45 protein-coding genes and 1 tRNA gene (2 of these 46 cut by a window edge) are annotated in these 57,671 nt (G+C 41.7%); 21 read left to right on the plus strand and 25 right to left on the minus strand.

The annotated features are described in order from the left end of the window. The 3 genes from T344_RS0108085 to T344_RS0108095 all read right to left on the minus strand — a co-directional run. Positions 1-291 carry the beginning of a carbohydrate ABC transporter permease gene (locus T344_RS0108085; RefSeq protein WP_027628283.1) on the minus strand. It extends 588 nt beyond the left edge of the window, so the window shows 291 of its 879 coding nt (coding positions 1-291); its start codon is at positions 289-291; the stop codon falls past the left edge of the window. Between the two features lie 57 nt (positions 292-348). Further along, positions 349-1,278, minus strand: coding sequence for an ABC transporter permease (locus T344_RS0108090; RefSeq protein ID WP_027628284.1), 930 nt, complete (start codon positions 1,276-1,278; stop codon positions 349-351). A gap of 230 nt (positions 1,279-1,508) precedes the next feature. Then, positions 1,509-3,116, minus strand: coding sequence for a DUF3502 domain-containing protein (locus T344_RS0108095; RefSeq protein WP_027628285.1), 1,608 nt, complete (start codon positions 3,114-3,116; stop codon positions 1,509-1,511). A gap of 193 nt (positions 3,117-3,309) precedes the next feature. Here T344_RS0108095 and T344_RS0108100 point away from each other — a divergent pair, with 193 nt between their 5' ends. Further along, complete coding sequence (locus tag T344_RS0108100; RefSeq protein WP_027628286.1) at positions 3,310-4,896, plus strand: response regulator transcription factor; 1,587 nt, start codon at positions 3,310-3,312, stop codon at positions 4,894-4,896. Then, positions 4,893-6,689: a sensor histidine kinase gene (locus T344_RS0108105; protein ID WP_051571672.1), complete on the plus strand. Its 1,797-nt coding sequence runs from the start codon at positions 4,893-4,895 to the stop codon at positions 6,687-6,689. The genes T344_RS0108100 and T344_RS0108105 overlap by 4 nt, the downstream gene beginning before the upstream one ends. Before the next feature lie 115 nt (positions 6,690-6,804). Here T344_RS0108105 and T344_RS0108110 read toward each other — a convergent pair whose 3' ends face one another. From T344_RS0108110 to arfA, 3 genes are all read right to left on the minus strand, one after another. After that, on the minus strand, positions 6,805-9,129 hold the full coding sequence (locus T344_RS0108110) for a hypothetical protein (RefSeq protein ID WP_027628288.1): 2,325 nt from the start codon (positions 9,127-9,129) through the stop codon (positions 6,805-6,807). A gap of 50 nt (positions 9,130-9,179) precedes the next feature. Then, entirely contained in the window at positions 9,180-11,510 is a 2,331-nt protein-coding gene (locus T344_RS0108115) for a beta-galactosidase (RefSeq protein WP_027628289.1), read from the minus strand. A 247-nt stretch (positions 11,511-11,757) separates the two neighbouring features. After that, the gene (arfA, locus tag T344_RS0108120) at positions 11,758-13,266 is read right to left on the minus strand and encodes an arabinosylfuranosidase ArfA (RefSeq protein ID WP_027628290.1); all 1,509 of its coding nucleotides are present in this window, start codon (positions 13,264-13,266) and stop codon (positions 11,758-11,760) included. A 259-nt stretch (positions 13,267-13,525) separates the two neighbouring features. On the opposite strand from arfA, the gene T344_RS0108125 reads away from it, so the two are divergent. The 5 genes from T344_RS0108125 (at position 13,526) to T344_RS31710 (ending at position 15,385) form a co-directional block, all read left to right on the plus strand. Beyond that, positions 13,526-14,428, plus strand: coding sequence for an ArsR/SmtB family transcription factor (locus T344_RS0108125; protein WP_027628291.1), 903 nt, complete (start codon positions 13,526-13,528; stop codon positions 14,426-14,428). A gap of 152 nt (positions 14,429-14,580) precedes the next feature. Then, positions 14,581-14,657 (plus strand) — tRNA-Arg (locus T344_RS0108130). 155 nt (positions 14,658-14,812) lie between these two features. After that, a complete protein-coding gene (locus T344_RS0108140) occupies positions 14,813-15,079 on the plus strand; it encodes a type II toxin-antitoxin system Phd/YefM family antitoxin (RefSeq protein ID WP_027628292.1) in 267 nt (88 codons plus the stop codon). Continuing rightward, complete coding sequence (locus T344_RS27850) at positions 15,072-15,284, plus strand: type II toxin-antitoxin system RelE/ParE family toxin (RefSeq protein WP_278246145.1); 213 nt, start codon at positions 15,072-15,074, stop codon at positions 15,282-15,284. The genes T344_RS0108140 and T344_RS27850 overlap by 8 nt, the downstream gene beginning before the upstream one ends. A gap of 14 nt (positions 15,285-15,298) precedes the next feature. Next, positions 15,299-15,385 (plus strand): hypothetical protein, encoded by an 87-nt coding sequence (locus T344_RS31710; RefSeq protein WP_278246146.1) that lies wholly within the window; start codon positions 15,299-15,301, stop codon positions 15,383-15,385. 36 nt (positions 15,386-15,421) lie between these two features. On the opposite strand, the gene T344_RS0108150 is transcribed toward T344_RS31710, so the two are convergent. Next, positions 15,422-16,084 carry a CBO0543 family protein gene (locus tag T344_RS0108150; RefSeq protein WP_084331156.1) on the minus strand — a complete coding sequence of 221 codons (663 nt, stop codon included), beginning with the start codon at positions 16,082-16,084 and terminating at the stop codon, positions 15,422-15,424. A gap of 127 nt (positions 16,085-16,211) precedes the next feature. Here T344_RS0108150 and T344_RS29660 point away from each other — a divergent pair, with 127 nt between their 5' ends. Next, on the plus strand, positions 16,212-16,784 hold the full coding sequence (locus tag T344_RS29660) for a GNAT family N-acetyltransferase (protein ID WP_051571673.1): 573 nt from the start codon (positions 16,212-16,214) through the stop codon (positions 16,782-16,784). Here the strand turns inward: T344_RS29660 and T344_RS0108160 are convergent. Further along, positions 16,741-17,610 carry an AraC family transcriptional regulator gene (locus tag T344_RS0108160; protein WP_027628294.1) on the minus strand — a complete coding sequence of 290 codons (870 nt, stop codon included), beginning with the start codon at positions 17,608-17,610 and terminating at the stop codon, positions 16,741-16,743. The two genes, T344_RS29660 and T344_RS0108160, sit on opposite strands and share 44 nt — an antisense overlap. Positions 17,611-17,832: 222 nt before the next feature. On the opposite strand from T344_RS0108160, the gene uxaC reads away from it, so the two are divergent. After that, on the plus strand, positions 17,833-19,239 hold the full coding sequence (uxaC, locus tag T344_RS0108165) for a glucuronate isomerase (RefSeq protein WP_027628295.1): 1,407 nt from the start codon (positions 17,833-17,835) through the stop codon (positions 19,237-19,239). Between the two features lie 256 nt (positions 19,240-19,495). On the opposite strand, the gene T344_RS0108170 is transcribed toward uxaC, so the two are convergent. The 3 genes from T344_RS0108170 to T344_RS0108180 form a co-directional block, all read right to left on the minus strand. Then, on the minus strand, positions 19,496-20,989 hold the full coding sequence (locus T344_RS0108170) for a UxaA family hydrolase (RefSeq protein ID WP_027628296.1): 1,494 nt from the start codon (positions 20,987-20,989) through the stop codon (positions 19,496-19,498). A gap of 41 nt (positions 20,990-21,030) precedes the next feature. Beyond that, positions 21,031-22,548 (minus strand): tagaturonate reductase, encoded by a 1,518-nt coding sequence (locus tag T344_RS0108175; RefSeq protein WP_027628297.1) that lies wholly within the window; start codon positions 22,546-22,548, stop codon positions 21,031-21,033. A 184-nt stretch (positions 22,549-22,732) separates the two neighbouring features. Next, positions 22,733-23,578, minus strand: a complete 846-nt coding sequence (locus T344_RS0108180; RefSeq protein WP_027628298.1) for a helix-turn-helix domain-containing protein — start codon at positions 23,576-23,578, stop codon at positions 22,733-22,735. Positions 23,579-23,887: 309 nt separating this feature from the next. On the opposite strand from T344_RS0108180, the gene T344_RS0108185 reads away from it, so the two are divergent. Next, positions 23,888-25,009, plus strand: a complete 1,122-nt coding sequence (locus tag T344_RS0108185) for a glycoside hydrolase family 88/105 protein (RefSeq protein ID WP_051571675.1) — start codon at positions 23,888-23,890, stop codon at positions 25,007-25,009. Then, positions 25,006-26,382: a glycoside hydrolase family 28 protein gene (locus T344_RS0108190; RefSeq protein WP_027628300.1), complete on the plus strand. Its 1,377-nt coding sequence runs from the start codon at positions 25,006-25,008 to the stop codon at positions 26,380-26,382. The genes T344_RS0108185 and T344_RS0108190 overlap by 4 nt, the downstream gene beginning before the upstream one ends. Here the strand turns inward: T344_RS0108190 and T344_RS0108195 are convergent. The 6 genes from T344_RS0108195 to T344_RS0108220 form a co-directional block, all read right to left on the minus strand. After that, positions 26,324-27,169, minus strand: coding sequence for a sugar phosphate isomerase/epimerase family protein (locus T344_RS0108195; RefSeq protein WP_027628301.1), 846 nt, complete (start codon positions 27,167-27,169; stop codon positions 26,324-26,326). The genes T344_RS0108190 and T344_RS0108195 overlap by 59 nt on opposite strands. A 31-nt stretch (positions 27,170-27,200) precedes the next feature. Beyond that, positions 27,201-28,838 carry a response regulator gene (locus T344_RS0108200; protein ID WP_027628302.1) on the minus strand — a complete coding sequence of 546 codons (1,638 nt, stop codon included), beginning with the start codon at positions 28,836-28,838 and terminating at the stop codon, positions 27,201-27,203. Between the two features lie 18 nt (positions 28,839-28,856). Further along, positions 28,857-30,668 carry a sensor histidine kinase gene (locus tag T344_RS0108205; RefSeq protein ID WP_027628303.1) on the minus strand — a complete coding sequence of 604 codons (1,812 nt, stop codon included), beginning with the start codon at positions 30,666-30,668 and terminating at the stop codon, positions 28,857-28,859. A 103-nt stretch (positions 30,669-30,771) separates the two neighbouring features. Continuing rightward, on the minus strand, positions 30,772-32,304 hold the full coding sequence (locus T344_RS27860) for an extracellular solute-binding protein (RefSeq protein ID WP_051571677.1): 1,533 nt from the start codon (positions 32,302-32,304) through the stop codon (positions 30,772-30,774). Between the two features lie 123 nt (positions 32,305-32,427). Beyond that, complete coding sequence (locus tag T344_RS0108215; RefSeq protein WP_027628304.1) at positions 32,428-33,276, minus strand: carbohydrate ABC transporter permease; 849 nt, start codon at positions 33,274-33,276, stop codon at positions 32,428-32,430. Positions 33,277-33,303: 27 nt separating this feature from the next. Next, positions 33,304-34,251: an ABC transporter permease gene (locus T344_RS0108220; RefSeq protein ID WP_027628305.1), complete on the minus strand. Its 948-nt coding sequence runs from the start codon at positions 34,249-34,251 to the stop codon at positions 33,304-33,306. A gap of 682 nt (positions 34,252-34,933) precedes the next feature. Between T344_RS0108220 and T344_RS0108225 the strand changes: the two genes are divergently transcribed. From T344_RS0108225 to T344_RS0108245, 5 genes are all read left to right on the plus strand, one after another. Further along, the gene (locus T344_RS0108225; protein ID WP_027628306.1) at positions 34,934-35,857 is read left to right on the plus strand and encodes an ABC transporter permease; all 924 of its coding nucleotides are present in this window, start codon (positions 34,934-34,936) and stop codon (positions 35,855-35,857) included. A gap of 51 nt (positions 35,858-35,908) precedes the next feature. Continuing rightward, a complete protein-coding gene (locus tag T344_RS0108230) occupies positions 35,909-36,895 on the plus strand; it encodes an ABC transporter permease (RefSeq protein ID WP_242842043.1) in 987 nt (328 codons plus the stop codon). Between the two features lie 11 nt (positions 36,896-36,906). After that, positions 36,907-37,914, plus strand: coding sequence for an ABC transporter ATP-binding protein (locus T344_RS0108235; protein WP_027628308.1), 1,008 nt, complete (start codon positions 36,907-36,909; stop codon positions 37,912-37,914). Continuing rightward, positions 37,907-38,914: an ABC transporter ATP-binding protein gene (locus T344_RS0108240; protein ID WP_027628309.1), complete on the plus strand. Its 1,008-nt coding sequence runs from the start codon at positions 37,907-37,909 to the stop codon at positions 38,912-38,914. The genes T344_RS0108235 and T344_RS0108240 overlap by 8 nt, the downstream gene beginning before the upstream one ends. A gap of 193 nt (positions 38,915-39,107) precedes the next feature. Next, positions 39,108-40,724 (plus strand): peptide ABC transporter substrate-binding protein, encoded by a 1,617-nt coding sequence (locus T344_RS0108245; RefSeq protein WP_027628310.1) that lies wholly within the window; start codon positions 39,108-39,110, stop codon positions 40,722-40,724. A gap of 105 nt (positions 40,725-40,829) precedes the next feature. On the opposite strand, the gene T344_RS0108250 is transcribed toward T344_RS0108245, so the two are convergent. The 3 genes from T344_RS0108250 to T344_RS0108260 form a co-directional block, all read right to left on the minus strand. After that, on the minus strand, positions 40,830-42,038 hold the full coding sequence (locus T344_RS0108250) for a YibE/F family protein (protein WP_027628311.1): 1,209 nt from the start codon (positions 42,036-42,038) through the stop codon (positions 40,830-40,832). Between the two features lie 87 nt (positions 42,039-42,125). Next, positions 42,126-48,407 (minus strand): CehA/McbA family metallohydrolase, encoded by a 6,282-nt coding sequence (locus T344_RS0108255; RefSeq protein WP_027628312.1) that lies wholly within the window; start codon positions 48,405-48,407, stop codon positions 42,126-42,128. Positions 48,408-48,863: 456 nt separating this feature from the next. Continuing rightward, the gene (locus T344_RS0108260) at positions 48,864-49,379 is read right to left on the minus strand and encodes a ferritin (protein ID WP_027628313.1); all 516 of its coding nucleotides are present in this window, start codon (positions 49,377-49,379) and stop codon (positions 48,864-48,866) included. A 276-nt stretch (positions 49,380-49,655) separates the two neighbouring features. Here T344_RS0108260 and T344_RS0108265 point away from each other — a divergent pair, with 276 nt between their 5' ends. Then, positions 49,656-50,654 carry a DnaD domain protein gene (locus tag T344_RS0108265; protein WP_027628314.1) on the plus strand — a complete coding sequence of 333 codons (999 nt, stop codon included), beginning with the start codon at positions 49,656-49,658 and terminating at the stop codon, positions 50,652-50,654. A 26-nt stretch (positions 50,655-50,680) separates the two neighbouring features. Continuing rightward, positions 50,681-51,697 (plus strand): ATP-binding protein, encoded by a 1,017-nt coding sequence (locus tag T344_RS0108270; RefSeq protein WP_027628315.1) that lies wholly within the window; start codon positions 50,681-50,683, stop codon positions 51,695-51,697. Between the two features lie 69 nt (positions 51,698-51,766). On the opposite strand, the gene T344_RS0108275 is transcribed toward T344_RS0108270, so the two are convergent. From T344_RS0108275 to T344_RS0108285, 3 genes are all read right to left on the minus strand, one after another. Continuing rightward, positions 51,767-52,843, minus strand: coding sequence for a type II CAAX endopeptidase family protein (locus T344_RS0108275; RefSeq protein WP_027628316.1), 1,077 nt, complete (start codon positions 52,841-52,843; stop codon positions 51,767-51,769). A gap of 156 nt (positions 52,844-52,999) precedes the next feature. Further along, complete coding sequence (locus T344_RS27865; RefSeq protein ID WP_051571682.1) at positions 53,000-53,827, minus strand: hypothetical protein; 828 nt, start codon at positions 53,825-53,827, stop codon at positions 53,000-53,002. A gap of 92 nt (positions 53,828-53,919) precedes the next feature. Further along, a complete protein-coding gene (locus tag T344_RS0108285) occupies positions 53,920-54,123 on the minus strand; it encodes a helix-turn-helix domain-containing protein (RefSeq protein ID WP_027628317.1) in 204 nt (67 codons plus the stop codon). A 303-nt stretch (positions 54,124-54,426) separates the two neighbouring features. Here T344_RS0108285 and T344_RS29665 point away from each other — a divergent pair, with 303 nt between their 5' ends. After that, positions 54,427-54,990, plus strand: coding sequence for a helix-turn-helix domain-containing protein (locus T344_RS29665; protein WP_051571684.1), 564 nt, complete (start codon positions 54,427-54,429; stop codon positions 54,988-54,990). A 99-nt stretch (positions 54,991-55,089) separates the two neighbouring features. On the opposite strand, the gene T344_RS0108295 is transcribed toward T344_RS29665, so the two are convergent. Beyond that, the gene (locus T344_RS0108295) at positions 55,090-56,118 is read right to left on the minus strand and encodes an S-layer homology domain-containing protein (RefSeq protein ID WP_027628318.1); all 1,029 of its coding nucleotides are present in this window, start codon (positions 56,116-56,118) and stop codon (positions 55,090-55,092) included. Between the two features lie 113 nt (positions 56,119-56,231). Continuing rightward, the gene (locus tag T344_RS0108300) at positions 56,232-56,435 is read right to left on the minus strand and encodes a hypothetical protein (protein ID WP_027628319.1); all 204 of its coding nucleotides are present in this window, start codon (positions 56,433-56,435) and stop codon (positions 56,232-56,234) included. Positions 56,436-56,658: 223 nt separating this feature from the next. Between T344_RS0108300 and T344_RS0108305 the strand changes: the two genes are divergently transcribed. Together T344_RS0108305 and T344_RS29670 are read left to right on the plus strand one after the other, a co-directional pair. Continuing rightward, positions 56,659-56,892, plus strand: coding sequence for a DUF3892 domain-containing protein (locus T344_RS0108305; protein ID WP_027628320.1), 234 nt, complete (start codon positions 56,659-56,661; stop codon positions 56,890-56,892). Between the two features lie 184 nt (positions 56,893-57,076). Further along, positions 57,077-57,671, plus strand: partial view of a TetR/AcrR family transcriptional regulator gene (locus T344_RS29670; RefSeq protein WP_051571686.1) — the 5' portion only. 98 nt of this gene lie beyond the right edge of the window; 595 of the gene's 693 nt are visible here — the first part of the coding sequence; its start codon is at positions 57,077-57,079; its stop codon lies off the right edge, out of view.

A 57,671-nucleotide genomic window follows, 5' to 3' on the forward strand; every position in this document is an offset into this window, starting at 1 on the left:
ATAGGCTGCCATTGATGACAGGAAAAGCGATATAACCGTTCCTACCAAGGTTATAAATATTGTTACGCCATACGCCCTCAACATTTTTTCGGGATATGCAAATATCATTGAATAGGCATCAACTGATAATTCTTTGGGAAGAAGTGAAAATCCATGGTTTAGAATATAATGCTCAGAGGTAAATGAGTTCATTATCAATATTAAAAATGGAGCTACCGTAAATATTGCAAATAAACTGACTACGATATATGAAATTATATTTAATGCAATGTAGTCTGCTGTTTTTTTCAAAATTACCAACCCGCTTTCCTAATTGTTTTTGTTTTAAATTAATGTTTTAACTGAAATTTAGAATAAGGCGTTTTCGTTATCAACCTTTCTTACAACCCCATTAACGATTAAGATAATTACAAAACACAGAACCGACTGGTAGAAACCAGCTGCAGATGCCATACCGAAGTCCTGGGTGCCCATCAGCGATCTGAATACAAGGGTATCAATAATGTCTGTGGCATCCATCAGAATACCGTTGTTCCCTATAATGTTATAGAACATGTCAAACTCGCCTCTTAATATTCTTCCGACACCCATCAGAACAAGTACTATAATGGTCGGCCTTAGCAAAGGAAGTGTTATCTTGGTTATTTTCTGGAACATGTTTGCTCCATCGATTGTGGCCGCTTCATAGCATTCCTGGTCTATGCCCATAATTGCGGCAAGATACAATACACTTCCAAACCCCACCCATTTCCATACATATAGTACAGGAAGCAGTATTACCCAGTTTGCCGGCTCGGCATAAATATCAATTGGTTGTCCGCCCACATTTTTTATTAATGTGTTCACCAGACCGTAATCGTAGTTAAAAAAGTTATAGATGAAAGCAGCTACTACAACCCAGGATATGAAATACGGCAGAAACATAAACGATTGTGCTATTTTCTTAAACCACTTGTTTGATATCTCAGATATCATAATTGCAGTTAATATTGAGAAAAATGTGTAGCATGCCAAAAACACCACGTTATATTCCAACGTATTTTTTGTGACCTGCCAGGCTTTACCTGACGCAAAGAAAAATCTGAAATTTTCTATTCCGTTCCATGGACTGAATAATATACCGTCTCTGATGTTGAATTCCTTAAATGCAAGTATAATACCACCCATTGGTACATATGCAAATATTATAAAATATAGTGCTACCGGTAAAAACATGAGATACAGAACTTTATTTTTATAAATCTCACTGAAGAAACCTCCGTTTATTCTTGATTTCATTAATTTGACCACTCCTTCATGTCGCTGTTTATTAGTGCATTAAAGTATTTAGTGAATAGCTTTGATTATGGGTTTCTTTACAGCTTTTATTTTAGTATCAGTACTGTTTTATTTAAACACCATAGAATTACTATTATCTTTGTAATATTATGAAGTTTGTGTATTCAGACGCAAAAAGGCCTGTTCGGCTGTTGTCCACAGGGACAGCCGAACAGGCCTTTTGAAACGGATTATTTCATTAGTTCTTTTTTGTATTCATCAGTTTGGTGCTTCATTTCTTCCATTACTTTATCAAATCCAGCAGAAGTGAGCCTTTCATCAAATACATCAAATGCCTCGTCCACATCTTTAATCATTCCTAAATTAATGGGATTGAAGTACTGCACAACTACCTGATTAAGATTTGAGACTTCAGTTTTTATATTTGATATATCTGGTACAAAAGCTGAATAGGCATAAGGCGCTATTTGTTTTTTTGCCGCTTCCCTAAGCTGTATATATTCATCATTCCAATTTTCAGGACACTTAAGCAGGCTTTTATTTACAAACCAGAAACCTGCAAGGTCAGGAGGAAATGTGTTAGTTTCAGAGGTTACACCATCCGGGAGTGCAATCTTCCCATTTTTTATCACATAATTCTTGCCCTCAATCCCGTAATATACAAGCTGATTATATTCAGGCTCCTCCATTATCAAATCCATAGCCATCATGGTTCTTTCAGGATTCTTTGATTTGGAAACAATGGCAAAACCGTTATTAATATGAGAGTCCTGAGGATAAGTTCCCTTTTTGCTCAGCCCAGGTATGATTTTCACTTTCCACCCCTGTTCATTCACCTTGTTAAAAATATTCTGCATATCAACTGTATTCCCATAGGCTATCGAAGATTTTCCGGATAAAAATGAATCCATACTCCTGACTTTGTTGGAGAATGCATTTTTATTTATATAACCTTTGTCATACCAGTCCTTTATTTTATAAGCCGCATTTTTATAATCATTTATAACCTCGGGATCAGTTATCTTGAACAATTTACCTTTCGGGTCGTCGGTGTCGGACACTATGCCGCTTCCGCCGCTGGTTGCAAAAAACAAGTCAAAGTAGCTTTTTGAAGTTGCAGCCAATTGATAAAAAAATGGCCTTGTAATATCTATGGCACTGTCCACACTTATAGGGATCATATCAGGTTCATTCTTTTTAATGGCTTCCAGGTAGGGCTCTATATCCAGCCACTTGTTAACTTCAGGCACATTATATTTTTGTCTCAAATCTTCTCTGATAGCCACCTCATTCACCTTGATATCGGGAGTTGAGGTCGGTATCATAAAAAGCTTTCCTCCTATAAGCCCTTCCTTCCAGGCCTGAGGATTAGTTGCCTTATAATGGCGCGGCATATACTTCCTGACCATATCCTGTTTTATTTCCAGAAAAGCCCCTTTTGCGGCTTCCTGCCCGTAATATGCCCAGTTTCCGGTAAAAATCCAATCCAGATCTTCTCCTGATGCAAGAACAAGTGCATATTTGGATTGTAAATCACCCCAACGGATGTAATTGATCTCCATTGTAGTATTTATATCGTTTAAAAGCTTTTCATTAAGCTTTTCCAGTACATCGTTCATTCCCGGCAGCCTTTCACCTATAAGATAGCCGGTGATTTTAACTTTTGCAGACATATCTATTCCAGCTTTTGTGTTATATTGAAATGTTCCCGATGCTTCCGAATCCTTATAAAAGGCTGTAATGTCGGTATTAGGCACTTCTTCCCTACAACCGGAAAGTATAAGCAAAGATAAAATTATGGGTATTGCATAAGCACACAGGGATTTTTTCTTTCTCATAAAATTCCTCCAATGCCGGATAAAATCCTTCAAGTTAAGTACATTATAACATGTTTACATAAAAATAAAACAAACAAAGCAACTGTAATATTTACTCAAATCCTTCCATGTTTACTTATACATCTCATATATGTTACTATATTTATGTTATATATTGTCTTGTAAACCTATCTTGCTTAGGAGCGATGTCCATATGCTTAAACTCATTATTGTTGATGATGAAAAGACAACAAGAGACAGTCTCGAGGCTTACATACCCTGGAAAGAGCTTGGTATTGATGTTGTCGCTACTGCTAAAAACGGTCTGGCAGCTCTTGAACTTGCCGAACAAACACCTCCGGATATAGTACTTTCTGATGTAAGAATGCCGAAAATGGATGGTATTGAACTGGCAATAAACATAAGATCCCGTTTTCCTCAATGCAAAATAATATTTTTAAGCGGCTATTCAGATAAAGAGTATTTAAAATCCGCAATTAATCTCAAAGCTGTAAGTTATATAGAAAAGCCAATACAAATAGAAGAAATCAAGACTGTAATAAGAAAAACCGTCGCCCTTTGTAAAGAAGAAGAGAAGCAAAAGGCTCAAACCGATAAATTAAATAATCTGTTAACTGAAAATGAACCCTTTATAAGACAGGAAGTAACTCTTGAGCTTATAAAGGAAAATCCTGATGTTAGTGGTTTGTCGGTAAAATATGAAAATTTATTTCATATGCTTGATTCTGCTCACAGCTTTATTGTTTATTCTATAGCTATAAATTGGGACTCCTCTGTTGACAATGATACCAGGATTGATTGCAGAAGAAATCTGCTGAAAATATTCTGTGACCTGATTGAACTTAATAATCTGGCAGGGTTTACCGAAGATAATCAAATGACCATAATATCAGCCAAAACACAGGATTGCAAACTTTCGGCTTTTCAAACAGCACTGAAACTTGCCGGTGAGCTCAGCAGCAATGCCAGTGGATTATTTACCTTTTCAATAGGTATCGGAACTCCTTCCCCGGACTATAAAAATCTTCAGGATTCCTATTATACTGCCTGTTCGGCTGTTCATAATCAATTTTATGATTCAACAAAAAATATTTTTGAATACAGGGAATGGTCAGGCTCCTATTTCGAAGTGGGGAAAAGTGTATATACAGACTTCAAGGCAGTTCTCAAAAAACGTGATTTTACCGGTGCTGCCGGTATTATAAAAAATATTACGGATAGAGCGGCAATTGAAATGGATAATGATATCAACAGCGTTAAAAATGTATTCTTTAATTTGTTGCTTATTATATTTGAGGTGGCCAGAGAGAATCATTTCATCAACAAGGCTCAGGACAGTGAAAAAAAATATATCTGGCAGGAAATTGATGCCACCAAAACTCTTGCATCCTTATCCAAATATGTGCATACCCACGTTGAAACCATACTTGTACAGGCAAATGACAAGGATTCGGTAAATCACAAAATACATGTGATAATGAAATATGTCCATGAACACTATGCCGAAAATAGCCTTACAATTCAAACTATCGCTGAAAATGTATATTTGAGTCAAACTTATCTGTGTGCATTTTTCAAAAAATCCACTGGTAAGACATTGAATGAATTTATAACCGAAGTAAGGATAGAGAAGTCCAAAGAATTACTTAAGGACAGCAATATCAAATTATATGAGATTGCGACAAGCATTGGTTTTACTGACGCAAATTACTTTTCCACACTCTTTAAAAAATATACAGGATACACTCCCTCTGAATTTCGGGAAAGGGTTTACTCATGATTAGAAAAATTTTTAAATTTTTTAATGATCTGGGTATCAGAATCAAACTGTTTATATGCCTTTTTTTAATGATATCCATTCCATTTTGCATATTTATAGGAATTAACTCCTATGTTTCTTCAAAAGATAGTGCAAAGCAGGCTCTGGACTCATCCCGGAAAATGCTTCTGCAGGCTAAATCCTCTTTGGAATATAAAACCATCTATATAAAAAATGCATTAGATATGCTTTCTCTTAATGATACTATCCAGGAGTTGCTTTTTACCAACTCATTAAGTTATGATGATGACATCGGAAGCTGGATGAATGACAGAGACAAATTTGCTAAACTTTTGTACAGTTTGCAGAGCAATCCCGATCTTTCAGCCGGCCAGATTCAATTGTATATGAGTGACGGTCTGGCGAAAGTCTCTGAAACAGAGGAATTCCTCAGTATGGACAGGGCTACCGGGTCCAAATGGTTCAATGAAATGAAATCCACCGGCGAAGTTTATAGAAGTTTTCCATCACAGTACTTCTCCGAAACCGCAAAAGAAAAATATATTTCCTTTCTAAGGATAATCCCGCGACCCCTGGATGTAAATAATGCTGCCGGAATTATAAAAGCAGACGTACCTGAAAAAAACATCAAAGGCGTGTTGAGTCAGGCCTTGTTTTCAAAAAATACAGAAGTGGTTTTGATCAACCGTAACAACGAAATAATAAGTTCTGCCGGAAATACGGATATGCCCAACTCATCGAAATATGCCAAAGCCTTGACTAATATTGATTATGGCAAGCTCCACAACCGTCTTTGGCAGACAGTCAATCTGGATAATGAGAAAATTCTGCTGGGTGTTGAATCAATCGAAAAAACAGACTGGAAACTGGTTTTAGTGGTACCATACAAGGATATACTTGAATTGAACACCAAATCAAGAAATCAGATGATACTCATTCTTGTTATCCTGCTCCCATTGACCATACCCTTGTCTTTTTGGGTGGCCGCTTCCAGCACAAAGCGTATAAGAGATCTGATCTCCCATATGAGGATGGTAGTTCACGGAAACTTTAATATCAGCATCCTGCCCAGTAACAATGATGAGATAGGAGAACTCACCCACAACTTCAACTATATGCTGACACGCATGGCAATTCTTGTGGAACAACAGTACCAACTGGGTCAGGAGGTCAAGAGTATGGAGTTGAAAGCTTTGCAGGCTCAGATAAATCCACACTTTTTATACAACACTCTGGACCTTATAAACTGGATGTCCATAAAATATAATGCTCCTAAAATAGGTGAAGTAATTACCTCACTTTCAAAGTTTTACAGATTAAGCCTGAGCAAGGGTGAGGACGTAGTTCCCATAAAGAATGAAATTGATCAGGTGAATGCATATGTTCAAATACAAAATATGAGATTTGATAATGAAATAAGCTTCGTTATAGATATTCCTGATGAGCTTTTCGAATATAAGATTTTAAAGATTACACTCCAGCCGCTGATCGAGAACTCCATCCTTCACGGTATTTTTGAAAAGGAAAGTGAATCAGGAACAATAAAAATCAGTGGTTTGCTTAAGGATGATAAAATATCAATTTATGTTGAAGATGATGGAGTGGGTATTCCGGAAGAAAAACTTGAAAACCTGCTGAAATGTGTTGACACGAAAGATATTCACGGCTACGGTGTAAGAAATATTCATGAACGGCTGCAGCTCAAATATGGCAGCGAATATGGCCTGTTTTACACAAGTACTGTGGGAGCCGGTACTGTTGTTGAAGTCAGAATCCCTGCTGAAAAGCAGTAATATAACTTTGCGCTTTACATTAATTACCTTTTTACTGACACTGGTCTTTTCAGATTGGAACGGCGTATTCTTCAATAACTCAAGAATACGCCGATTATTAAATAACAGAATCCGGTTACTTTAAAATTTCAAAATACATGGTACCTTCTCCTTTAAATATAAATGTATTTTCTCCGCAAAGTGCTTTTTCCCGGGTACCGTCTTGATTAAGCGGATAAATTTTTATACCGTTCCGGGTTTCCAATTTACCTTCCAGGGAATCTATTGACACTGGTCCATGACCATGCTCCAACATGATACGGCCTTCTTCCGACCTGTCATACTTTACTCCAAGATTTCCGCACCACCCAAGCGCAATGAGGAGTAAATGCTCTGATTTGTCAGTATCCCTGCCGTCAATCGCAAGGAGAGTCAGGGTCATTTTGTCATTTGCTATATCAAAGCAGTATTCTCCCAGTTCAGTCCTTCCCTTTATATTTCCCGAAACTGTTTTTACCCGGGGTGCGTTTATCCGGAAGATACCATTTTCAAAATCAAACGTTAACTCTCCTGTATCCGAAACAAGCTTTCCAGCATTGACCAACCCCTGTCCCTCATACAGCAACCCCCACTTTTTCATGGCTTTATCCAATATGTAGGAATAATTTTTATAATCTTCATCAATCCAATCACCCTGATCAAGTACTTCAAAGTTCTCTCCGGCCTTGCGATGCAAGTCCAGGAATCTGTCCAAAGCCCTGTATTTCTGCGCTCCGTCGGCATAAGGATTCCTGGAGTAAATCAGTCCGTGCCTTGCAGCAGTATAGTCACCGGTAGGTGTATTGCCGCTTGAAAGTACTGCGTCAGCATCTCCGGAATACTTCAGGCCTATAAAACCTGCGGCCACTTGAGATACATAGCTTGCATACCCATAAGGCGCAATCCAGTTTCGCGGTACCGCGAACAAATCCCGCTCGGAATAGCATACTTCCAGCCGGTTACGTCCCGGTTCTACCAGCCTTCGCTGGAACATGTACGAGCAAAGTCCCACCTGTCCCCATGTGGCAGGATCGTTGTACAGATTGAACGGCCCATCCAGCTTGTAATCGTCATACTTTTCCATACTGTCAGCATGATGGTATGCATAAAGTACCATTCCGTCCCAATCCTGCAGACATGCATAGGCGGCAACCATCGGCAGTGCATCGCTTCTGAAATCCGTTCCATAAAGAATATTCCACTCACAGGCCATAAATGGCTTACCTGCAACCCTATCATGGTTAAGCCTTGTAACCAGATTAAGCTTAAAAGGACTGTCAACAACGGTTTTCCTGGGGTCATTTTCAACCATATTGATATCGTGATATACCGGCTCCCCGCTACTTGTGGTATCCGGATGATTCCAGTATCCATTGTTCATATTGACATCGGTGTAGCGGTCAAGACTGTATATATCTGCAGCACCCTGAGCATGATTTGAGATATTTATCGGACACTTTGTACCCAGGCTTATTAAATGGTCCCTCATCTCTTTGGAGAAATCAAGTTGAATTCCTGTAAGAAACTCAGTATAGTCGGCATACCTTGCCGGTGATTCCATTCCTCTGTAGTTTGCTTTCCAATCACAATACATCTGGGTTCCCTCAAGATGGGGCAGCCTTCTGACAGTTCCCAGCTCCGGATCTTCATCCTCAAGCAGGCACCGTGTCCCGTCCTCCTTTGTCCACACAGCGTCTAAAGCTTTTCTGGAACCGTATTTAGCCAGGAGATAGTGATTAAACCTCCAATCAAGCTCCTTTCTGTACGAAGGAAGTCCTGTTTCATCCCTCCCTTCGTACCAGAATATACCATCCTTATTCATCACCTGTATAATTGCTACGGCGGCATCATCAATATAACGCAGTCCCGTATACGGATTGAAATGTGTGAGATAATTCGTTGCATATTCCTTCTGAAGGTCAATCAAGCGACGGTTAAATACATTGACCTGTTTAAAATATTTCATCATATTGTCAGGATAATCAAGTCCGTCCTCCGGCATAAAGCTTCTGTAACAGAATAGATCCAGCTGCAGATAAATTCCCCGCTGCTTAAGACAATAAAATAGATAGTCTAGCCTGTCCCAGTGTTCAGGGTCCAAATTTCTTGAATTTCCTTTTGAATAATCTATCAGAAGGTGTCCTTCCGCCCATTCCCGGGAATCCTCTGCATGGAGCCTTACAAAATTGACACCTGCCTTTGCAAGTCTCTCGGCTATTATTTCGGCGTCCTGCCTGGAAGAGCACAGGCTGCCGAAGGGTATATTAAAACCATAGAAGCGTATACGTTTGTCACCCACATAAAAGTGCCCGTCCTTAATTCTGACAAACCCGTACTTTCCGGCAGGTGATTCCAGTAAAAAGCTGAAATCGAGAGCTCCACCAAACATCTTATCCTTTTTGAATAAAAACGGCTGTTTCATTGTTTGTTCCCCTTTCGTACTATAAATTATCCCACTCTGCTTCCGGTTGTTTAAAATGTCATCTCAAATACCGGTTGTGCCTTAATACTCAAGATTTCTGCAACAGCCTCATCATAAACTTCGGATCTGGCTGCCATTGGTGAATCACTGCTTATACGGCATCCGGTTTTTAAGGGAGAAATGTATATATCAATTTCATACTCCATAAGCTCTTTTTGAAATTCCTTCAAACCAATATTCCAGGAGTTGTTATTACAAAAATTATCATGTATGAGCTTCCCGTTAATGAATGCATACCCGATATCCCCGGAATAATCAATATTCAGCATTATATTCTTTAAACCTTCAAAACTGTCTTTTGCCAAACTGACGGAGGCCCTGTTCCTGCTTATATTTTTAACACTGATGGAAATTTCTTTATGTTTATTCTCCATCTCGTATGATGTAAAGATACCCTTTTGCCTGGTCGCTTTCAACTCCAGTCCGGTTACCGGGATATCCTTATCAAAAGCCGGAAATACATCAATGTTAATCTTCCTGTTACCGGTCCAGTCCAATTTTAGAGTTTTACCGTCACATATTAATGCGGCGTTGGAAATAATCACTCTTTCACTTCCGTTTAGATTGACTTTCCAGAAATCCAGGCTTTGTTCATGGGTTAACGTAACCACGGTCAGCTTATTCCCGCCAGCTCCCATAATACTGAATGTCCTGTTCCGATCCTCATCTGCTTTTATAACAAGTCTTTCATCTTTTATTTCAGTTTGCTTTTCTGTTTTTGAGAATCCGGAAATATTGGCGGTGTCAAAACAATACTCTGCCTCCATACCCTGGGGTTCAAAGAAAAAATAGACCTTCTCCTGCCCGGCCTGAATTCCGGTTATCATCTGTGCAGTAGAATACTTTAAAGTTATACCTCCCAGATCAAGGTTAAAGGGCAGTATACAGCTGGTTCCTGCAGCAAGCTTAAGGCCGCCGTTTTCGGGTATTCTTAGTATTTCATCCTTAAGCCGGAGTCCTACCGATATATCTTTATGGTCTTTCATCTCCCAATGATCCTGAAAGTTGTTCATAAACAGGAAACCTGAACCGTTACCTGTGCGGACGGCATATCTCAGCGTTTCGTTATCCTGAGGAGTTATATCGACCGCCCCCTGCGGAAGTATCGTCTTCATGGGACACAACAGTTTTTCATATGAATTCAGGAAATAATGAATTCGTTTCAGTCTTTTGTAGGATTCCCCTGTCAGGCCGAATTCACGTACCGGTGCCTGGTAATCATAGGATTTCTTTGGCCAAATGTGTTCGTTTAGATAGATGCCGCCTTTTGCATCCGGATTTGTACCTCCGCAGAACATATAGTATCCTATCATATTGCAGCCGCCGGCTATTTTTATTATGGCCATTGCGTCAACGCTTTCGGGGGGTACTGTAAATCTATAGGCGTATGCCGCCTGCATGCCGCCTCCCATTTCACAGCAGGCATAGGGATATTCTTCAGGATCATACTTTGGTTCATAGTTTAAGCTTGGAAACTTATTGTTGTGATAATCCTGGAAAATATATTCTTCTGTGGCAGGATGTTCTTTTATATCATCAAAAAACAACCATGGCCTGTAGGCATATCCTCCCCAAAGAGCCAGAACCTCACCTTCAGGAGCGGAGGCTTCACCCCAGCCGGTGCATGTATATATAGGTGCATCAAGTCCTGCTTCAATAGCAAGTTCTTTCAGTTTGAGAATATGCGAGTCCCCATCCCTTCCCGCAGGAATCCACTCATTGCTGATGCCCACTGAAAATTCCCAGGCGGCTGCCGAATGCATATATTCATTTTCCAATTGTACGCCTATTACAGGGCCTCCATCCTTATACATAAGGCCTGCTGCCTGTTTGCCTATCTCACCGTATAATCTTTTTACATAAAACAAATAACCCGGGTCATTGGAACGCACTTCAAAGGGGCCGCCGTACAACCAGTCGGGCAGAGCTCCGTTTCTGACTTCTCCATGTCCGAAAGGGCCTGTTCTTAAGACAACAAACATTTCATGCTTTTTGCAGAGCTCCAGAAATTTTTTAACGTCTTTATCCCCGCCCCACTCAAATATACCTTTTTCTTCCTCGTGGAATATCCAGAAAATATATGTGGCAACAATATTAATTCCGCACATTTTCATTTTTATTATCCGGTCTTCCCAATCTGCCGCCGGTAAACGCGAAAAATGTATTTCACCCATAACCCCGAAAAAGGGTTTTCCGTCAAGCTCCATATAGTAACTGTTAAAACCGATTTTTTGTCCCTTCGGACCTGTCCCTCCAAGTTTGATATGTTGGGAAAATATAGGCTTGGTGTCATTTCTTATATCAATAATATGTTCTCTCATTACCCGTCTCCTTGATTTTTCTATTGATTTATCAGTTCAAGTTTTCTCATAGCTAAATTTATATCCTTTTTTCAGATTACTTTAAATACCGTATAATTATTAAAATCTTTGAAATATTACGGACTTTCATCTAAAAAAGGCTGCTCCGGATAATTTCTTATCCGGGCAGCCTTTTTTAGTCACATATATCTGGGAATTCCATTTTAACGATAAGTCATTTGCTGTTTAGACCTGTAATGAGTTTTGTTTACTTAACTTTCCTGAGTCTTATAACATTCCATGAAAGCTTCTTGAGATCGGCCTTTACATTTCCGTCTTCAATAGCTGCATTTCCGTTTGCATCAGGAACAACATTATTGGGATTTGACTTTGTATTAACTGCTTTTACATCACTATGTTCAAGCACGATATGCTCAACTACCTCAAACTGTCCAAAACCATTGAGTTCAACATCCAGAGTGATATTCTCCTCCATATTCCTGTTAACGGCGAATACGGTTATCTCACTCTTATCGTCGCTGATGACAGCTGTAGCATCAATATACGGAACGTCTGTAAAATCCTTTGTATCGTGAAGCGGTGATTTTACTATTGGGTTCAGTACAGTTCCTCTTCCGAATACCGAGGCATGGAGGTATGGATAATATATAGTCTGCTTCCAGGCAGCTCCGTTGTTTTCCGTCATAATTGGGGCAATAACGTTAACAAGCTGTGCAAGACATGCCATTTTTACCCTGTCTGCATTCTTAAGAAGGGTTATCAGCATGCTTCCGACCAGCAGTGCATCCTCGAAATTATACTCGTCCTCAAGCTGGTGAGGAGCGACTGACCACCTTTCAATCTTTTTATCCGCGTCATTTGAATGGAACCATACATTCCATTCATCGAAGGAAAGATTGATTTTCTTTTTGCTGCGTTTCTTTGCCTTTACATAGTCACAGGTAGCTATTACCGACTTGATGAATGCATCCATATCCATGGACCTGGCAAGGAAGTTAGCCGTGTCATTGTCCCGGTTGCCGTAATACGTATGAAGGGAAACATAGTCAACATGTTCATATGTATGCTCCAGTACGGTGGCTTCCCATTGAGCAAATGTAGGCATTGCACTGTTTGAGCTTCCGCAGGCAACCAATTCAATGGTGGGATCGACCCACTTCATAACCTTTGCCGTTTCACAGGCCAATCTGCCATATTCATCGGCAGTCTTTGCACATATCTGCCAGGGGCCGTCCATTTCATTTCCAAGGCACCAGGTTTTTATATTGTGAGGTTGAGCGTATCCGTGCGCTTTTCTGAGGTCGCTCCAGTATGTTCCGCCGGAATGATTGCAGTATTCCAGCAGGTTCCTTGCCGCGTCGGCTCCTCTTGTTCCAAGGTTTACAGCCATCATTACTTCAGTACCTACTTCTTTCGCCCAGGTAAAGAATTCATTTGTTCCCACTTCATTGGTTTCTGTTGTCATCCAGGCAAGTTCGGTACGTTTTGGCCTTTTGTCAACCGGGCCTACTCCGTCTTCCCAGTTGTAGCCGGATACAAAGTTTCCTCCTGGATATCTTACAATAGGTACCTGCAGTTCTTTTATCATTGCTGCCACATCCTGACGGAAACCGTATTTATCTGCGGTGGGATGTCCGGGCTCATATATCCCTCCGTAAACAGCTCTTCCCAGATGTTCTATAAAGGAGCCGTAAATTCTTTTGTCGACCTCACCGATTACATAATCCTTATTCAGTATCATCTTAGCCTTACTCATATTAAATCCTCCCAGCCAGATTAATAAATTTATTAATTAAATAACTACAATATTAATAACTATATGATATCTCTGTATCTTTACCCTGTCAATAGCAAACCAGAAAAAGCCGGTGCAATTCACCCTACACCCGGTATACTGCAAATTCCAAAAATAAAAATAACCATGTATATTTTATGTATATTTAATATCAGTATTTACAAAAGGCAGAAGGTAATTTATACTTGTATTAATTCTTGCATTGGAGGATTAAGCTTTAATGAAAACAGATATCTCTGAGAAATGGCTGCCGGTTTATGAAGCTCTAAGCAGTGATGTGCGCATCAAAATAATTAACCTGCTGGCTCAAAATCCATTAAACATAAAACAACTGGCCCAACAATTGGAGCTGAGCAGCGCTATTGTAACAATGCATGTCAAAAAACTTGAAAAGGCTGAAATTATCCGCTGTGAGCGCAAAAGCGTCAATGGGTCGGTACAGAAGCTCTGTTACCTGGACATTGATACAATAGAAATAATTTTTCCAAGCAAGCAGTCAAAGACCCGCAATTTTCACGAATTTTCCATGCCCATCGGGCATTACTCGGACTTCAGCGTAACCCCAACCTGCGGAATTGCCACTCCCGAAAAGGTTATCGGACAGTTTGACGACCCCAGGTACTTTTTGGATCCTGAAAGAGTCAATGCCGGTATATTGTGGTTTACCGAAGGATATGTAGAATACAAGGTTCCGAATTTTCTCCTGTCGGCCCAACAGCCTGAAGAGCTGGAGATATCAATGGAACTTGGTTCTGAGGCACCGGGTGTAAATAACAACTGGCCCTCCGATATAACTTTCTTCCTTAATGAACAAAAGCTCGGCCACTGGACCAGCCCGGGTGACTTTGGATACAGCCGCGGAAAGTTCACCCCCGAATGGTGGAGCCTTAACGTGGGGCAATACGGACTTTATAAGGCAATAAGGATAACCCAGGTAGGAACTTATATTGACGGAATACAGGTTTCTGATGTCTCTCTCTCCTCTCTGGATATCCGTCAGAAATACTGGTCCTTTAAAATAGCTGTTCTCCCCGATGCGGTAAATGCAGGGGGTGTGACCCTGTTTGGAAAGGGGTTCGGCAATTACAGCAGGGATATTATTTTCAAGCTGTTCTTCAAGTAAAATTATTTTCTCAGCAATTAAAGGCTTTTAAATAAGTATTTCATAAGTTTTTCGTAATTAAAATTTACATGGTAAATAAAACAAACTGTTGCTTTTTTAATCAATATGTATTAATATATTATGTGCACCGTTAATATATGTGTGCCGTATGTGCGCCCGTAGCTCAATTGGATAGAGCGTTTGGCTACGGACCAAAAGGTTGTGGATTCGATCTCTGCCGGGCGCGCCAAATGTATGATCAAAGCCGGAAAGCTTTTAAAGCTTGCCGGCTTTGATTTTTTATTTGCCTCCAGAGGCAAAAGGTAAAATTATTAGTTTATATTGGTATAGAATACATATCAATATTATGATATAATATCGATATAAAACTCGGAGGTGGAACACATGCCATCAATAAGACCAAGTTCCGACTTGAGGAACAATTACAACGAAATCTCGCAATTCTGCCATCAGCACGGTGAACCTGTCTATATTACCAAAAATGGGCATGGAGATTTGGCAGTAATGAGCATCGAAACTTATGAGCGTCTCGTAGGCAAATTTGAATTATATAAATTGCTCGATGAAGGTATGGATGCTATGGCTGAAAAAAAAGTAAGACCTTTTCGTACAGTATTGGCAGACATACAGGAAGAGTTGAACAATGAATAAGTATCATATTTATATTACTGAACCGGCAGAAAATGATTTTCGTGAAATAGGCCATTATATTTCAAGAGAGCTTTTAGAGCCAGTCCTAGCTAATAAGGTAGTTGAAAAAATTGGAGATGCAATATTAACTTTGGAGGACCTGCCTCTAAGGAATTCATTGGTAACTGATGAGAAACTATCCAAACGTGTATCCGTAAGTTGTTGATAGATAACTATATTGTGTTTTATCTGGTTTCAGAACAACAAAGAACAGTGATTATTATCAGGATACTTTGTGGCAGAAGAGACTGGCTGAATTTGATATGATCTTTAGGTTTGCTTCCGGGAACTGTTCAAGTGCCCCTATTTCAGCGCCATCCCCGTATATACACCTGCCAGGAAAATAGTGACGATCAGGATGAAATGCATTATAAACCATCCAATCCTGCCAAAGCTTAATGCATCTTTTGTCAAAGGCTTTCTTTTGTCGGGCGGGATGATTATTCCCCCTATCCACTCAAATACCAGCAGGTATATCCACCACCAGGTATAGGAATCCCAGACATCCCATCCCGACAGGTATTTGATCAGTTGGGTCCGGCTTTCGGCAAGGACCTCACCAAACATACCGATATGGACCATAACCCAGTAAAAAAATATCTTCCTGTGCCATTCTGCGGGACTGTAGCGGACTCCAAGTAAAACATAGAAGGGAAATACAGTTAAAATAACCGTAAAAGGTATTTTTGATATTGCGGGGAAAAGTCTATAGGGAAATTCATATAAATTGAGGCCGATAAAAATATAACATAGTATTACACCTACTGCAGAGCTTATTAAAAATAAAAGGCCATAACTTTTCCAATCGATTTTTATTAATAAGTACAGCAGTATCAGGGTTATTATTAAGGCTGCTATGGTTATATAAGTTTCAATATTCCACCCTATATTCATTTCAATTCCTTTATTTCCGTCGTCTTTTAGTCCTACACATATTATCTGTTTGAAATACTGAGAATATTCCATATACAAATGACCTCTTCAAGCTCCTTTTATTATTATTGACTTTTAAATCCCAAAATTATATTATTAGCTGAAAAGCACAGAACTGAACTTCCCATATGAAGACGGGTTTGTCCAGGAGGTTGTAGAAATGGTAAGCATACAAACCGGGCGGCTGATCATACGGAATTTTTTTGTCGAGGATTGGAAAGCTCTGCAGGACATAATAGTTGATAAGGAAGCATCTGAGTTTGCAATTTATGACTACCAATTTCCCACATCAGAGCAGGAGATACAGGAAATTACCGGGTGGTTTGCAGACGGCAGCAATTATCTGGCCGTTTATGAAACAGTCAACCGCAGGATTATCGGCTTTGTTTCTCTGAATGGTACCGCTCCTGGCGAAACGGACATGGGATTTTGCATTTATTCTCCCTTCCAGCGCAAGGGATATGCCACAGAGGCCTGCACGGCAGTTATTGGCTATGCTTTTTCGATATTGGGGCTGGAAAGGATTACAAGCGGTACTGCCAACAAGAATTACCCTTCATACAATTTGTTGAACAAACTTGGTTTTAAAAAGACTCATGAGGGAATTGCCTCCTTTAGAAAAACTCCTGACGGAACCCCTATTGATTTTACCGGTTCATTATTTCTTTTGGAAAAAAGGGATTGGCTTATTAAATATCCCTCTCCTGGATTATTTCCCTGGCAAAAACCTTAGGTGATATTCCATATTCCCTTTTAAAAGTTCTGATAAAATTTGAATAATCGCCAAACCCGCATACCAGACTGACTTCACTTACCTTGACGTTCTCCTTCAGCAGCATTCTTGCCATTATGAGTCTTTTTTTCTGGATAAATCTATGGATGGTAAACCCGGTATATTTCTTGAACTCCCTTAATAAATGATATTTGCTGATGTAAAATTGGGCAGAAATATTTTCAAGGGATAATTGGCTGTCCAGGTTTGCGTTAATGTATTTTATGATATTGCTGATTTTCTGGTTATATTCTATATCCACTTCTATTTCTTCGTCCTTGGTGTACAAATATGCCTTGTTCAGATACACTACAAGCTCATTTACATATGCATATTTTAGAACCTCACTGCCAAATCCGCTGTTATAATAGGCTTTTTCAAGTTTTTGGACAATTGTTTTAAGATACGCCAAAGTCTCGGTGTCCGGTCTCAGCAGATTATACTTTTTCTTTGCAGAGGACTCAAAACACATGGTCAGATCGGTGCTGTCGGTATTAAGATTTGTTATATAGTCCGGCTTGATCCATATGACTATCCTTTCGTAGTCCTCACCGCCCTCAATGATTGTTCTGTGCAGTTCCCTGTTGTTGATCAGAATTATATCCCCGGGCTTCAGTTTATAAGATTTACCCTCAATGACGTATGTCACTTTTCCCGAAATGTAGAAGAAAATTTCATAGAAGTCATGATTATGATACTCTATGTTCGGAGGCAGCTCCTCTTTGGTATGAAAGAACTCAAAGTCATTTTTAACCATATACTGTCTCGGCGTAAACTTATGTTCCATTCTAATCCCCCATTTAATTTAATTAATGCTGACAGACCCTGCCATAAAAGAGCTATAACAAAGCACCCCTGGTTATAGAGCAACTTTTGCATCAAAACCAGCAATATATGATATGTTTATGGCAAATCGGAAGTATTATAATTGTATTATGAACTGAATTACTGAAGAATTCAAGTTTTACCGGATCGGCAAATTCACAGTAAATTTATAAGGGGGCCCGACATGAAAGAATTTATGAATGAAGACTTTTTATTGGACAATCCAACAGCCGTTAAACTATATCACGAATATGCTGAAGAAATGCCCATTTTTGATTACCACTGCCACCTAAGTCCCAAAGAAATAGCAGAGAATAAGAAATACCGTAATATTACCGAGCTTTGGCTTGGGGGCGATCATTACAAATGGAGAGCCATAAGAAGCAATGGGGTGGAAGAAAAGTATGTAACCGGGGACGGAGATGATAAGGAGAAGTTTCTGAAGTGGGCCGAAACAATGCCCAACTGCATCGGCAATCCGCTTTACCACTGGACCCATTTGGAATTAAGACGTTACTTCGGGATAAATGAACTACTTTCTCCCGCAACTGCCGAAAGTATTTGGGAGCGCTGCAATGCCATGCTTCAGCAGGACGGATTTACTGCAAGAAATCTTATAAAACGTTCTAATGTTAAGGTTGTTTGTACCACTGATGATCCTGTTGACTCACTTGAATATCATAAGGCAATTGCCGAAGATAAAACATTTGATATTAAAGTGCTTCCCGCCTTCCGTCCTGATAAGGGTATCAATATCGATAAAGAAAGTTTTATTCCCTGGCTTCTAAAGCTGGAAAAAGTAACAGGTTCTAAGATAGCAAGCTTCCAGGATTTAAAAGCTGCCTTTGTATCAAGGCTGGAATTTTTCCATCAGGCCGGCTGCAGAATATCCGACCATGGTCTGGATCCCCTGGTATTCCGGAAAGGCACTGAGGAAGAAGCCTCCATAATCCTGCAAAAAGCATTGTCAGGCAATGCATTGACACAGAGTGAAATTGAAGTATATAAAACCCAGGTACTTGTTTTCCTTGGAAAGCAGTACGCAAGACTGGACTGGGTAATGCAGCTTCATATGGGAGTCCTGCGTAACAACAATACAAGGTTGATGAAGGAGCTGGGTCCGGATACAGGTTTTGATTCCATCGGAGACTGGAGCTTTGCCTCATCCCTGTCAGCATTGCTGGATACCTTGGATCAGACCGATGAGCTTCCTAAAACGATTTTATACCACTTGAATCCAAGGGAGAACGAAATTCTCGGAACGATAACCGGCTGCTTCCAGAGCGGCAAAATCCCCGGGAAAATGCAGTATGGCTCAGCCTGGTGGTTTAATGATCAGAAGGACGGGATGGAAAAACAGATGATAGCGCTGGCCAACCTGGGTTTACTCAGCAGATTTGTCGGTATGCTCACAGATTCCAGAAGCTTTTTATCCTACACAAGGCATGAGTACTTCAGAAGAATCCTCTGCAACATACTCGGCAATTGGGTTGAAAAGGGCGAGATTCCCAATGATATGGCACTTTTGGGACAAATGGTCAGGGATATCAGCTATAACAATGCCTCCAGCTATTTCGGAATAGAGGCCTGATGAGCACCAGCCCAGCGGTTAGCTATACCGCAGTACCAGCCAGTTTATTTGTAAGCTATTACTCAGGTACATTTTAGGTATATTTCAGTACGTGAGCGCAAAACAAAACAATGTGGACGCATGGTTAAAAAATAATAGTGGAAGCCGTTTGGGTGGCTTCCACTATTATTTTTTGGGTGCGACACATTGTTTTGTTTTGCGTGGAAGTACTGAAATATATATACGTGTCCTATCCAGCTTGCAAATAAACTCGCTGCTACAAGGTCACCCCGTTTTTAAATATGGCAATCTCCCTATATCCGTTTTCTTCGTTCCTGGTACTTATTTCACCTGACGCAAGCCTGATTATATATTGGAAAAGCTCTGCGGTCACTTCAGCCATTGAGCTGCCGCTGAGTATCCTTCCGGCGTCAAAATCGATCCAGTTCTTCTTTTTCTCTGAAAGTGCCGTATTTGTGGATATCTTCACTGTGGGCACCGGAGCCCCCAGAGGGGTCCCCCTTCCGGTAGTAAACAGTATTATTTGCGCTCCTGCCGCCATCAGGGTAGTTACTGCAACAATATCGTTGCCCGGACCCTGGAGCAGGTTCAAGCCCGGCTCCCTGACCTGGTCCCCGTAATTCAGTACACTGGCTACATTTGCAGTGCCGCCCTTTTGGGTACAGCCCAGTGACTTTTCCTCAAGGGTGGTTATTCCTCCCTTTTTATTGCCGGGGGACGGGTTATCGTATATAACCTGGTCATGCTTGATGTAATATTCCTTAAAATCGTTTATAAGACTGACTGTGCCGTTAAAAACACTTTCATTGACACACCTGTTCATAAGCAAGGTTTCGGCACCAAACATTTCAGGTACTTCTGTCAGTATAGTAGTACCTCCCTGGCTCAGAAGCTCGTCGGAAAACATTCCCACAAGCGGATTTGCGGTTATTCCTGAAAATGCATCGGAACCTCCGCATTTTAAGCCGACTGTCAGCTTTGACACAGGCTGCAGGGTCCTTCTGAAGCTGCCGGCATATTGGGCCAGTTCTCCAATCAGCTTCAAGCCCTCCTCAATTTCGTCCCCTGCTTCCTGGGTTACAAGGAACTTCACCCTGTTGCTGTCATACTGACCCAATACCTTTTTAAACACATCCACATTGTTATTTTCACAGCCCAGACCCAGCACCAGTACGCCCCCTGCATTGGGGTGTCTCACCATACCGGCAAGGATTTTCTGTGTATTTTCCTGATCCCCACCCATTTGCGAGCAGCCGTAGGGATGGGGAAATGCATACACTCCGTCAACAATTCCCTTATACATGTCATTTGCCTTTGCGGCAAGCATATCAGAGGTTTTATTTACGCAGCCCACTGTATTTACGATCCATATTTCATTCCTGATACCCACCTTGCCGTCCTGTCTTTCATAGCCCCAAAAGCTTTCAGCCGCTGTGCCGGTGCCGGCACTTGAAAGCTCCGGCATATAAGAGTACTCCAGAAGCTCTCCCAGATTGGTGGTCAAATTATGGGTGTGGACATGCTGTCCTGCCTGTATGGGCATGGTTGCATGACCTATGGGATAACCATACTTTATTACGTTTTCTCCCTCGGGAATGTCGGCTACAGCTATCTTATGCCCGGCCGGAACAGCTTGGGCCGCTGATATTACCAGCCCGTCAAGCTCAACAGTTCCGCCCTTTTCAACATCCTGCAGCAAAACGGCTACATTATCCCTTGTATGAATTTTCAAAGCTTTTAACTGGCTCATTATTCCTCTCCGATCTTCAAATAGGTGACTGCTCCTCTATCCTACAACAATTTTTTTATTGCGGCTTCAATGCCGTTTGCCGTTATGGAGTAAACCTGTTCTGCAACCTTCTCCGGCAATCCGGGTACTTTGTTCAAATCACTGCCCCACCAGTCTGACTCCGAGAGTATACGGGCCACTATGGCATCAACTTCCTTTCCGGTGCCGTTAAAGTTCTCCCAACAGTCCCTGAAGGTTTCGAGAATGTGCATATCGTCACAAATTTTATATTCCTCACCTTTTCTTTCACCCGAAAGGTAATTATCCTTTATATCTTTTCCTTTATAAAAGGCTATAAGGCTTGCCAGAGAAAATGTAAGTATTTCAGGCAGTTTACCTTTTCTTTCGATGTATTCCAGCAGTGACGGCAGTACCCGTGCCTTGAATTTTGATACCGAATTAAGTGAAATGCTCAAAAGATAATGCTTGATAAATGGGTTTGAAAACCTTTCAAGAACATCATGAGCGAACTTGACCAATTCTTCCTCTTTCAGATCCAATGTTGGAATTATCTCGTCGAATATCCCCTTCTTCATATAGGTACTGATAAGCTTGTCATCCATACATTCCTTAACGGTGTCCAGTCCATACAGGTATGCGGCCAGAACCGTCATTGTATGAGCACCGTTGAGGATTCTTACCTTCCGGTCTCTATACGGTTTCATATTATCCGTCCATACAACGTTGAGCCCTGCCTTTGTAAAAGGAATCTCTTCGGCCAGTCTGCTGTCGCCTTCTATAACCCACAGATGGAATATTTCTCCGGTATCAAGCAAACCGTCCCTGTAACCCAATTCTTCTTCCAGAGTCGGGACCTCTTCTCTGGGATAGCCGGTTACTATTCTGTCCACCAGTGTATTCAGGAAGTGATTTGCTTCCCTTACCCATTTTATGAAAGCCTCTCCCAGGCTCCATTCCTCCGCAAGCTGCAATACGATCCTCTTCAGATTGTCACCATTCCTGTCAATGAGTTCGCAGGGGATTATTATCAGGCCTTTTTCCGGGTTTCCGCCAAAAGCTTTGAACCTCCTGTAAAGAAGTGCCGTAAGCTTGCCGGGATAGGATACCGGAGGTTCTTGCTGCAAGCTGTCCTCAGGATTATAGGAAATTCCCGCTTCGGTAGTGTTTGATATTATAAATCGCAGCTCGTCGCTTTCAGCCATTTTCATATATTCATCATAATGGGCATATAAATCTATGCCGCGGCTGATGGCGGTTATAACCTCCCTGCTGTCCACTATCCTGCCGTTCTGGACACCTCTGAGTATAAGGGTATAAGCTCCTCCCTGGTCGTTTATTTTATCTACCAGGCCGCTTTTGATAGGCTGAACCACAACAACATTGCCCTCAAAAAGCCCTTTTGAGTTTAAGGTATTGATCATCCAGTCCACAAAGCCTCTTAAAAAGTTGCCCTCCCCAAATTGAAGCACCTTCTCGGGATATTTTTCCGTTGGACCGGTTGGTATATTTATAAGAGCTTTGCCTTTTTCCCCAATAAGTTTTCTGCTTAGATTCTCCATATATGCCTCCTCAAAAATAGACTGTTTTTGTTTATAAGCCTATTTTATTAAAAATAATTGCTTATTTCTTGGCGTATATTGCAAAAAGATATGCAGAAATTGCTGAAATGCCGACTTTTAAAATTTCACAGGACTGCGTTGCGGCCAGTTGGAATAAAGCGGTACGTTTTGGATATAACAGACACTATTTAACCGAACCCTTCCTGTAGCTCAAGGGGGAATAGCCTGCTATCTGCCTGAATACCCTGTTGAATTGGGACACACTTCCGAAACCGGACTTTTCGGCAATTTCAATAACCTTAAACTTTTTATTCAGCAGGAGCTCCTGGGCTGCCCTTATCCTCACGGTATTAATGTACTCCAAAAGAGTAAACCCCGTTGTTTCCTTGAAAATCCTGCTCAAATAGTAGGGGCTGATAAAGAACAGCCTGGCTATCCCCGGTATGGACAATTCTTCTGAATAATGTTCATTAATATACTTTACTATTTCAGATACCTTTTCATGCTTGGGACTGCTTGAAAGAAATACATTGGCATCCGTCTGCCGGATATATCTGCCCATATACACCAGCAGTTTCATCAGCAAGCCCTGCAGACATATTTCAAAGCACTCTTCCTGTGCTTCTGTCTCCTGAAACATTTCGGAAAATATTCTTTCAACTTCCTGACTCTCCTTCAATGACAGTCCCATAACGCAGTAGCTTTTGCCGTTAAGCAGGTTCAGAATCCTGTCTGTGGATTTGTTTGCAGTCTCAATGAACGGTTTCTTAAAATATATCAGCAGCCTTTCGTGATCCGGTTTTTCGGCATCGGTGGTTTTATGGAGCTCCCCTTCTTTTATCAAAACCAGGTGGCCTTTTTTTATATGGAAAACCTTATCTTTTACAAAATAATATCTCTCACCTGCTCTGAGGTAATATATTTCATATTTGTCGTGAAAATGCCTTGAAGGCATTGAAAAATACCCCTTCACCCTTGAACTCGATATTGAAAAATTGTCATCTTCACTTGTAAAACTCCGTATATTCATAAAACCCTCCGTCCCTATCTCAAGTCTCTCACAGCTCTGCCGGTCATAACCACACCTTCATGATCCTCATTACCGTTTTAATTACCATTTTTATTACTGCTCATTACCATTATAAACTCCGAGAGCAATAATTGCTATATTCAAACAAATAGTGGCTATATTTGCGCAGATACTGTTAATTTAAGAGGCTATAATTATCATAGAGAGTATTATCAGAAAATTTCATTGGAGCAACTATCAGGTAATTCACATGTCAATACAATAAAAAATAACGGCAACATATAATACGTTTTAGAACGGAGGATCAGTATGCAAATCAATGCTTTTGAGAAGGATTTGCCTGAAATAGCGGCAAAATCCGCAATGTCCAGGCATTCAAAATATCTTGACAAATGGTGTTATGAGCTTGGCCTCATACTTAAAGCTGTTGAGGGTGTGTGGAGGCTTACAGGCAAAAGTGAATACTTTGATTACATAAGACATTCGGCCGATAGATTTATAGACAACGGGGGCAATATAATTGACTACGACATAAACGAGTTAAATCTCGATATGGTCAATCCCGGAAAAATACTGCTGCTATTGTATAACGAAACCTCGGATATCAGGTACAGGAAGGCTGCCAACACTCTGAGAAACCAGCTGGGCAGACAGCCCCGGAACCGACAGGGAGGCTTCTGGCATAAAGCCGTTTACCCCCATCAGATGTGGCTTGACGGTGTATACATGAGCTCTCCCTTTTATGCTCAATATGCCCTGCTTTTTGATGAGGTCCAAGCATTTGACGATATAGCAAACCAGGTAATCCTGCTGGCTTCCAACGCGAAGGATACTGCAACCGGCCTGCTGTATCATGCCTGGGATGAAAGCAGGGGTATGAAGTGGTCAAATGATATAACAGGCTGCTCGCCTCATTTCTGGGGACGTGCCATGGGCTGGTATGCAATGGCTGTTGCGGATATTCTGGACTATTTCCCCTCAACTCATCCAAAACGCAGTGAAATTATAGATATCCTTAAAAATATACTTACCGCCCTTGCTAAATTTCAGGATAAGGAAACAGGCTTATGGTATCAAATAGTCGATTTACCCGACCGAAAGGGAAACTACCTGGAAGCCTCCGCCTCCTGTATGTTTGCATATTCATATGCAAAGAGCATCCATTACGGCTACTTGGACAGCACCTTCAATGCGACTCTGCTAAAGGCCTACCAGGGTATACTTGAGCATTTGACGTATATCGATGAAAATGGCTCCATGAACCTCAAAAATGTTTGCAGCGTTGCGGGCCTGGGCGGCAATCCTTACAGAGACGGCTCCTTTGCCTATTATATAAGCGAACCTGTGGTCGAAAACGATTACAAGGGCTATGGCCCTTTGATACTGGCCGTAACAGAAATTGAGAAACTGAGGAGAAAAGATTTGATATGACAATTCCAACCGGTTTTTATAATATAATTGATTTTGGTGCCGTTTCCGGCGGTGCAGAGCTGTGTACAAAGGCATTTTTTGCTGCCGTTGAAGAATGTAGGCAGCATGGAGGGGGAACCGTATATGTTCCGTCCGGGACCTTTCTCACCGGCCCCATTGAATTGAAAAGCAATGTGACCCTTCATCTTGAGGCCGGTTCCAGAGTATTATTCAGTGACAGGATAGAGGACTATCCTGTGAGGGAGGTCAGATGGGAGGGCACCGAAGGGCCGGGTTATATGCCCATGATTTATGCACGGGCGGCCCAAAACATATGTATAACAGGCACCGGAACAATAGACGGCCAGGGAGGCTTCTGGTGGAAAAGCCATCTTCAGAGAAAACTTGCACATCCCCGTCCCCGCCTTTTATATTTTGAGGACTGCAGCAGAATCCTCCTGGAAAAGGTGCTGCTGGTCAATTCTCCCGCCTGGACGGTAAATCCTGTCCGGTGCCGGAACATTACCATAGACAATATCTCAATAGTTAATCCTCCAAATTCTCCAAACACCGACGGAATAAACCCCGATTCCTGCAAAAATGTGCGGATTTCAAACTGCCAGGTGGATGTAGGGGATGATTGTATTGCCATAAAGTCCGGTGTTGAGAACGGGAAATATCTGATACCCTGTGAAAATGTCTGCGTGACCAACTGCACACTGCTTCACGGCCATGGCGGTGTCGTCATCGGAAGTGAAATGAGCGGAGGAATCAGAAATATTGTTATATCCAACTGCATATTTGAGGGCACCGACCGGGGCATCCGTTTGAAAACACGCAGGGGCCGCGGAGGAACCGTCTGCGATATAAGAGTGAGCAACCTGATAATGAAGGACGTCATGTGTCCCATCGTAATGCATCAGTTCTACTTTTGCGGAGAAGGCGGCAAGGAAAAAAAAGTCCGGGACAGGGAGAGCTATCCTGTTACAGCTGAAACTCCCGCTTTCAGGAGTATCCATTTTAACGGCATCACAGCTGTCAATGCCCATGCTGCCGCCGCCTTCCTGTACGGACTCCCCGAAATGCCCATAGAGGATATAACCTTTGACAGCATCAGCATCTCCATGGCGGAAAATGCAGTTCCCGGAGTACCTGCCATGATGGATGGCGTTGGAGAAACCTTAAAAATGGGAGTATTTTGTGCCAACGTAAAAAATATAAGCTTTAACAATGTGTCGGTAAGGGGAGTTGAAGGCCCTGTCTACCAGCTGAACTCAGCAGAAGGGGTCACCTTTTCAAACTGCAGGCTGGACAGTTACAGCCAGCCTGCGCTGGTTAAGCAGGAGACGGCAGATAGTACCTTTCCCTTAAAAACTCCATTCCTCTGTCCATAATATCCAGTCTTGCATTTTCCATGAGTATATCAATGAACGGCTTTCTTTCCTTTAAAAGCCCGAAGGTATATGCATAGTTGAAGGAACCTTCTCCTGCCTGGACAACCTTCAGTTTATCACCCTCTGCAACGAAGTCCTTGGCATGAAAAGCAGCCATCCTGTCTCCGAAAAGCCGGAAGGCTTCCTTCACCACTTCCTCCTGCCTGTGATAATTATTGGCCGTCAGGAGGTTAACGGGGTCAAATACCACCTGTACGTTGTTTGAGCCAAGTTGGTCCAATGTCCTTGCAATTTTTTCGGGATTGTTCATGGTATAATGGCTTACACCTTCCAATCCCACAATCACACCGAATTTTTCAGCCTCCTCCGCCAGTTCCTTCAGGCTTTCCAGCAGCATTTTAAAAGCCCTCTCCCCATGGTTTTCAGGATTGTAGGAAAAATCCGCATTCAGTGAACCTGTCTCGGTTGCAACAATACTGCTGCCGAAGTCCCTTGCATATCTTATATGCTCCTTAAACCTGTCCAGCTGGCTTCTGCGGATATCAGGGTCAGGATGTACGGGGTTTATGTAGCATCCCAGTACCGCTATCTGGATATCATATTTGTCAAAAGCCCTGTAAATATGATTGGCCAGTCCGGGACTAAGTCTGCCATTATCATAATCTATCCCGTCTATTGCTTTGTTAATCGCCAGTTGTATACTGCTGAAACCCTTACCGCCTATTTTTTTCGCCAGCTCTTCAACCGGCTGTTTTCCAAAATCATGTGCCCTGACACCCAATCTCATACCGTCACCATCACTTTCTATTTACTTATATCTATAGTTCCTGACACTTTCCCGTCTTTTTGAACTCCAGGGGTGTCATTCCTGTGGTATTCTTGAAAATTGTTGAGAAATACTGTACGTTCTGGTAGCCTAGTTCCTCGCATATTCCGTATATTTTTTTGTTTGTGTTCCTGAGCAGTTCCTTTGCCATTTCCATTTTTACCTTTCGCACGTATTCCACAAACTGGGTTCCTGTCTCTTCCTTGAATATTCTGCTCAGGTAGGAGGGATTCAGATTTACGTGCTCGGCCACCTCTCCCAGGGAAATATCCTTGTTGCAGTGATCTTTAATATAGTCTACGGCCATCTTTATAACATATCCCGATCTGGCAGTCTTTCTTTCGTTAATGATACTGCAGACCCTTGAAGCAAGGTCACAGTACCAGTCCTTCATCTCTTCCATGGTCTGCCTTTTAAAAATTTCTCCATATAAATGCACGGGAGTGCCGTAAAGCTGCTCCGGCAAAATATTGATTTCATAGGTAGTTCTCAGCAAGGTGGAAAGAAGCTGGCAGTATACCTGCTGAACATAGTAATAGGGGATGCTCTTTCCTTTCAGCAGGCTGTCTATCCGGTTACTGACAAGTTTCCGGACCTCTTCCTCCTTGCCGGTCCACAGAATATTCTGCACCGAAGTCAGGATATCACTTAAATCCGGAATCATGTATTCCCGTTTTGTATTCTTTATTTCAACATTGTCTATGTACAAAACTGCGTTGTTGCCATATACCAGCCTGTAGTTGAGAGCTTTGACCGCTTCCTGATAGGATTCGGCAACCTCCTTCAACTGCGGGTATATTCTGCCTATGCCGGCGCTGACCGATATATCTATTTCTCTTTTCAGAGTATTCTTTATAGTCTCGGCTGTCAGTGCAATATCCTTTATGGTTGCAGCATGGTCGGAGGAGGCGTTGAATATGGTAACAACTTCGTTATTGTAGCTCTGAAATATAGTTTTCCTGTATTCCGGAGGTATGAGCTCCTGTATCATTTCAGATATCCTGAGATGGATGATCTGTACACTTTTTTCGAAGAATTCCTCGGAGGTATCCTCTATATTGTCAATTGAACAGACAAATACTCCCACATCATTTTCATCGATGTCTATATCGTAGGTGGTGAATTGTTTTCCATAGTCCCCCGTAAGTCTTGTTTTCCCGATAATGAGGCTGTTCAGGTAATGTTCCCTGAGTATGGGAAGATTTGAAAGATATAATTCCTCATATTTATTGTTTTTCTCTTTTTCAGTTTTTTCCTTAAGGATCAGGTCACGGAGCTTGATTACTTCTTCAATGATTTTCTGCTTTTTAAGCGGCTTTGTTATATAAGAGCAGACCCCGAGCTCAATGGCCTCCCTGGCAAAATCAAACTGCTCGTAAGCACTGATAAGGATTATTTTTACACAGGGGATCAGTTTTCTGATTTCCTTTACAAGCTCAAGTCCGTTTAAACCCGGCATTTTTATGTCGGTAATTATTATCTCCGGGTGCAGTTTTATTGCCATATCCAGGGCTTCAACCCCGTTTTTTGCAGTTCCGGCAACACAGATATCAAAGCTTTTCCAATCTATGCTCGCCCTGATCCCCTCAACAATGATCTGCTCATCATCTGCAATCAGCATTTTCAACATGACAAGTCCTCCCGGCCTTTAATAATTTTCTGTTATTTTCTTAAACGGAATTATAATGGTTACTTTTGTACCGGCCCCCCTGGTACTTCTTACTGTCAATCCATACTCGGCTCCGTAATACAGCTTTATCCTTTTATTTATATTTGCAAGGGCAAAGTAATTATCACTCTCGGCCTCCGTGCTTTCAAGAAATGCTATTATTTTTTGAATGTTTTCCGGATCAATACCTACTCCGTCATCCTCAACCGTAAAAAATACTCTGTCCTCGATTCTCACCCCTTTAACCTGAATATGGCTTTCCTCGGCTTTGGGTTCTATACCATGACAGATTGCATTTTCAAGCAGTGGCTGCAGCATAAAATTCGGAATATTCATATCAATTATTTCATCATCAAAATCAAACTCACAGGTAAACCTGTTGCTGAACCTTATCCTCTGTATCAGAACATAGCTTTTCAACTGTTCCAGCATATCTGCAACAGATATGAAATCCCTTCCCGCATTGAGACTTTTTTTGAAATAATCCGATACAGAGCCTACAAGCACCTCCAATTCCTGATACCTTTCCAGCTGGATAAGCCAGTTCATATTATCAAAAATATTATAAATGAAATGGGGGTTGATCTTTGATTGGAGCAGCTTCAGCTCGGCATCCTTTTGCAGCAGTTTCTGCTCGTATAGCTCCCCGAAAAGATTTTTTATTCTCCCCACCATGTTGTTGAAGCTGGTATACATATACCCGAATTCATCTTTTTCATGGTGTTCTATATTAATGCCGAAATTACCCGTTTCAACCTCTTTCATTGCATAAATCAGTTTTTTCAGCTTTCTGTATATCTTACCCGACATCAGCACAATAAAGAGTGAAGCGGTAATTACATTCATTATAAGAAATAGAACCAGAATATAGTCCCTCAGCTGTGCCATCTGTTTCATGGTCGTGTTTGCAGGCACAAAATTAACAAATTTCCAGCCGGTGTACTGGGAAGTATCATACACAATAATGTATTCGCCATTTGAAACCTTTTGCAGACCTTCTCCCTTTTCAGCCGTCACCAGCTTTTTTATTTCCTTCTCTATATTCTGCGGATAGCCCTTGCCTTCAGGCACCGAAGAGGCAACAATATTCCCTTCTCCATCCAGTATCATTGATCCGGCCTCGGAATCGCTTTTTATAATATTGTTCAGATAATATTTGTCAAAGTTGACGGCAAGCGTACCGGCCCTGGTCCCGTTGGACAATACATAAATAGGTCTTACAAAGGTAATCTGTTCATAATTCCTGTCCTTTATAAAGTTGATATTCTGCCTGTATTTATTGGTGAGAACAAATCTTCCGTCCTGAATCTGGAGTTTATAGAAATAATCCCTTTTTTCAGCGTTCAAATAGGAAAATACCCCATAATCACTGGTATACAGTTTATTATTTACATTCAGATACAAATCGATTGAGGCGGCACTTTTGACCGAATTTGTAACTATGCTCTGAAGAGTGCTTATTATATCGGGATTAATGCGGTAGCTGGGTGTGCTGCTCCGCTGGGACGGGTCAACCTGCTGCTGGATCAGCTGGTTGTTCTGAATAACATCGGCGGTATACTCCATACCTTCCACAATCATGTCGGTATACTCCACAGTTTTCTTGACATTGCTCCTGCTTTCCTGAATAACTATCTGTCTTATGTTTGAAGCATACAATCTGTAAAAGAGAGAATTGAACATAAAAAATATCACTATGACAATAAGAAAAAAATACACTATGATTTTTTTCTCGGTTGCAAAGATTTTAAAGTTTGTGTTAATCTGACTGCTGTTCAGATTCTCCCTCATTTGCAGTTCCTCCTGCCTGAAGCAATGTACTTTTTCCATACAGCCAAAAAGCCGGCAGACTCAGAATGTTAGCCCTCTTCTGAATCTGCTGACTTTTGTTTGCTTATTTATTCAGCTCTGCAAGCATCCCATCCCCGTTGATGCTCTTCCAGAAAGCCTCATATTCCTTGTATCCCTCATCAACCGAACATGATCCCATTATGATCTTAGAGGATATTTCATCAATTTTCTTCTTATATCCGCTCAGATTCTTGTTATAGAGATCCGACTTGTTGCTGGGAATAGAGTACTTGGGTCCAAGGTGCCTGTTTGTCTCCTCATTGAATTTAACCTGCAGAGGTATGAGCTTCTCTATTGTTTCCGACCATTTAAAGCCAAAATCCGTTATCTTGGGGTAGTACAGATAGAACTGATTTACATCACATTTATAACCTGAGTTCTTTGCTTTTTCAGTAGGTGTTATTATATTGTTTTCCAGAGTGTAGTGTTTTCCTTCAACCCCAAGGCATCTGAGTTTAACACCTTCCTCGGAATATACATAGTACTTAAGTACATCAAGTGCCCTGTCGGGATTCTTTGATTTTGAAGATATACAGAGAGCATCCTGAATTGCTTCATACAGATTGCCGCCCTGCCCTTTTGGCCCTTTCAGTTCATAAATTGGTACAAATTCTGTGGGTGCTTTTACGTTTTCAGCCTCTGTGCAGAAGTATATGTATCTATTATAATAGTCCAGCGTTGATGCGGCTTTTCCTGAGAAAAGATTCTCTCTTATAGTTGTATTCTCGTTTGTAAGGAATTCCTGATCCCATATCTTTTCCTTATAGAGTTTTGCAACATAGGCAAGAGCTTCCTTTGCCTCAGGTGTATTGAACCCGTCAATATACTTGCCGTCCTTTTCCCCTATCCCGTAATATGCACCAAACGGATTAAAGAAGAATGGAAGATTGTCAAGGAACTTTGCAAAAGTAAATGGTATTACTCCCTTTCCGACAAGCTTCTTCATCTCATTATAGAATTCGTCGGTAGTAGGTGTCTCGGAAAGTTTCACTCCGTTTGCATCCATTACGTCTTTTCTCATCCATATGAACTTGGACAGAGGAACATACATGGGCACACCTTGCAGCTTTCCGTCAACCTTCAGGTAATCCAGGTATGTCTGATCAACCAGTGAAGTTATTTCCGGTGCCTGCTTGATTAGATCATCCAATGGCATTGTATAACCTCTTGATGCCATAACGTGGATATTGTCCATTGCTTTTCTTACTGCAAATATATCAGGTATATCCCCCGAAGCAAGAACAACATTCAGTTTATCATTGTAACTGCTCTGAGGAGGTGCGATTACTTCCAGATCGGTATTTGTCTTACCCTCTATGACCTTTTCCACTTCAGCCATGAGTTCAGGATCAACAGCCTCCCCACCCCATCCAGTCTGTGAAAGGAAGAAGGATAATTTAACCTTTTCCTTTGGAGCATCCGTCTGCTGAGTTGACGACACCGCAGCGGTGCTGACGGCAGCCTTGGTACTGTTGGCCGCTCCCGTCTCCTTACTCGCTCCTCCGCAGCCGGCAAACATTACCACCGCCATTACAGCAACCATTATCAGCGCAATTACTTTTCTGATTTTAGCCATTTGTTCTACCCCTTTCTATTAAATTATATATCAAAAACCAATGGACAAATAGTCCCCGGTTTTCGTCCGGTATTGGAAAAATCACCTTTGTTTTTATCCAATCGTTGTAATTGGGCACCTGACTCAGCCCTTTACAGATCCAAGCATAATACCTGATATGAAATATCTCTGTATGAATGGGTAAAGTATAAGTACCGGGAGCATCGTCATTATCATTACGGACATTTTGAAATTATTTAATGCCGATGCCGATGAAATAGCCGATTCCGACTGGAATATCAACTGCCGCAGCAATATCTGAAGAGTATATTTACTGCTGTCGTTTATGAACATAACAACATACAGATAGGTGTTCCAGTGAGACACGGCATAAAATAGAGTAACTGCCGCTATTATTGGAATTGAAACAGGAATAACGATTTTTATTAAAATTCCCAGTTCGGTACAGCCGTCCAGTCTTGCTGATTCCATCAGGCTTTCGGGAATGGAGGCCATATAATTTTTCATGAGGATCAAGTTGTAGGTGGAAATTGCCGAAGGAATTATCAAAGAGAGATAGCTGTCTATCATCCCCAGCTTGTTAACTACAAGGTAAAACGGGATGATTCCCGCATCCAGAACCATGGTTGCAACTACAAATCTTAACAAAAAATTTTTAAATATCAAATCTTTCTGAGCCAGTGCATATCCCATTACAAGGGTCATACCCATTGAGAAAAGGGTTGCACTGATTGTAACAAACAGTGAATTATAGAAGGCGGGCATATACCCGCTGTTAAAAATTGCAAAATAATTTGCAAAGGTAATGGATTTGGGTATTAGTACATATCCCTGCCTGGCTACAACTTCATCCGGGGAAATTGACGTGGAAACAACAAGCAGCAGAGGTATTAAAACTATCATACTTACCAAAATTAAAAATAAACCGTTACCCAATACAAATATTCTTCTTCCTATTCCAACATTTTTCACAGCTCTCACCTCCAATGTAAGTTATTGTTATAAGATGCTTTCATCAAGGAATTTCTTGCTGGCCTTATTGCAGCCAATGACCAGTACTGCACTTATAACCGCAGTAAATAAACTTACTGCCGTTGCGTAGCCGATGTTTCCGTTCAGCAATCCCTCGGTAAAAGAGTATGTGGTCAAAACTTCACTGACACTGTAAACCGGCGGAACATACATAACCAGAACCTGTTCGAATATCAGAAGTATACGGGCTACCGTCAGCAGAAGAACGGTGGCTATGGTACTTTTCAAGGAGGGAAGAGTGACGTACAGCAATTTTCCCCAATAGCCCGAGCCATCCACAGTGGCCGCATCATACAGCTGCTCGTCAATAGAGGATATGGTAGCAATATATATAATTGTTCCGTAACCTACATCTCTCCATATATAGGAGCTTACCAGAACAGATCTGAACCATTTGGGATCTACCATAAAGTACTGCGGTTCCAGGCCAAAAGCAGAAATGATTTGGTTTACAAAACCATTACTTGGCGATAATACCATGGAAAAAATAGCTCCGATTACAACCCAGGAGAAAAAGTGGGGTATGTAAACTACAAACTGAACTACCCGTTTTATCCTGGTTATTACTATTTCATTCATTAGAAGAGCAAGTATTATGGGCAGCGGAAAATAGAACAGCAAATTGTACAGGCTTATCAGGAGAGTATTTCTGAAGGCTCCCCAGAAACCGGGCGAACCGAATAACTGCTTAAAATTCTCCAGACCTATAAAGGATATGTCCGCCCTTGTCCCATAGTCGGTAAAAGCTGCAATTGCTCCTGCCATGGGGGCATATTTAAATATCAGATACCAGACTACTCCCGGAATCAGCAGCAAAAGTACTGCCCTTTGCCGTTTAAGCTTACTTTTTAATTCGCTTTTCCGGTTATATTGAATTGAATTTTGTGGGGATAGTTGTACCGGGTTTGTTTTCATACCGAAAGCTCCTTATCATTTCTTTGAATATGTCGTGTCCAGTAATTTAATGTTATATAATTTGGAAAACAATTACTACATGACAGTTTTTAGGTTTGTTACGCATTTTTTACATACCTGCAAGGCAGCAGAAAACATATCTTCGCAAAAAAAAAGCTTGTATCCTTGAAAGTTATTAATAAATTTAACAGCAACATTCCTTTTAGATCCGTCGTTTTTATAAAATCTTTACTTTCCTAATGTTTTTTTTACCATCTCATTCCGGCTGACCTTATGATTTGATTGTTCACTATTACTTCATTATGGTAAACAATCAGCGTGTCCCCTCGTTGATGGGCGATTTACATAAAATCAATTGTCGAATTTTGGTGATATTATACCAAACCATATAATCCGCATATATGCAGTATTTGACAGACTTATTGGGATTAATATAATATTGAATCGTTATCTATTTTGTAGTATAATTCGACAATATAATATTATTTTTTCTTTTTTCTACAAACAACATCAGTTTACTGTTTAACTCTCAGGTGACATTGTCGTCACATTTAATATTCGGACTGATTGTTTTACTGTGTCAAAATGGAAGAGTATAACTTAATCGGTTTGCTAAATATATAGATAAATGCAAGCTTATTTTTTTGAAACTGCGTTAAAAGGGTCGCAGCTAGGAGGTCACATGGCAAAATATATACTTAAGAGATTGTTGGTTTCATTATTGACATTATGGATTATGTTTACATTAACTTTTTTCTTGATGCATTTAACACCAGGCAGCCCATTCCTGGGAGATAAAAAATTAACTCCTGAAATTCTGGCAAACCTTGAAGCAAAATATGGTTTGGATAAGCCAATCCTGGTTCAATACGAAAAATACGCAAAAAATGTCCTTACCGGAGACTTTGGTGAATCAATCACTCTGGCCGGCCAGGATGTAAAGGACATAATAGTGAGAAAGTTCCCATATTCTCTTAAACTCGGGCTCTTCTCCAGTGCCATTGCCATCCTTGTGGGTACTGTACTTGGTACTATCAGCGCACTAAAGAAAAATACGGGGACCGACAGGGCAATAATGCTTATCGTAACTGTAGGTATAGCTGTTCCCAGCTTTGTTGTAGCCACGGTAAGCATGGTGGTATTCGGGGTCAAATTTCATTTATTCCCGACGGTAAGTCATCTGGATACCCTGTCCAGCTATATCCTGCCCGGCTTTGCTCTCTCCTTTTTCCCGCTGAGCTTTATTACAAGACTCATGCGCTCATCAATGCTGGATGTCATTAATCAGGACTATATCAGGACTGCACGTGCCAAAGGGCTCTCCGACAGGATGGTTATTTTTAAACATGGCTTGAGAAATGGAATTCTGCCGGTTGTCACCTATGCCGGCCCAATGGTTGCAGGTGTGTTAACAGGTTCCTTCGTAATAGAATCCATATTTTCCATTCCCGGATTGGGAAGTTCTTTTGTAACCAGTATTACCGCAAAGGATTATCCAACAGTTATGGGTGTAACCATCTTCTTCGGTGCGGTGCTTATTTTTATGAACTTCTTGGTGGATATAATATACAGATTCGTTGATCCGAGAATCAATATTACAAAATAAGCAGGGTTTCATTACAAAATATTGCTGCGGGGCAGCGGAATGGAGAAAGAGATGAATAAATCCGAAATTTTAGATAATAAATTGTTTATACCTGCCACAGAGAGTGAAAAGGCAACGGTCGAAGTTATGCGGCCGTCGGTGGGGTATTGGAAGGATGCCTGGAAAAGGCTCAGGACCAACAAGGTTGCCATGGGTTCACTGATTGTTATATTGCTGGTTATACTGGCAGCCATCATAGGTCCCATGCTTTCACCATATGCATATGACCAGATTAATAAAGGCAGTGAGAATTTATCTCCGAATGCCCAGCATATTTTTGGTACCGACAGCCTTGGAAGAGATTTGTTCACCAGAACCATGATCGGTGCCAGAATCTCTATTTCTGTCGGTGTTGTTGCCGCTGTAATGATATCCATAATAGGTATACTGTATGGCGCAATTTCCGGTTTTCTCGGAGGCTGGGTCGATATTGTAATGATGAGAATTGTTGATATAGTTTATTCCATACCTACAATTTTGATCGTTATACTGCTCCAGGTAGTTCTTAAGAACCCTATAGACAAATTCCTGTCCTCCGCAAATGCTCCCGGTTTTCTCAAAGGCCTGGGAGTCGGTTTGATAAGTATATTCTTTGTTCTGGCACTGCTCTACTGGGTTGATATGGCCAGAATAGTCCGCGGACAAATCCTGGCTTTGAAAGAGCAGGAATATGTCCTGGCTGCAAAGGTGCTTGGCGCCGGCAGTAAGGATATCATATTAAAACATTTGATACCTAACTGTATCGGTCAGATAATTGTTGTTGCAACCCTAAAAATACCTGAAGCCATATTTGTCGAATCATTTTTAAGTTTCATAGGTCTTGGTGTATCCATACCCATGGCTTCACTGGGATCCTTGTCACAGGCGGCACTGAAGGGTATATATTCATATCCCTACATGCTTATTTTCCCGGCTGCAACCATAAGTATCATCATATTGTCCATGAATCTTTTTGGGGACGGGCTCAGAGACGCACTGGATCCAAGAATGAAGAAATAGGAGGTTAACTAATGAGTAAAGAATTGCTTAAAATAAATGATTTAAAAGTTTCGTTTTTTACACCGGCCGGTGAGGTTAAAGCCGTTAACGGTGTAAGTTACACCCTTGAACCCGGTAAGGTATTGGGTATCGTTGGTGAATCGGGTTCCGGAAAAAGTGTTTCCTCCTATTCAATCATGGGACTTATAGACAAGCCCGGTAAAATGGTTGGGGGCAGCATTACTTTCGACGGCAAGGATGTTTCAGCAATGAAGAAAGCTGAAAGACAGAATTTTTCAGGTAACGAAGTAGCAATGATTTTTCAGGATCCAATGACCTGTCTGAATCCTGTATTTACTATCGGAAATCAGATAGCCGAATCCCTGTACCACAAATACGGAAAGATCTCAAAGGAAGAAATAAAGAAAAGGTCCATAGAGCTGTTGTCCCTGGTGGGTATAAATGAACCCGAAAAACGTCTTTCCCAGTATCCCCATGAATTTTCAGGAGGTATGCGCCAAAGGGCAATGATAGCCATGGCTCTTGCAGGTGCTCCCAAGCTGCTTATAGCAGACGAGCCCACAACTGCGCTTGATGTTACCATACAGGCTCAGATACTTGAACTGCTGAAGGATATCCAGAAAAAAACCGGCATGGCCATAGTGCTTATAACCCATGATCTTGGAATAGTGGCCGATATGGCTGATGATGTAATAGTCATGTACGGAGGAAAAATTGTTGAGCAGGGCACGGTGTACAGTATTTTCCACAATCCGTGCCACCCTTATACAAAGGGTTTGATACGCTCTCTGCCCGACCTGAACAGGAAGGGTGAAAAACTGGTTCCTATTAAAGGAAATCCTATTGACCTTCTCAATCTTCCAAAGGGCTGTGCATTTGCCCCCAGATGTGAAAACTGCCTTAAGGTTTGTATAAACCACATGCCGGCAGAACATGTTGGGGAGGACGGGCATAGAACTGCCTGCTGGCTTTATGACCGGAGGGCAAATAATAATGCGGAGGTAAAAAAGAATGGCTAAGGAAACCGGAACTTCTGCTGAAGATAAAAAGGTTCTTATAGAAGTTAATAATCTAAAGCAATATTTCAACATAAGGAATAATTTAGGGGAAAAAGCCTCCGTAAAAGCGGTTGACGACGTTACCTTCAATATATACAAAGGGGAAACTCTGGGTCTCGTAGGTGAGTCGGGTTCGGGTAAAACCACCCTGGGCCGCTCCATACTCCGGGTTTACGATCCTACTTCCGGACAGATCAAGTTTTCAGGGGTGGATATAACAAAATTCCAAAAGGGCAAACTGCTGCCCTACAGAAAGAAAATGCAGTACATTTTCCAGGATCCGTATGCATCCCTTGATCCCCGTATGACAGTATCGGATATTGTGGGTGAAGCTCTGGACATACACAAGCTTGCAACTTCAAAAAAGGACAGGGCCGATAAAATAAGAGAGCTCTTAAAACTGGTTGGTCTGAATACCGAACATTCTTCACGTTATCCCCATGAATTTTCAGGCGGTCAGCGTCAAAGAATCGGTATAGCACGCGCCATAGCCGTAGAGCCGGAATTTATAGTCTGCGATGAACCTGTTTCGGCACTTGACGTATCAATAAGAGCGCAGATCATAAATACTCTTGAAGAGATGCAGGAAAGATTGAATCTGACATACCTGTTTATCTCTCACGACCTTGGAGTTGTAAGACATACCTGCGACAGGGTGGGAGTCATGTATCTGGGGCACATTGTCGAACTGGTTGAATCCGAGGAATTGTATAGGAATCCTCTTCACCCATACACTCAGGCACTGCTCACTGCGATTCCGGAGCCCGATCCTGAAATTGCAAAGAAGCGAAACAGGATAATACTGAAGGGTGAAATACCTTCACCTGTAAATCCTCCTTCAGGCTGCAAATTCAGAACCAGATGCCCTTACGCAAAGGATATCTGTGCAAAGCAGGTACCCGAATTCAAAGACTACGGAAACGGTCATTATGTGGCCTGTCACTTTACAGGCAAACTTTAAGTTGTGCAGGTTTTCCATATTGCAAGATGATAAAAGTTCTTCAGCAATCCGATGAGGTCGACATTGGATTAAAACCAAAAAAGGTATATAACCTTTTATTCAAGAGAAGAATATTTTTATTGTAATAATGGACTTAATTAATAGTTAGAGCCAGTAATCGCACTAAAATTCAAAACAATAGGGAGAATAATTAATGAAGAGAATATTAGCACTAATTCTTACACTAGCAGCCATTATAACAGTATTCGCCGGCTGCGGAAACGCAGCGAACACCGGCGGAAAGGCTATCAGCGCAACCATAGCTTCCGAGCCTAAAACACTTGATCCGTCCCTTAATAATGCAGTTGACGGCGGAAATTATATTTTATGCGCATTTGAAGGTTTAACCACCATCGGTAAGGACGGAACAATTGTAGCCGGTGCCGCGGAGAAATGGGAAACCAGCACCGACGGTCTTGTCTGGACCTTCCATATCCGTAAGGATGCAAAATGGTCCGACGGTAAAGATGTAACCGCCAATGATTTTATCTATTCCTGGAAAAGAACCGTAAATAAGGACACTGCAGCAGATTACGCCTACTATGTATACTTTATCAAAAACGGTGAAAAGATCAATGCCGGCGAAGCCGATATGGACACTTTAGGAGTAAAGGCACTTGATGATAAAACTCTTGAGGTAACTCTTGAGAATGCATGCCCGTTCTTTACCGAAATAGTTGCCTTCCCTGCACTGGTTCCGCAGAGAGAGGATATCGTAGCAAATAATACAAGCAAATGGGCTCTTGATCCTGCAACCTATGTAGGAAACGGTCCTTACAAGCTCACAAGCTGGGAGCATGACTCCAAGATCACCTTTGAAAAAAGTGACACTTACTGGGGTAAGGATTCCATAGTCGCTCCTAAAATCGAGTGGTATCTTATGAATGACCAGAATGCCATACTGAGTGCATTTAAGAATGGTCAGGTAGCATATGCAAAAAATATACCGACCGATGAACTGGCAGCTGAAAAAGACGCCGGAAACCTTAAAATTCTTCCGTTGCTTGGAACCTACTATATTGACCTTGTAAACAGCAAGGCTCCCTTTGATAATCCAAAGGTAAGAAAAGCCTTCTCACTGGCAATTGACCGTAATTACCTTGTTGAAAAGGTTAAAAAAGGAGGAGAAACTCCTGCTTCAGCCTTTGTACCTTACGGTATCGCAGACGTAAAACAGGAGCCTGACTTCCGTACAACTGCAGGTGAATTTATATCAACCAAACCTGAAGATTATGAAAAGAACGTTGCTGAGGCTAAAAAATTACTTGCCGAGGCAGGCTACCCCGGCGGAAAAGGCTTGCCGAAAATCACTTTCGGTTTGAATTCCGGTTCGGGACATGAACCTGTAGCTGAAGCTTTACAGCAGATGTGGAAGGAAAACCTCGGTGTTGAGGTTGAAATCCTCGCTCAGGAATGGAACGTATTCCAGCAGTCAAGAAAAGACGGTGTTTACAATATAAACAGAAACGGCTGGTTAGGTGACTACATGGATCCGTCAACCTTTATGGATATGTTCACCACCGGAAACGGACAGAACAACGCCAAGTACAGCAATAAGCAATATGATGAAAAGATATCGGCGGCAAGAAAAGAAACCGACACTGCAAAACGTATACAGCTATTCCACGATGCTGAGAAAATCCTTATGGAGGATGCTCCCATAGCTCCTCTCTACTTCTACACCGAACCTGTTGTAATATCAAAGGATTTACAGGGAATAGTAAATACAAAACTCGGTTTTGTACTCTTTAACTGGGCATCATTTAAATAATTGTAATTCACTTTATTAAGTTGAAAGTGAACTACTGAAATAAACAAGTATGATAACCCCCTGCAGGCAACGGGTCCGACCCGAACCTCCAGGGGGTTCTTGTTTTTAATTTCTCCGGGTCATGAGCCATGAACTGATAAAGGCCACCAGGGGAACAGTAAGAATGATTCCAATGGAACCGGCAACTCCTTGAATAACCTCCACACCGATATAATCCGAATTAATCAGCTGAATAAACGGGATATCATAGGCCCTGGTTAAAATAAGCGTGTTCAGGGATGATCCCACAAATGCCAGAATCAGAGTATTTGCCATAGTACCCATGGCATCACGGCCTATATTCATACCTGATACAAACAGTTTTCCCAGGGATAAATCATGATTTAACATGTACAGTTCATTGACCGACGAGGCAATAGACATGGCAACATCCATTACGGCGCCCAATGCGGCTATCAGAACGCCGCTTACCAGCAGCCCGCTTATCTTCATTCCCTTATCCGTGACATTAAGTATCAAGCTCTCTGCATCACTCATGTTAAATCCGTTGAATGGGGTAAGGTATCCGACTAAAGCTGCAATGATCCCTGCTGCTGCGACTCCTGCGGTACAGCCAAGGACAGCCGAAACAGCCTTTCGTGTAAAACCGTCCAGCAAAAGCAGCGACACTGTTGTTGTTACCACTGCAATCACACTGGTAATAAGTATGGAATTAAATCCTCTCATCATCAAGGGCATTAATATAAACCATATGCAAACCAATGTAAAAATCAGCCCCAATAACGCTTTTGCACCCTTTTTTCCGCCAATGGCTACAAGAAGCAGCATGAATACAAGGATGAACACACCCAGTACCATACTCCGGTCATAGTTGTACATGACGGCATATAGTATTCCTTTTTCGTTTGTATCTATCCTGACAATAATACGGTCGCCGGTATGGACATCCACATTTGCCAGTGCACTGAGATAATTTGTTAATTGCAGTATTTCCCCTTTATGTACTCCCCCCAGGATTTCAATTTTCAACTCCTGCTTTCCCAGCCTTCTCCCTTCAGATCTCACATAATCCGGTTCGGCATCATCATAAAGTACATCTATTACGCGTGCCGGCACAAACACAAACCGGCTTGCACTGCTTGGAACATCCGTCGGGTCGGGCCGGTTAATAATTACTGCAGCAGTGATAAAAATGCCCAAAAACAATATTAAAACCAGCACTCTGATAATAATACCCCTTTGGGAAATCTTCGATATATTAACAGGAGCTTTTACATTATGTTTATACTCTGCCTCTTTATAATTCTTACGCAAGTTCTGCCCCCACCTTCAGGTAAGGCTGTCTGAAAATTTACCGACAGCCTTACCGAATTTATTATATTTATAAAATCCTGCTTGATTTTATAATTTCACACTGAGCTCCACCAGGTGCCGGAGAATACCGGCCACCTCTGCACGTGAAACCTTTGCGTTTGGATTTATTTGATTGTTGTCATCGGCGTTAAACAGCTTTGCTCCAAGTGTCCAGCCCATTGCATCGGCTGCCCACGCAGGTACGGTCCGGCCATCGGCAAAAGACTTTGTATCCGCCGGGTTACCCGTATCAATTCCCACTGCCATGGCATATTTGTAGAGCATGCAGGCAAGTTCGGAACGGGTGATCTCCCGGTCGGGCTCATACATATTGTTGCCGGCACCGGCTGTAATGCCCTTCTCTACCGCCCATGCCAGCGGCTCTCTATACCAGGCATCTGCTTTCACATCGTCAAAGCTGGGTTTTCCGGCACTTGCAGGCTTGCTCTCGAGATTGTACAATACGGCTGCAAGCATACTCCTGGTCATTTTTTTATCCGGACTGAACAGATTTGGACCGGTACCTGTAAATAAATTACGGGCGGTAACGAAGGCAATGTCTCCAGCCGCATCAGAACCGGAAGGAACATCTGTAAATGTCTTTGAGTTGTCTTTCAGCCTGATTGTAGCAGAGCCTTCCAGCAGCATTGTTATGCCCTGGCCGGTTAAAACGGATTTAGGAAGAATACTCTCACTTCCATCCTTGTTTACCAGAACTGCAACCAATCCTTCAGCCGGCCTGGATACCGGAATACTAGCAGTGATTTTTCCGCTGAGCCTGCTCAGAGATTTGTTGTCAACGGCTATGTCAATATTTACAGACCTGTCTTGCATCCGCTGGAGGGAAACAGTCATATTTGTACCTTCCAGCTTGCTGATTTCCTTGATTGCAGCATTTGTAATCCTCACTGAGGCAATAGCATCCGAGTTAACCGTCAGAGCAATTTTATCCTGACCGGCCAAGGCCGACAGAGAATGAACCGGCAATGTCACACTTAACTCACCTGCTTCTCCTTTATACCTTGGAGAAATAACAATTTCCGGTTTTTTATTCTGTATTGCCGTATTAATAAGTGCTTGGATATCTTTATCATTTAATGAGACATTTGCTGCACCATTGTTAACGGTAACTTCAGGAGCAAATTTCAAACTGTCCTTATCAGACGTATCAAACACCGGTGAACTGCTGTTATTGTTGCTGTTGCTGCTGCTATTACTGCTGTTGTTGTTATTGCCGCTGTTACTGCCATTATTGCCGTTGCCATTGTTATTGCCGTTATTACCGCCATCGTTGCCACCGCTGTTCTGCGCTGTGCAGATAATGTCATCCCTGTTTCTGATGCGGATCCGGCAGCCAAGAGTATCATGTGAGGATAAACCAACTGCTGAAATCTTTGCTCCCACAGACAGGTTGTTAATAGTTTTACTGCTGGTAATATACCCGTCAATAAATATACGTGCATCTGTTCCGCTGCCGTCATGCACCATAATGCTTTCAACCGCATTGTTTGAAGTTGAGATACCTGCGACCGTCCCCTCTATCCTGACCAGGCTTCCCAGGTATGTGCCTTCATTTGCCTCTTTTGCGGTAATTTTTCTCGGTTCGGGCAAAGCCTTAACCGTACTGTCCACCACCTCTGTTATACCGGCCTGCAGCTGCCGTTCTCCAAGATACGAGCTGGTGTACCCTGTAATTCGTACAGTCTGGCCTGCTCTGATGTCTCCTGATACAGGGAATACATTTATACCTCCTGTGGAATCCTGAACATAGATACAGTCAAAGAAAGCGGTATCCCGGTCATAGCCCGAAGCATTGGAGGTCACAATGCCTTCTATAACAAAGCGCTGCCCTTCCGGGGCTCTATGCACCGCATCAATGTCTGTGACGGCAGGTGAAGGCTTTATGCTGTCAATGATATTCTGAACCAGCTGATAGTTGCTGTTCTGCTTCTGTGTAACATTATCCAGATCAATTTTGACTTCAAAGGTTGAGAAGAAAGTAACCCCTGCCACTATGGCAAATCCCCCTCCGGGAAGGGTCTCAGCTGTCATAAGGTATGTCTGCCCTTCGGGGGTTATCCTGGCCGCTCCGGGTTTTGGCGCGTATTTCTGAGCCGAACCCAGCAAATCTTCAAACCTGGTTCCCCAGGTGGTGCCAGGGAAGCCCTGTACCAGCGGAGTTGCACCGTTTGCAGCAATAGGTGCGCTGTTGTAGGCACTGAAGGTATTATTGGTTGCCTCCTTCACATCTTTAAGAAATGCCCACACCAGAACATCTGCAGACATTGCCTGGTAGTTGAAGACCTTCTGGTCTTCCTCCGTCTCACCGCCCAAAGTTATACGGTAGGACTCATTGGAGGCCCTATTAGGATCAACGACTATACCCTGTTCAACCCGCGCCTTTGCACCGATTGCCTCCAGTATCTCATTTGAAATGACAGCAGCCTGTTCTCCTGCCCCCGTTGGATCACCCCTGTCCGACTTTGAGCATACAATGATATTGCCTCCTTTGCCGGCATACTGTTTTATTGCCTCTATTTCAGCATCGGTATACAAAAATTCTGTTACCGGAGTTCCGAAAGACGCAAACGGGACAGTCAAAACCAAAAGCTTTTTATCCTTAAGATTATCGTATGTAAGTTCACCCTTGCCCAGTCTTACCACACGAATGCCGCTTCTGTTGCACATTTCTATAAAAGCCTTGTCACTGTCGTTGTAATTGCCGGTGACATAAAAGTTGCTGTGCCCGCCGTCAATTGCAATAGGAACAATACTTGCCGGATCAAGCACTTCAAATTCCTTTTTAGTTTCAAAATTATATGCCGTTCCCCCCAGCGTGGCCTGAACCCTGACAGTCAGAGTGACAATACCCAGCAGGTCGGGGATATAATCAAACATGTAGCTTGAGGCATCGGTTTTAGCAGGTATATCGGCTATGCCTGTTACCGTATCAATCACCTGGGTATTGTTAAGATGAGTGATGCTGTATTCAATTTTTTCAATCTTTAACGGGGAGTTCTCATAATTGTACAGCCTGGTTTCAAAAGTCATTTTCTCGCCTTTGACCGGCATGATGGTATCCGTGGTAACTCCGGTTATCCCTATCTTTGACACTTCCCCAACCCATACGGGTGCCGTTACCGCAATATCCTTATCCGGCTGGATTACTCTGAGGAAGTAGTACGAATATTCAGGAGCGATATTGATATCAAGTTCTCCGCTGCTGCTGTTAAATTTTCTCTGCTCAATAACCCTTCCGCCGTTTACCACAACCTCAACAGTACCGATACTTGAGTCATCAGGATCATTTATGCTGGCCTGAATATGCAGGGATTCCGGTACTTCATTTATGATTGAGCCCATGAGCTGATCATTAACAGTATACATAATGTTCAGGTTCTTATCCTCAGTCGAATACATGGACATATTATTTATTCCCTGCAGCAGACCGGCCTCTGAGAAATCATCAGTAATGACAACCGAACGGGCATTATTTGAGTTGCCCCAATTGCCCTTGTGATTGTCCTGGTTATTGGTTGGTGCCACGTGCCAGCCCTTATCAAGTGCTTGAATATAGTATTCATAGGAGGGGAAATACCCTCCGCTGCCAACAGCACCCTCTCCGTTACCTACTTCAATCATGTTTATACGTTCATCAATTCCCTGGTCCAGATACGCAAAGTCTGCAAAAGTTCCGAAAGTAGTTCCGGGATGGTTGAACTGTGAAATACTGGCAGGGTTGCTCTTAAGCAGTTCATAATATGATTTCATACCCGCATTGCCGTCTTTTTTATTCAAGGTTGCATTATTCCGGCTGACAATGCCCTCAGTGTTAAAAGTATTAATATGTCCCGGCCCGCCTGACCAGGTCATTTCAAAGCCAGGTATGGCAAGTACTCCGTTGTTTTGTTCATTAAAGGAACGCATGGTGCCGGTATAGGTTTCCCACCTTGCACGGCTTTCAGGCGTTGCCTTTGATATGTCACCCAACGCAGCTTCAGGATTGGCCGCAGAGGTGGTATCAAAGTAATTGGAATGATCGGTAAAAGCGACAAACTGTACATTATCATTTTCAGGTATGTTTTTAATATAGTCCAGACCATTCTGCAGTGTGCCCGCACCGTCAGAGTACTCTGCCGTATGGGAATGCAGCTGTCCGAAATATGCTTTCAGAGCTGACTCGCCCACATTGAAGCTCCAGGCTTTCTCTGTTTTGGCATTATCGCTTGTCCTGGTTATGTTCACAGCTGCGGTATATTTTCCGTCAGCAAGGTCTGTGGCCGGTTTATACCCTGCTTTGCTCCCCGAAACTGTCATAGCAGCATCCTTTAATATTTCGGCACCTGTTTTATCTATAAGTGTTAATGTGGCACTGATATCATCGGCATTTTCGAAAGTTACTGAAATCTCGGGCCTCTTTTCATTTCCTGTGGCACTTCCGGCAGCCGGTACCACATTAATAATCCTGGGCAGATTTTCAACCGTAACGGCAGTTACCGGAGATATCGCACTTAAACCGCTTACATCAGTGGCTTTTATAGTAAAAGTGAAGCTGCTGATTACAGCTGTAATTTGTTCTGCAGGGATGGTGAACTCGTACTTTCCTGTGGTCGGATTTTTAGACATTGTCATTTCAGCATGCGTATCGGCACCAAGGGTATAGCTGACAGTAACACTGTCCACGCCCTTGTTGTCCTGTACATCTGCCGAAATAGTATACGCCGCACCCGTCCTGGCATTTGCCAGTGTGGAGGGCAGTGTAATAACCGGAGGCTTTGTGTCGTTTGTAACGCTGTAAACAGCTCTGCCTCCGTTGGAACCGGGAGCACCGGCACGGAATTGGTCGGTGGTATTGTATTTTGAAAGTACGGCAAGCAGGTCAACCTTATCTCCCGCCGTCACTCCAATGGGATATGTGGCTGCGCGGTAAATTGGAAAGGTTACATTGTTTTTATCGGTAATATTTGTAGATCCGTTGCTGTTGTATGTTCCTAAAGTAACACCTTTCAATAGGACCACTTCAGAAACAAGGCTGTTTTTTTCGGCTTTCAGTGTGTTAATTGACTCATACTCCTGGGGTGGAATACTTGCGGTATCCTTTGCAGCAGTTACCAAAACACCTGCCGTTACACCGGTAAGCTGGGGAACTGATCCATAGCTTCCCTTTGTCCCCGTCACCTTGACCACATCACCTATGGAGAAACCGTCCAGGGAGTTATAAACCTGGAGTGCAACTATTTCCCCGTTAATTACATCCTGGAGAATTGCGCTGTCCGTATTATCATAATTGCCAAACCGGTAAGCGAGCTGCCCTGCCACTGTAACGGTTGTTGCAGGTGAATCGGCAATACTTATTACTTCATTTATGTTTTTTGAACCCGCCGGAAAACTGTTATCAGGGATGGGATCGTCAACATTTGAAGCCTCCTTGATTGTATATGTAAATGTGACAATTTCACTGTCTTCCAGTACGCCGCTTTCATCCACAGCAACAGCCGTGATGGTAACATCGGCCTCAATAGCAATCGGGGCTGAGTACTTCACGCTTATCCCACTGCCTGTGGTCACCGGTATGCTTTCATCAACAGTATAATATATGGCAGCCCCGCTAGTGCTACTTGTGAGTGCCACCCGGGTGCCCGAAACCACAGTACCCTCGGGTATGGAGGCCTTGGGCGCCGCAGCCCTTGTTTCATCTATAGGCTCTCCGCTGGCGGAGTTTCTGGGATTTGGCGCAGAAGTTATAAAGTCCCTGCTATTGTCGTCAGTATCAATTCCGTCAACTGTTCTTATAACGGCCAGGGTGTTTGTGGGAGCCGGTGTGGCGGCCGGACCCTCAAATGCATTTGCAGCTCCGGCACCGACAAAGTCTACTACATTGGAATCATCCTTTCCCGTAATGGCTACGGTTGATCTGGATAATGCCACTTTGAAACCTGTAGCACCCATAGCAATACTTCCTGTGGCATCGGGGGCAGGCAAGTCTGTTGTGCCACCGGTACCCTTGGCTTCCTGAATGAGATAATACCCTTTGGCTTTAATGGTCCCTCTGAGCAAAGTGCATGCTGTGGAGCTGGTTTGCCAGTTAGTGCCCGTTGCCGAGGTGTACTGAACCGACCATCCATCCAGGACAATATCAGTATTGGTCGGATTGTACAACTCAATAAAATCATTTTTATAGGTGGCTCCGGAATTACCTCCTCCTCCGTAGGCTTGATTGATTACTACATTATTTCCCTCCCGGGCAGCAAACAGCTCCGCGGGAAATACCGATAGACAAACCGCCAGCACCAGAAATAGTGCCAAGTACCTTTTACCTGCTCTCTTCATCACATCCGTCCTTTCTGAAAACCTTCAACAGAATTTATTGTTCTTGTTTTTATACTATATTATTTTCCATATTATACTAAGAAAAATTTATTATTTCTTTTATTCTGTGTAAAGCTTGTGTAAAAAATTATTCCTTAAGGTGGATATGATATTAAAAGTGGAATTATTTCAGCTGAAACTTTGTTCACAAAATAAAAAAACCGTCTGAAATTAATATTCAGACGGTTTTTTATTTTATTACCGAACGGCTGTATTTCCTGTACGCAAGACCGCAGCCCCTGCAGCTCTAATGTCTGGCGATTGTTGATATATAGTGCTCTGGTATATTAACAACCGGTAAACTCATATGACACTGCGAATGATTCAGGGTAAATCAATCGCCAGACATTAAAGCTGCTATAGGACTGCGGTCTTGTAAAAAATCGGCTTTGTAAAATGTTTTGGTATTATAATGGTTTAGGTGGTTCCTGCTGCAGGCGGAGTGTACACTCTCTGTGCAAGCTCGGCGTCCAGCATAAACAAACCGTTTGGATCATTTTTTATCAATTGGAGCTTTTTCAGGTACTTCTCCATTGTTGCTTCTTCTTCCACCTGCTCTGTGACAAACCACTGCAGGAAGGTGTTTGTTGCGTGGTCCTTCTCTTCCAGGGCCGCATTAACAATATTATAGATTGACTGAGTCACAAATTGTTCGTGTCCCAGGGTCAGTGCAAATATTTCTTCGGCAGATTCGAAATTTGATTCAGGAGCGTTTATTTGCAGAAGTTCGACTTTACCGCCCTTTTGATTTATATAATCAAAGAATTTCATAGCGTGATCCCGTTCTTCCTGTACCTGTATCCTGAAGAAGTTGGCAAAACCGTCAAGGTTCAAGCTTGAAAAATAAGCTTCCATTCCCAAATATAAATATGCTGAGAAAAATTCTTTCTGTACTTGTTCATTTAATAATTTATTGATTCTGTCACTGATCATGTATACCTCCAAGCTATCTTTTTTCGTAAAACTTCATGATATAGTTATACCCTTGCTCTAATATATTAAACATAATAAAAGATTTTATCGGGATGTTCATTTATATAGCTGCCATTCCGTTTTTTAAGGATACTGCAGAACAAAATTTTTCTATCTATGATATAATGATTTATATCACTTTTTATCTTTTAATCTTTAAGATAATAAATACCAAAAAGTTGAAGTAAATGGGGACAGCGCCCAAAACAATTTTGTTTTACGCAGATGGGAGATTAAATGTTTTTTGAGGATTCAAAATCACTTTTATATTCTGACACGGCTGTGTCAGATATTTTTATCAGCCAGTATATGCCTTCTATGGACAGCACCTGTATAAAGGTGTATATTTACATGCTTTTTTTGTGCAAGCACAATAAAAAAGCCACTACTGACGAATTGGCCAAAACTCTTAATCTGTCACTTGAGGAAGTAAAAGCCGCACTTACAAGTCTGGATAATCTTGAGGTTATCAGCTGGGTTGAAGACAGGATAAAGCTGACAGACCTGAAGGATATCGAGACCAAACGGATCTACCGCCTTAAAACCGTATCCAGTCCCGAGCAGGCCAATGAAAACTTTGAAAAGAACAAGAGCAGGAACAATACCCTCTCAGCTATCAACTCCAAGTTCTTTCAGGGGCTTATGCCTCCCAACTGGTACCTGACCATAGATAACTGGTTTACCATATATAAATTCGATGAAGATGTAATGTATACTCTCTTCAAATACTGCCATGACAACAACACCTTCCATAAAAGCTACATAGAGGCAGTGGCCTCCAACTGGCACAGGCGGGGTATTCAAAACTTTTTTGATCTTGAAAAATATTTTGAAGAAATGTCCCAGGTCAGGGGTATCAAGGGCACCATCATTAAAAAACTGCGTCTGAGAAGGGCACTGACCGAATACGAAAATGAGTTCGTGGAGAAGTGGGTCATTGATTACAAGTATGACATGGATGTTATTGAAATCGCATTGAAAAAAACGGTTGGCAAGACTAATCCTGACTTCAGATTCCTCGACAACCTGCTGACAAAATGGCATGAGCTGGGACTCCTGAATGCACAGGAGATTCTGGGCTATGAAGCAAGCGTCAAGACTCAGTATCAAAACGGCAAAAACGGTCAAACCGCTCAGAAACAGCTTCCAAAAGAATCTCAAAGAGACAACTTTGAGCAGCGGAAATATAACGATGATTATTATGATAACTTTTTCACCAATACCAATAAATCCTAAAGAACCTTGAATCCAGAGGAGTCTATATGAATAGAGACATACATAATATTATTGCAAGAGAATATGAAAGAAGACAGAAGGTGTCGGCAGACCTTGCCCAACAGAGGAAAACCGAACTGTACGCAAAAATACCCCGGTTACTGGAAATTGATAATCAGATCAGTTTTATGGGATTAAAGTACAACCGGCTGATTTTAACATCAAATGGTTCTGCTTCAGAACTTCTATCCGAATTGGAACAAACCCTTAAAGCACTTTCGGATGAAAAAAACAGCATTCTTGCGGCAAACAATATCAGTCCCGAATTCTTTAAGCTCCGGTATGAATGCGAAAAGTGCAGCGATACGGGTTATATTACCGGCACCTCCGGTTCTCAAAGGTGCTCCTGCTATAAACAGCAGATAATTAATCATTTGTTTGCGCTTTCAAATATAAGTCTTAACGGTAATGAAAGCTTTGAAAACTTTGATGAAGAACTCTATCCTGAGGAAACAGACCAGGAGAGATATGGAATAGCTGTCTCCCCGAGGGAAAATATTATCAGTATAAAAAGGACCTGCCTGGAATTTACCAGGAATATCGATAATCCGGATTATAAAAACCTTTTTTTCAGCGGCCGTACCGGAGTGGGCAAAACCTTTCTGTCTCTTTGCATTGCAAGGGAGCTTCTGAACCGGGGAAGAACAGTGCTCTATGTTACAGCACCGGTTTTATTTGATATTATAACGGAACACAAAATGATGGCTTATAGAGAAGACAATTATAATGACGATAAATACCAGAGTATATTTAATGTTGAGCTTTTAATTATTGACGATCTGGGAACAGAGACACTAAGTGATGCCAGATATGCCGAGCTGCTCAATATACTCAATACCCGCCAGGCCAATAACGGTGTAACTCCGTGCAAAACCATCATTTCCACAAACCTGGGCCCCAAAAAGCTCTTTGATCTCTATACCGAGCGCATTACTTCAAGAATCATGGGGCATTTTGACAGACTTGTGCTGGCCGGAAGAGATATCAGGAGCCTTAAAGCCTGATCCCATCAAAAGGGAAACAGTGGAGAAACTGCGGCAGAAAGGATTGATGCTGGCCGGCAGGACGGTAGGTTATATCAGCCGAAGAACTCTCAGCAGCTCATATACCATCCCGGATTTAACGTTCATAAGCTCGAGTACCTGCCCTGTGAATGTCAGGAATATTAAAAGCACACCCGGCAATACACTTATAATTGCAGCAATACCGAGACCTTTTTTCTCTGAAGGTTGGATATATGCTGCATTTTCCATATCCGTACGGTTATTTATGAGCTGCGTCAGGTGGGAAGGAATTTTGAAATTTCCTTCGGTGGTTTTGAGAAAGGCGTACATTAATCCTATAAAACCGCCCAGACAGCCTAAAAACAATATACCGTAAAATACCCCTGCAATTACTATGGATATGGTGGGTATGTTTGAAAAATCAAAGTTTTCGATTTGCTGCACACCCATGCCATCCATGCTTTTTACCAGCTTTCCCGAGGCATATGTCAGCAGAACGGCGATTGAATTGTTGATAAAGTGAGCAGTCATGCCGGCATAAATGCTTCTTGTTCTGTATACTATAAATCCGATAAGGGCACCCAGGAGAATGGTGCTGACGCCCTTCTGCAAGTCCCTGTGCAGTATACCGAACAAAATGGAGGTCAAAATAAGCGAACCTGCAGGCCCAAGCTTCTCATAGCCCTTGCTGATCATTCCCCTGAACAGGGTTTCTTCACACACGGCTGCCGAAACACCGATAACCAGTATCGCTATAAAAAGAGTAGGAACGTTTGGTATATCCATCTGCGGTACCGGCAGAATCCTGCCGAATATCAGCCTTATCAATCCCAGAACTATTGCATTGAGCACTCCCACCACCGGCAGGCCGAATATCATAAGGAATACAACTATCAGGTAGTTGACAGGCTTTGTCCTTTTAAGCTTCAAGGTGTCCTTGAGGTTATACCGGCCTGCTTTCAAAAAAATCAGAACAGGCAGCAGTACAAATACCAGTTCACCGATCCCGCTGTTCAGATAATTATTTTTAAAGGTGAGAAGTGCTCCTCCGTATGTCAGAAACAATGTGGTAAGAGAGAAAAATAAACCTGCTGCCACAGGACCCGGATATTTTTTATTTACTTCGAGCTCCTCAATATTATTCACTAAAAAAATCCTCCTGAAATATTAATCCCAATAGTTACCTATTAATATTACTATTACGCGGAATATATTTCAATTCATTTGTTTACAAAAATTGCACCACGTAAAAGCTCCCCTTACAAATATTATTTGTCCGGAGAGCTTTTATATCCTGAATTATCATACTATTTTAGAAATTTTGTTCAGCTCTTCTGCCATAGCCACCATACCCCTTACCTTTTTAATATTAGCGTTTTGGTCCCGTTCATTCGATTGTATTTCTGACGCCGCAGCCGCAAGTTCCTGTATTGCTGCCTCCGAAATTCCGTACAATCCGCTTTCGGTATTGCCGGACATATCCAGCAATCTACAGGAGGTTTTCTTGGGGGCTATAATTCCAAGTGTTGCGGCTACCTCATCACCATCCTCCTCATTATCGTTCAATGGATAAGCGGCTGCAAAGACCGGAATTCCATATTTTGATGAATCCAATTCTGCCAGGATGGGCTGCTTTAATTTAACAACCTTGTAAGTAACATCAGTTTCGTCCCAAATATGCCCGACTGTCAGTCCTGGCATATCAAACCTTGAAGATGGCCGCCGGTGCGCAATCCTCTCCAGTTCAGACATATATATGAATGATCCTTCCGGAAACATTTCGGTCAAAATTGGTGCAAAGTCTCCAAAGGCCGCCGCAATCGGATGCTGTCCGGGAAATGCGATTGAGAATGTACTGTTGAGATTATCCGTATCATTAATAATAGGTACGGATACAATGGCTAATCTTTTTCCGTAAACACCGGCTGGAATATTCCGGGTATGTACGGTTGAACGGCTAACTGTGACCTTTTGACCGACTTTGAATACATTTAATTTAAATGTATCAGGTTTTAATGACCAGGTAATTGTATCCTCCTCAATTATACAAAATGCAACTCCTCCAGGGATCATAAGAGACAAAACATCAGCCAATATCTTGCATGACTCAATTGCTGATAAAGAAATCATTATTACCCTCCTAAATAAGCCCGTAATTTTACATTTTAATACGGTCTCTCCGGATTTATATTTATCTTTTAAATCACTGTATTATATTGTCATCATTCGGATTTTATCCCTAAGACTTTTTCAATTGCTTCTCTGTATTTGTAGCCGGATCTGTAACCGCTTATTATGTGATTTATATAGTGCTTGCTGGCTCCCGTAGCCCGCGCAAGATCCACCTGAGACATTCCCAGCTCTATAAGTCTGATTTTTATTTGTTTTCCGTTAATACTTGCCTTCAACTTATTTTTTGTGCTCATTCTTTACCTCCAATATAAGCTGAAATAACTTTTTAAACAATATTTCGTTCATAAACTATACAATGTCAGTGCACTGATTTTTCGATGCGGTTTTAAGAAGGGAAATTTATAAACCGGACATCTATTTTTGTGGTGGGAATTAGCTTATTGTGATATATTGATTAATGCTATGATATATTTATCTATCCTTATTATATTCTCACTATGTGGAATTGTCAACCAATTTTAATCATTTTATGACAGGTTATGATAAATATTACAACATTGAAATTCACTCTGTGGAATTATGGAGGGAAATATCCTATGTCAGATATCGGAAGTAGAATTAAGGAGATTAGAAAGGATCACGCATTAACCCAGGAAAAATTCGGGGAAAGGATCGGGTTAAAAGATTCTGCTGTGTCGATGCTGGAAAAAAACGATAGAAGATTAACTGAATCTGTAATTAAAAATATAATCTCCCAATTTTGCGTCAATGAAATGTGGTTAAAGGATGGTGCCGGAGAAAAATATAATGAAGGACTGCTTAAGAAAAAGACTATTTTAAGTGAACCTCTCAGCAGCCAGCAAATCAGCGTACTTGAAAAAATTCAAACCCTGTCTCCTGCGCAGCAGGAAGAACTTCTCAATAATCTGGACCGGATGGACATTTCCGGTAATGTGTCTGCTAATTCATTAAAAGAATTGTCTCAGGATGAGAACGAACTGTTAAAATGCTATAGGAAACTTAACTCAAAGGATAAGGATGAAATTCTGTCCTTTATAAATTTTAAAATTTTTAATAGTGAATCCATAAAAAAGAAAGAAAAATCATTGAATTGTTCGCACGACAAAGACGGCTCTGATATCCATTCCAAAATAGTATAGAACCGGCAAATTACCACTGACATAAAAAGAGTTGATCTATTATAGAATTTATAGTGTATATTCTATAATATAAATCAACTCTTCATTTAATTCAATGATTTACTTTATCTTTATTTCATATCCATTGTCATCAATGCTGAAGGAATCGGAGCTTCCTATAAGATAAGCCTTCAAGTAAACAACCTTATCCCTGACAGCAGCATACGCATCTCCTGATAATGTATCACTGAATTCAAGGGTTTTACCGGGTTCAATCCTTGTACTTGTCAGCGCCATTGTAAACATTTTGTCGGCAGACCACCTGTAGATGACATTCCTGTCTGCATCAAGCAGTGCAAAATCAAATTTCTGACCTGACGAATGATTTAAAATTATATCCTTTTCAGAATTATTTGTTATATTAAGCTTCATTTCTATGGAATCATTTGTTACTGTTGCGTCAGGACTGATGATTACATGCCGGTTTTGTGCAGCCAGAAGCTTTATCAGTTTATCAATAACAACAGCAGTTTCTGCACGGGTTGCCGCTTTTTTAGGCTGGAACATATTGCTGCCGGTTCCAGCAATAAGCTTGTAGTGCTGCGCTCTGGCAACATCCCCGCCATATTCCGGAGTAATGGCATCAACATCCTTGAAGCTTGCCGGGCCTATATTAATCAGTGCAAATCTGTCACCCATCTTGTACCTGTAAGCCTGCATGATGTAATGCACCATCTCTTCCCGTGTTATTGACGCGTCTGGCTTGAAACTTCCCTTTCCCTCAAAGATACCTGCTGTTACAAGGTCAATCACTGCCGATGCATATGGTGCATCCTGCCTGATATCATCAAAGTAATCCTTGATATCCGGCTCCTTAAAATATTCAATTTTGATGTCGAGCCCATTGCGGAGCATCACTGCGAACTCGCTCCTTGAAACAGCTTTTCCCAGAACCAGCTTATCCTGGCTGAAAGGTATTGCGTCCTTCTTCATAAGATATTGTACCGCTCCTCCTGACCAGTGAGTTGTTATATCATTAAAATCAAGCTTAACCGTGCTATCTTTTTCCATCATTGTTTGTGCAAATGCAGACGAACCTGACAATAATATTGCGCCTGCCAGTATAATTCCTGAAACTCTTATCTTCATAATCAACCTCCTGCTTATATGTTTGATATTAAGCCAGCTATGTAGAATTAGACTGATGCATGAAGAAAATTGTTCCTTTAATGCCATAAAAATATTTATAATCCTCAATATTTTTATGGTTGCTGCTGCTTTTTTTCATTGGTTTGTGCATTGTTTCGGACATACAGATTAAAGGCTTTTGTGCCGGCCCGAAGGAATTTAACCAGAAAAACAAAACCAACAACAATCATTGCTATTATACACAGGTACATCAGTGAACTGAATATCACTAATAAAGATGTACCTGTAAAAAAACTGCTATTATCCCTCAAATACATATAAGCTCCCCCTTAATACATAACTACTTATTATGGTAATTCATGCTTTGCCTGATGATTTACTTAATTTTACCATTTATTAAATCTTGAAGCAATTATACAAGCGATCCGTACTGACAATTATATGTCGTCCATATTTTTGTCAGTTTAATGTTTTATTATAATGAAAAACTAATAATGCAGTTCTTTTGAAAAATTAATTATTTGAGAAAGGAGGAACCGTATGAAACTGGGAAATAGAATTACCAGGGTCAGAAGAAATGATGACGGGATTATTACCGATGTTATGTTTGAAAACGGTAACACCTGCTCTTTTAATTATGCGGTTTTGATGGCAAAACAGGGCAACCTGGAGGGCTACAATGTCGTCAGAGGAAAGAACGGCGGAGAATATCTGAGTGCAGATCCAAACAATCCCGCTGTGGAGGATTTGGATGATATACCAAGATTCAGATAACAAACAGCGGCCCATGGGGATATGATATGAACCGCGGCGTTTGGCAAGGCAGACAGCGGATTTCGGTTGTCTGCCTTTGCCGTTAATAGAACAAATATTTACAATGCAGATTCGCTGTGTTATAATTTATCCGTGACCGAATCGGTCACGGATAAATTATAACTATCAAAAGGAAGATGTTGTTATGGCATTTGATAATCTTGAAAAGGAAAAACAGAATAAAATCATTAGTGCTGCCTGTGAAGTATTTGCCAAACACGGATATAAGAAAGCATCCATGAAAGATATAGCCGAGGCGGCTGGGATATCGAAAAGTGTGCTGTTCAAGTACTTCTCAAATAAAGAAAACCTTTATATAAAAATCTTCAGGCTTGCATCGGACAGTATTCGCGAAGCAGATGGGATTGCACGTTCAGAAAAAGGGAGCGATACTGACATGTTTTCATTCATGAGACGAAGCGCCAGGCTCAGACTCTCCTTATTCAAGGTATATCCGTGGATTTACAGGTTCTCATATACTGCTGCTTTCGACACCGACCCTTTCGTCAGGGAGCTTGTAAAAAAGGAGTATGAAAATTACGAAAAATCACAAATAAACATACAAATAAATATGAAGAACAGTGAAGTAAATTATAGTGACTTACTGAATGAAATCGGTGATTTTAAGGGGTTAAGAAAAGATATTTCACCGTCAGCGGCAAAGCAAATCATCTTCTGGGTCTCACTGGGATATCTTGAGGAAAAGTTATATAAGGCTGAGACCGATCCGGACAATCTTG

Origin of the sequence: Ruminiclostridium cellobioparum DSM 1351 = ATCC 15832, from assembly GCF_000621505.1 — a bacterium.
In the GTDB taxonomy this organism is placed as follows: Bacteria; Bacillota; Clostridia; order Acetivibrionales; family DSM-1351; genus Ruminiclostridium; species Ruminiclostridium cellobioparum.

Bases quoted from the DNA above. Each gene is read 5' to 3' on its own strand.
- T344_RS0108090 (WP_027628284.1), bottom strand. From the start codon at position 1,278: ATGAAATCAAGAATAAACGGAGGTTTCTTCAGTGAGATTTATAAAAAT.
- T344_RS0108095 (WP_027628285.1), bottom strand. From the start codon at position 3,116: ATGAGAAAGAAAAAATCCCTGTGTGCTTATGCAATACCCATAATTTTA.
- T344_RS0108100 (WP_027628286.1), top strand. From the start codon at position 3,310: ATGCTTAAACTCATTATTGTTGATGATGAAAAGACAACAAGAGACAGT.
- T344_RS0108105 (WP_051571672.1), top strand. From the start codon at position 4,893: ATGATTAGAAAAATTTTTAAATTTTTTAATGATCTGGGTATCAGAATC.
- T344_RS0108110 (WP_027628288.1), bottom strand. From the start codon at position 9,129: ATGAAACAGCCGTTTTTATTCAAAAAGGATAAGATGTTTGGTGGAGCT.
- T344_RS0108115 (WP_027628289.1), bottom strand. From the start codon at position 11,510: ATGAGAGAACATATTATTGATATAAGAAATGACACCAAGCCTATATTT.
- arfA (WP_027628290.1), bottom strand. From the start codon at position 13,266: ATGAGTAAGGCTAAGATGATACTGAATAAGGATTATGTAATCGGTGAG.
- T344_RS0108125 (WP_027628291.1), top strand. From the start codon at position 13,526: ATGAAAACAGATATCTCTGAGAAATGGCTGCCGGTTTATGAAGCTCTA.
- T344_RS0108140 (WP_027628292.1), top strand. From the start codon at position 14,813: ATGCCATCAATAAGACCAAGTTCCGACTTGAGGAACAATTACAACGAA.
- T344_RS27850 (WP_278246145.1), top strand. From the start codon at position 15,072: ATGAATAAGTATCATATTTATATTACTGAACCGGCAGAAAATGATTTT.
- T344_RS0108150 (WP_084331156.1), bottom strand. From the start codon at position 16,084: ATGGAATATTCTCAGTATTTCAAACAGATAATATGTGTAGGACTAAAA.
- T344_RS29660 (WP_051571673.1), top strand. From the start codon at position 16,212: ATGGTAAGCATACAAACCGGGCGGCTGATCATACGGAATTTTTTTGTC.
- T344_RS0108160 (WP_027628294.1), bottom strand. From the start codon at position 17,610: ATGGAACATAAGTTTACGCCGAGACAGTATATGGTTAAAAATGACTTT.
- uxaC (WP_027628295.1), top strand. From the start codon at position 17,833: ATGAAAGAATTTATGAATGAAGACTTTTTATTGGACAATCCAACAGCC.
- T344_RS0108170 (WP_027628296.1), bottom strand. From the start codon at position 20,989: ATGAGCCAGTTAAAAGCTTTGAAAATTCATACAAGGGATAATGTAGCC.
- T344_RS0108175 (WP_027628297.1), bottom strand. From the start codon at position 22,548: ATGGAGAATCTAAGCAGAAAACTTATTGGGGAAAAAGGCAAAGCTCTT.
- T344_RS0108180 (WP_027628298.1), bottom strand. From the start codon at position 23,578: ATGAATATACGGAGTTTTACAAGTGAAGATGACAATTTTTCAATATCG.
- T344_RS0108185 (WP_051571675.1), top strand. From the start codon at position 23,888: ATGCAAATCAATGCTTTTGAGAAGGATTTGCCTGAAATAGCGGCAAAA.
- T344_RS0108190 (WP_027628300.1), top strand. From the start codon at position 25,006: ATGACAATTCCAACCGGTTTTTATAATATAATTGATTTTGGTGCCGTT.
- T344_RS0108195 (WP_027628301.1), bottom strand. From the start codon at position 27,169: ATGAGATTGGGTGTCAGGGCACATGATTTTGGAAAACAGCCGGTTGAA.
- T344_RS0108200 (WP_027628302.1), bottom strand. From the start codon at position 28,838: ATGTTGAAAATGCTGATTGCAGATGATGAGCAGATCATTGTTGAGGGG.
- T344_RS0108205 (WP_027628303.1), bottom strand. From the start codon at position 30,668: ATGAGGGAGAATCTGAACAGCAGTCAGATTAACACAAACTTTAAAATC.
- T344_RS27860 (WP_051571677.1), bottom strand. From the start codon at position 32,304: ATGGCTAAAATCAGAAAAGTAATTGCGCTGATAATGGTTGCTGTAATG.
- T344_RS0108220 (WP_027628305.1), bottom strand. From the start codon at position 34,251: ATGAAAACAAACCCGGTACAACTATCCCCACAAAATTCAATTCAATAT.
- T344_RS0108225 (WP_027628306.1), top strand. From the start codon at position 34,934: ATGGCAAAATATATACTTAAGAGATTGTTGGTTTCATTATTGACATTA.
- T344_RS0108230 (WP_242842043.1), top strand. From the start codon at position 35,909: ATGAATAAATCCGAAATTTTAGATAATAAATTGTTTATACCTGCCACA.
- T344_RS0108235 (WP_027628308.1), top strand. From the start codon at position 36,907: ATGAGTAAAGAATTGCTTAAAATAAATGATTTAAAAGTTTCGTTTTTT.
- T344_RS0108240 (WP_027628309.1), top strand. From the start codon at position 37,907: ATGGCTAAGGAAACCGGAACTTCTGCTGAAGATAAAAAGGTTCTTATA.
- T344_RS0108245 (WP_027628310.1), top strand. From the start codon at position 39,108: ATGAAGAGAATATTAGCACTAATTCTTACACTAGCAGCCATTATAACA.
- T344_RS0108255 (WP_027628312.1), bottom strand. From the start codon at position 48,407: ATGAAGAGAGCAGGTAAAAGGTACTTGGCACTATTTCTGGTGCTGGCG.
- T344_RS0108260 (WP_027628313.1), bottom strand. From the start codon at position 49,379: ATGATCAGTGACAGAATCAATAAATTATTAAATGAACAAGTACAGAAA.
- T344_RS0108265 (WP_027628314.1), top strand. From the start codon at position 49,656: ATGTTTTTTGAGGATTCAAAATCACTTTTATATTCTGACACGGCTGTG.
- T344_RS0108270 (WP_027628315.1), top strand. From the start codon at position 50,681: ATGAATAGAGACATACATAATATTATTGCAAGAGAATATGAAAGAAGA.
- T344_RS27865 (WP_051571682.1), bottom strand. From the start codon at position 53,827: ATGATTTCTTTATCAGCAATTGAGTCATGCAAGATATTGGCTGATGTT.
- T344_RS0108285 (WP_027628317.1), bottom strand. From the start codon at position 54,123: ATGAGCACAAAAAATAAGTTGAAGGCAAGTATTAACGGAAAACAAATA.
- T344_RS29665 (WP_051571684.1), top strand. From the start codon at position 54,427: ATGTCAGATATCGGAAGTAGAATTAAGGAGATTAGAAAGGATCACGCA.
- T344_RS0108295 (WP_027628318.1), bottom strand. From the start codon at position 56,118: ATGAAGATAAGAGTTTCAGGAATTATACTGGCAGGCGCAATATTATTG.
- T344_RS0108300 (WP_027628319.1), bottom strand. From the start codon at position 56,435: ATGTATTTGAGGGATAATAGCAGTTTTTTTACAGGTACATCTTTATTA.
- T344_RS0108305 (WP_027628320.1), top strand. From the start codon at position 56,659: ATGAAACTGGGAAATAGAATTACCAGGGTCAGAAGAAATGATGACGGG.